The following is a 56,838-nucleotide window of genomic DNA, read 5'->3' as shown; positions in this document are numbered from 1 at the left end:
CGAAGCCGTACGGGCCGCCGAGGCCACCGCCCTCTACGGCAGCCCCGCGATCCGGCCGATCGAGCAACGTCGCACCGCACTTGTCACGATGGGCGACAGCGAGATCTCCGGCGAGGGCGTCGGCAACTACGTCCCCGGCACCCACCAGGACGGCAACTGGTGCGACCGCTCGTACGACCAGGCGGTCTTCCGGACCGGCATCCCGTCGGACACGCAGTACAACCTGGCCTGTTCCGGTGCCACCCCGTGGAACCTCATCGCCGGCGGACCGACCCAGCACAACGAGCTGAACCAGGGTGACCACCTGGGCATCAAGGCGCGCAACACGCACGTGAAGCTGATCTGGGTGGTGGTCGGCGCGAACGGTGACGGCACCATCCAGTTCGGCCCGGTCGCCACCGACTGCGCCATCCGTCGGGTCCTCTTCCAGGGGGCCTGCTACCCCACCTACACCGACCAGTGGACGATCCGCACCGACGGCAGCCGGCAGGCCGTGACCGACGCGCTCACCGACATCCGGCAGACCATGACCGACGCCGGCTACCTGCGCTCGGACTACGAACTGGTGCTCATGTCGTACCCGAGCCCGGGTAGCCCGGACGTCGAGGACAACCCGAACTTCCCCGGCTGGTACTCCGGCGGCTGCCTGCTCTACCTGGCCGACGCGGCGTTCGCCCGGAACAAGGCCGTGCCGATGTTCGAGTCGGCGCTGCGGTCGGCCGCCGCGAACACCGGCACCCGCTACCTGGACGCCAGCCGACTCTTCCACGGCCACGAGGTGTGCACCGACAACACCTCGGTCCGCGGCCTCTTCATCGAGGTCGGGATCTGGAACGAGAACGCCGCCCGGCAGTCGTTCCACCCCAACGCCCGGGGGCACGGCATGTTCGCCCAGTGCATCACCCAGTTCTGGAACTCCGGGCAGGAGCGGGCGAGCTGCGTCGACCCGGCCAGCACCGGCGGTGGCGTGCTCTACCCGGGGCTGCTGGAATTCAGGCAACTGCGCAACCTGGCCACCGGCACCTGCGTCGACGGCAGGGGGTACGACTCCCGCAACGGCACGGTGCAGCAGCCGTACACCTGTCACGGTGGGCGTAACCAGGGCTTCTGGTACGACCCGACCCGGCGGTCGCTGCACTCGGAGCTGTCCCACGACCGCTGCCTGGACGTCGCCAACAGCTCGATGACCTCGGGCACGGCTGTCAACATCTACGACTGCAACGGCACCGGCGCCCAGCAGTTCGTCTTCGCCGGCAACCAGCTCAAGCCGGCGGCGGCGAGCAACCTCTGCGTGGCGTTCGACAACCCGTTGCTGGGCAGCTCCCGCCTGCGGTTGGCGAGTTGCTCAAGCAGCACCCGGCAGCAGTGGTCGTTCGAGGCCCGTACCGCCGCCAACCCGGTCGGCTACGGTCACGACGACTTCATCGGCTCCCGCGTCTACTGACGGAAGGAGGGGCCCCTGATCGACTCAGGGGCCCCTCGTTCACTTGGCCCGGGGGACGAGGATCAGCCGGGCCGTCCCCTTGTCGCCGTCCTTCGCGCCGGCGACACCGACAGTCGCGCCGACCTTGACCTCGCTCGGCTGCACCGTGGCGCGCCGCTCGACGACCCGCAGGTCCTCGCCGAAGGTCCAGGTCATGGTGAAGCCGTCGGTGGACTTGACGGTCATCGAGTCACCGTCGATCGCGGTCACCTCGCCGCGCTGCACGGCGACGTTCTGCGTACCGCCGTCCTTCACCTTCACCACCGCCTCACCGTGCAGGGTGTTCTTACGCAGCAGCACGCGGGCCTGCCGGCGCTTGCGCCACTCCTCGCCGCGCTTCTCCCGGGCCTTCTCGGCGGCCGTGGGGGAGGCGCCCGGCGCCGGGGTGGCCGGCGCGGCCACGGTCTGCACGTCCAGGTCGTCGGCGTCGAAGCCCATCGCGGCAAGCGCCTGGCCCTCCACCCCCATCGCGGCGGCGACCTCGACGGCGGCCTCCCGGGCGGGTTGGCTGGCCACCTCTGCCGCACCGCAGCCGGTGACGCCCAGCGTGACCGCCGCGAGCAGTGCCGTGGTGCCGGTGGCGAATCCCCAACGTGGCATGACGTTCCCTCTCGTCCGTGGAGCCCTCAGCATTCCCACCGAGCACGAGCGGAGCGTCAGGCCGATGTACGAGCCAGGTAAGGATCGCCGGGCAGCCGGACCGTGAAGGCGGCACCACCCTCCGGCGCGTGCCCCGCGACGATCTCCCCGCCCAGCCGACGGACCAGGCCGGCGGCCAGCGCCAACCCCAGCCCACTGCCCACCTTGCGCACTCCCCGGTAACGCTCGTGCAGCGCACCGCGTTCGAACGCCACCGCCAGGTCGTCGTCGGTGAAGCCGGGCCCGCCGTCGCGGACCTCAAGCTCACCGCCGGCGGCCGGATCCGCTCCGGCCGGCCGGACCGCGAGCACCACGGGCGACCCCGGGGGTACGACCCGCAGCGCGTTCTCCAGCAACCCGTCCAGCACCTGTCGGATCCGCCCCGGATCGGTGTACGCGGGCACCGGCCGACCGGGCGTCTCCAACCGGAACGGCACGCCCACCGCCGCGCACCGACCGGCCCAGGTCGGCTCCGCGTCCACGGCCAACCCGGTCAGGTCCACCGGCACCGGTTCGAGCGGGAAGTCGGCGGCCTCCAACCGGGCCAACGCCAGCAGGTCCCCGATCAACCGGTCCAGGTGTTGGGCCTCGGTCAGCATCGTCCGACCGGTGTCGACTGTGTCGTCCGCGCCGAGCACCCCGTCAGCGAGCGCCTCGGCGTACCCCCGGATCGCGGTCAGCGGGGTGCGCAGCTCGTGCGAGACGGACAGCAGGAACTCCCGCTGCCGCCCCTCACTCGTGGCCAGCGCGCCGGCCAGACCGTTCAACGCCTCGGCCAGGTCGGCGACCTCGTCCGGTGACTCGACAGGTATCCGGACGGCGCGGTCACCGGCGCGTAACCGGGCCGCGGCGGTGGCCGCGACGCGGATCGGGCGGGCCAGCCGGCGGGCCAGCAGCAGGCCGGCCACCACACCGGCGGCCAACCCGGCCAGCAGCGGCAACCAGAGGCTCAGCAGCACCTTGGCCCACAGCCCGTTTGCCGCGCCACGGGAGAGCACCACCCCATTGCCGCCGGGGAGCGCCCGGCCCTCGACCAGGGCACGCTCGCCGTTGACGACGCTCCGTACCGACACGTTGCGGCCCTGCTCGATCCGCTGCACCACCCGAGGTGGCAGGCCCGGCCGATCGACCGCCCCGCGCCGGATCAGGTACGCGTCGATGCCCTGGTTGCGTAGTTGCTGGATGAGCCGCTCCTCGTCGGCGGTACGGCCCCGGTCCAGGCGGGTCCGCAGCACCTCGGCGGCGAGCCGGGCCTGCGCGGCGAGTGCGTCCTGATCGCGTCGCTCCGCGCCACGGATCGCCAACGGCACCGCGACGATCGCTGTGACGAGCACCGACACCAGCGCGACCGCGCAGGTGACGAGCACCGCGCGGGCGGTCAGGGTGCGGCCGAACCGGACTCGTCGAGGTGCGGCGGGCGGGCCGGCGCCGACCACCGGCAGGGTCATGGTCGGCGACTCGACGGGTCCGGGGTTTTCAGGCATCGACCGCGTACCCGACGCCCCGGTGGGTCCGGATGACGCTCGCCGGGCCGAGTTTCGCCCGCACCTGGGCGACGTGCACGTCGACGGTGCGGGTGCCGGCGTGCGCCGCGTAACCCCAGACCCCGGCCAGCAGCTCCTCCCGGGTGAAGACCCGGCCGGGCCGGGCCATCAGGTGGGCGAGCAGGTCGAACTCGGTGGAGGTGAGCTGCACAGGTGCGCCCGCGACGGTGACCGTGCGGCGGCCCGGGTCCAACGTCACCGGGCCGACGACGCGGGGCCGGTCCGCGCCCTCCGGACCGCCGGCGGCCCGACGCAGCACCGCACGCACCCGGGCGACAAGCTCCCGAGGGCTGAACGGCTTGGTGACGTAGTCGTCGGCGCCCAACTCCAGGCCGACGATCCGATCCACCTCGTCGTCCCGGGCGGTGAGGAAGATGACCGGGGTCCAGTCACCGGCCTCACGTAGCCGGCGGCAGATCTCGGTGCCGGGAAGGCCCGGCAACGCGATGTCCAGGACACAGGCCACCGGGCGTAACCGGCGAGCCGCGTGCAGACCGGCCTCGCCGTCCCGTTCCAGGTGGACGCCGAACCCGTCCCGGGCGAGGTAGAGCCGGACCAGGTCGGCGATGGCCGGCTCGTCCTCGACCACGAGGACGAGCCCGCGGTGCGGCGGTTCGACGGTCACCGGCCCATGATTGCCGACGGCGAACGCTCGGGGCGATCGGTGTGTGTTCGAGTTCGGTAAAGGTGCGGCGAGGCCTGGTCCGGTCAGCTCACCAGGACGGCGCGAACACCCCGGGCCGCGCGACGGCCGGCGCGTCGCCGATGCTGGCGACGACCCGCGCGCCGGGCGGCCGCAGGCGGGTCCGGAACGCCTGGTTGAGCAGCGCGTCGAGCTGCCAGACCTGCTTCGGGTGGCTGGTACGGATCAGGAACCGCTCACGGATCCCGTCGATCGCGGTGGCCGCCATCTCGACCGAGTGCAGCCGGGGGTCCGGGCTCCAGGTGACGTTGCTCAGCTCGCGCAACTCGGTGTTGAGGTGCAGACGCAGTCGGTGCAGCAGTCGGGTCTGCTGGGTCACCACGAGCCGACGATGGGTGAGCAGGAGCAGGTAGTCGCCGGTGACCGGGCGGTCAGGGCGGCTGCAACGGGTGACCAGGATGGTGGCGTCACCGGAGCCGACACAGCGCCGGAAGACCGGCATGTGCCGGCTCACGGTCTGCACGGCCAGGCCAGCCTCGGCGGCGGCCGGGAGGAACGTTCGGGAGAAGACGTCCATGACCTGCCCAACGACCTCCCCGACAGGGTGACGTGGGTCACGGAGTTTTTTTGGAAGTTCCACGCGGCGGGTCGCACTGCCTGTCCGATTTCCGACGTGGACGGATCATGGTCAGGATCCGGTCGGCAGCGGACTTGCGGCGAACAGCTCCGCCAGCCAGCCGGGAACCGCGTCGGCGTACTCGGCCCGCGACTCCTCGACGGTGTCCAGGGCCCGACGCCAGGAGAGCGACCGGCTCACCGCCCCCAGGTCGACCGCGAGACCGGCGGCCTCGACGAGGGTCCGCCTGTCGTACCGGTCGGTCCACGCCTCCAGGTACGCGTCGCGCAACCGAACCAACTGGGCGTCGTCGGCGGCCAGCTCCGTGGCGTACCGGATGGAACGCAGGGTCACCAGCAACGTGCCGAACGGGTGCGCCACCGAGGCGTCGCCCCAGTCGAAGTAGCGGTAGCCGTCCGGGGCCGCGAAGACGTTGGCGTCGTGCAGGTCGTCGTGTTGCACAGTGGCCGGGATGCCGATGTCGGCGAGCCGCCGGCACCGCTTAGCGTACGACGGCAGCTCCGCCCGCAGCCGCTCGTGCAGATCCGGGCTGAGCCCGCCCTCGGCGCCGATCAGCAGCGACTCGTGATCGTCGAGCAGCTCGGCGAGCAGCCCGGCCAGCACCTCGGGACGGTGGTCCGGCACGCCCAGGGCGACCAGCTCGTCGGCCCGCGGCGCGGCGGCGAGCTGGAGCGCCGCGTACCCGGGCAGGGCCCGCTCCCAGTGGGCCGGATCGGGGTCGCGCGCCAGCACGTCGCGCAACGACTCACCGCCGTCGGGCAGCAGCGACCAGCCCTGCGCCGGGTCCACCGCGATCGGGGTCAGCACCCGTTCCGGCGTCAGCTCGGCGAGCGTCGCGACAAGCACCGCCTCGTGCACGGTGCCCGGGTTGTTGGCCTTGAACCAGACCGGGCCGTCGTCGGTCGGCACCCGCCAGACCAACGACCAGGGCCGCACCCTTGGCTGCACCGCCCCGGTCACCCGACGGCCGGCGCGGCTGAGCTGCGCGTCGACCCAGGAGCGGGCCCGCACCTGCCACTGCTCGCTGGACCAGTCGGGGGCGCGCTCACCGGCGATCGTCGTCACGCTGGGCACCATAGGCGGCCCTCCCGGGCCGGGCGAGGCGTTTTCCGCCGGCACCGTCAGACCAGCTCGACGATCGTCGCGTTGGCCATGCCACCGCCCTCGCACATGGTCTGCAGGCCGTACCGAATCCCGTTGTCCCGCATGTGCTGGAGCATGGTGGTCATGATCCGGGCACCGGAACCGCCGAGCGGGTGACCGATGGCGATCGCCCCACCGCGCGGGTTGAGCCGCTCCGGGTCCGCCTCGGTCTCGGCCAGCCACGCCAGCGGCACCGAAGCGAACGCCTCGTTCACCTCGTACACCCCGATCTCCTCGATGCCCAGCCCGGCGCGGCGCAGCGCCTTCGCGGTGGCCGGGATGGGCGCGGTGAGCATGGTGACCGGATCGGAGGCGGCGACCACGGCGGTGTGGATCCGGGCGAGTGGCCGCAGGCCGTGCCGGCTGGCCCATTCCGAGGTGGTCACCGCGAGGGCCGCGGCGCCGTCGGAGATCTGGGACGCGGACCCGGCGGTCACCACGCCGTCGGCGCGGAACGGGGTGGCCAGCGCGCCGAGCTTGTCCAGGGACGTGTCGCGGCGGATGCCCTCGTCGGCGAGGAACTTGCCACCATCGGCGAGCGGCACCGGCGTCAGCTCCGGGTCGAACGCGCCGGCATCCTGCGCGGCGGCCGCCTTCTCGTGACTGGCCAGCGAATACTCGTCGAGCTGGGTACGGGAGAGCCGCCACCGCTGGGCGATCAGCTCGGCGCCGACGCCCTGGTTGAACGGCAGGTGCGCGTCGTCGGCGAAGCCGTCGACGCCCCGGTAGCGGGCACGCACCTGCTCGGTGAACGGCGTGCCGCCGGCCGCACTGGCGGTGCCCAACGGCACCTGGGTCATCGACTCCACGCCACCGGCGACCACCAGGTCGGCCTGGCCGGAGAGCACGGTCGCGGCGGCGAAGTGCAGTGCCTGCTGGCTGGAACCACACTGCCGGTCCAGGCTCGTGCCGGGCACCGTCTCGGGCCAGCCGGCGGCGAGTACGCCGATGCGGGCGACGTTCCAGGACTGCTCGGCGACCTGGGACACACAGCCCCAGAAGACGTCGTCGACCTGGACCGGGTCGATCCCGGTGCGCTCGGCGAGGGCGCGCAGCACGTGCGCCGAGAGGTCGACCGGGTGGACGTTGGCGAGACTGCCCCGACGCCGTCCGACCGGGGTGCGCACCGCGCCGACGATGACCGCGTCACTCATGTTTACTCCCCGGTAACGTGGGCTGGCCCCGATCCTACGTCGTCCGTGGACCGGTCAACCGACCAGCCGGCGAGATGCCGCACCCCCGACACCCGCTCGCCGCTGGCATGCTGGGCGGGTGGACGAGAATCCCCCGGTGCGGCAGTGGCGGGTGCCGGCGACCCTGCCCGCGGTGAAGCTGGTCGGCGCGGTCCTGCTTGTCGCGCTCGGGCTGCTCTTCGCCGACGGCGACCCGGTCCGGCTGGTGGTGGCCGTCCTGGCCGCCGCCACGTTGGCCGGCTGGGCGGTACGCGATCTGGTCGCGCCGGTCCGGTTGGCGGTGGACCCTGCGGGGCTCACCGTGATCCACGGGTTCGCGGGCCGCCGGTCGCTGCCCTGGTCGACGGTCGAGGCGATCGCCGTGGACCGTCGCGCACGGATGGGGCTGACAAGCGACACCCTGGAGATCGACGCGGGCGACTCGCTGCACCTCTTCGGCCGGTACGACCTGGGAGCAAACCCGGAAGAGGTGGCCGCCGAGCTGCGTGCCGCCCGCCCGAACCCTTGATCTGTCAGCCGAGCAGGGCTGTGCTGCGGAAGAAAGCCAGGCCCAGCAGGATCAGCAGGATGATCGCGCCGCCGGCGACCTGCACCAACGTGCGTCGACTGCGCGGCGCGTACGCGAGCACCAGCGCCATCAGCGCGCCGACCACCAGGCCACCGAAGTGCCCGGGGATCGAGATGCCCGGCACGGCAAGCGTGAACACCAGGTTGATCACCAGGATCGGGATGATCTGGGAGATGTCCCGACCCATCCTGCGCTCGATGATGAGCAGTGCGGCGAAGAGCCCGAAGATCGCGGTGGACGCACCGGCGGTGGCCGAGTTCTGGGCGCTGAACAGGTACGCCGCCACGTTGCCGCCGAGGCCCGCGATCAGGTAGAGCGCGGCGAAGCGCACTCGGCCGAGGTTGGCCTCCAGGGAACGGCCGAGGACCCACAGCGCCCACATGTTGAGCAGCAGGTGGACCACGCCGTAGTGCAGGAACATGGCGGTGACCAGCCGGTACCACTGGCCCTCGGCGATCCCGCCGAGCGTGCCGTCGGGGAGGACCGCCAGCCCGAGCACGGAACCCCAGTTGGTGAGCGGTGTGCCACCGCCCATCAGGCCGCCGAAGCCGGAACCGCCCACCGCCGCGTCCCCGCCCCGGTCCGAGGCGATGGAGAGCAGCATGAGCAGCACGTTCAGCGCGATGAGCGCCTTGGTGACATAGCCGTGCCGGCCGGCGGTACCGCCACCGAAGGCGGTACGCGCCGGCCGGACACTGCGACGCCCCTCGTTGACGCACTCCGGGCACTGGTGCCCGACGGACGCCTCCCGCATGCAGTCCGGACAGATCGGCCGGTCGCAGCGGGTGCACCGGACGTAGGTCTCCCGGCCGGGGTGCCGGTAGCAGACCGGGGTGGTCGGCGGAGACTCGCTCACCGGGCCGACCCTCCGTCCACCGCCGCGCGATCCACCGGCGCCGGCCGGTGCGGTGCTCCGGAGCGCTCAATCATGCGAGCAAAGGTACCTCGCCGGTCGCTCAGGAAGCAGACCGCTCGATCTCGACCCGCTCGATGACGACGTCCTGGAGCGGACGGTCGCTCGGGCCGGTCGGGGTGTTCGCGATCGAGTCGACGACCTTCACCGACTGCTCGTCGGCGACCTGCCCGAAAATGGTGTGCCGGTTGTTCAGGTGCGGCGTCGGGGACACGGTGATGAAGAACTGCGAACCGTTGGTGCCCGGTCCGGCGTTCGCCATCGCCAGCAGGTACGGACGGTCGAAGCGCAGCTCCGGGTGGAACTCGTCGGCGAACTTGTAGCCCGGTCCGCCCCGACCGGTGCCGGTCGGGTCGCCCATCTGGACCATGAATCCGCTGATCACCCGGTGCGAGATGGTGCCGTCGTAGTACGGCCCGCTGCCCGGCTGACCGGTGCGCGGGTCGGTGTACTCACGGTTGCCCTCGGCCAGGTCGACGAAGTTGCGGACGGTCTTCGGCGCGTGGTTGGGGAAGAGCTCCAGCCGGATCGGGCCAGCGTTGGTGTGCAGGGTGGCGTAGACAGCCTCGGCCACGGGTACTCCTCACTTGTTGGTCAGTTCCATGCGGATCCTCCCATGTGCCCGATCTGGCATCGCGGAGGCATCCGAAGGTGGAGGATGACGAAGGAACAACTCCCAGGAGGTAGGACCGTGTTTGGATTCGGGCGGCGTAAGTCCCAGGGGCAGCTGGCCAAGGCCGAGCTGAACCAGAGCATCAGCCACCTGATGCAGGCAGCCAACCACGCCGCGAAGGGCGCTGGAGCGACAGTCGGTCCGCGGGTCCAGGTGGCCCGGGGCTACGTCGGGCCGGCTGCGGCGAGGGTTCGCGACCAGGCGTCGACCGGCTGGGGGACGACACTCACCACGCTGGCACCGCTGGCGGCGGCGGCCCGTGACGGCGCCGCGCAGGCAGGGCCGCTGACCAGGAAGGCCAAGTCGAAGACCATGCGGATCACCGGTAAGAAGAAGCAGCCGCGCCGTCGCGGCTCGATGATGACCGGCCTACTGGCCGCGGGTGTCGTCGCCGGCCTGGCCGGCGCGGTGGCGATGCGCCGCCGGCGGGAGCAGCAGGAGTGGGCCGAGTACGACCCGACCCGCAACCTCGAACCGATGCGCGACGAGGTCGACTCGATCGAGGTGTCCACGCCGTCCGCCCCGAAGGGGACCGACGGGGCGGCCATGACCGGCGCGGCGGGCATGACCGGTGCCGGCAGCTCGGCGGTGGCCGGCGGCTCCAGCGCGAGCACCACCGGCCCGGCCAAGCAGACAGGCATCCGTCCGACGGACAAGGTCCCGTCGGTCGCCGAGGGCGCCACGGACGTCTCCGGTCGGCCGACCGACGACCTCACCAAGGCGCTGGGCAAGGACACCGCCCGCACCAACGGCCGCCGCTGACCCAGCGACAACGCAGCGAGCGCCGGCGCGGCGGGGATCACCCTCGCGCGCCGGCGCTGCCGCATGCCCGGCGCTCGCCGTGCGTTCCGCATCAGCGCGGGCAAGTCCCACTCGGCTTCACTGAAGTCGGGGTGTCCTAGCTGCGGGACGGCCCGACTTCACGGAAGCCGAGTGGATCACAGCGCTGGTCCGGCGGCGGCGCGGTCCGAGGCGCCACCGCCCCGGCGGTCAGAGCCAGCCGTTGCGGCGGAACCAGCGGTAGAGAGCCAGCGAGACGCCGAGCATGAGGGCCAGGGCCACCGGATAGCCGTACGTCATCTTCAGCTCGGGCATGTTGTCGAAGTTCATGCCCTCGACGCCGGCGATGGACGTCCAGACCGCGGCGATGGCCGCCCAGGCGGCGATCTTGCGCATGTCGTTGTTCTGGTCCACGGTGACCTGGGCCAGCCGCGCCTGGAGGATCGAGTTCAGCAGGTCGTCGTAGGAGTTCACCTGCTCCACGGTGCGACTGAGGTGGTCCTGCACGTCCCGGAAGTACTTGCGGATCTCCTTCGGCACATCCCGGTTGACCTGGGAGGTCAGCGTCATCAGCGGCCGCTGCAACGGCACCACCGCCCGCTTGAACTCCACCAGCTCCCGCTTCATCTGGTAGATCCGCTGGATCCGCCCGTGACCATGCCGGTCGAAGACCTCCGCCTCCAGCACGTCGAGGTCGTCCTCGATCTGCTCGGCCACCTCCAGGTAGAGGTCGACCACCCGGTCGGTCACCCCGTACGCCACCGCCCACGGGCCTTGCAGCAGCAGATCCTGCTTGGTCTCCAGGTCGGCGCGGATCGGGGCGAGCCGGCAGGCATCCCCGTGCCGCACGCTGATCACGAAGTTCGGGCCGATGAAGAGCATCACCTGCCCGGTCTCCACGACCTCGGAGTTCTCGGTCAGCTCGGCGTGCTCGCAGTAGCGCGCGGTACGCAGCACCAGGAAGACGACGTCGCCGAACCGCTCCAGCTTCGGGCGCTGCTCGGCCTTCACCGCGTCCTCGACGGCCAGCTCGTGCAGACCGTAGGTCTCCGCGATGGCGGTCATCTCGGCCAACTCGGGCTGGTGCAGACCGATCCACACGAAGCCGTGTTCCTCGCGGCGGGCCGCGGTCAGCGCGTCGGCGTACGTCCAGTCGCCGGGTTGCCGCTTGCCGTCGACGTAGAGGGCGCAGTCGACCACGGCGCTGCGCTCGGTGCCGGTGGGCGCCGGCACGGGCGGCGACCCGTCGGCGTTGAGGATCCGGGTCATCGCCCGGACCGGGGAGGGCCACGCCCGAGGTCGCAGCACCCGACCGGTGGTCGGCGGTGCCGTCCGGTCCCGCTCTGTCCGATCCGTCATCGCGTCACCTCCCACGCTCGGCTGCGGCTTGCAGGCTACGCCGACCGCCGTCCGGGACGCCTGTGACGGCTGTCGCGTGGGGCGGCGCCGGGCGGGCCGGGCCGCATCGGGGGGTGTGCGGGGACGACACGGCCCACCCGGCACCTGTGGGGGCGGGAGGTTGTGCTGCCGCGGCACCCAGGTCGCGGCGGCTCGAAAGCCGCCGGTGACCTCCGCAACCGCGGGTGGGTGACGCTCGCAGCATTGTGGGCCGCTGACCGCCCCGGGCGGGAGACCCGAGGCGACCGGCGTCGTCGTTCTGTCGGGAACCCGACAGTCAGCTCAGCTACGGACCGCCTCGACGGCCTCGGCCAGCCGTCGGACACCCTCGTCGATCTTGTCGGCGGTCACCGCCGAGAAGGCCAACCGGAGAGCGTGCCGCCCACCCTCCAGCACGAAGTCGCTGCCCTTGACCACGGCGACCCCACGCTCGGCCGCCGCCGGGGCGAGCCGATCGACAAGCACGTCCTCCGGGAACTCGACCCAGAGGAAGTAGCCGCCGTCGGGTTCCACGAACCGCGCCTGCGGCAGGTGCCGGCGCAACGACTCGGCGAGCACCCGCGACCGCTCGCCCAACGCCGCCCGAACCGTCTCGATCGAGCGGTCGATGTCACCGGAGACGCAGAACTGGTGCACGATCGCCTGGGACACCATGCCCGGCGAGATGTAGAGGCTCGTCGCGTTCTTGGCGATGTCGGCGATCAGGTCCGCCGGGCCGACCAGGTAACCGACCCGCACGCCCGGGCAGACCGTCTTGGTGAAGCTCGACGCGTGCACCACCACGTTGCGGGTGTCGAGCGACAGCATCGACGGCAACGCCTCGCCACGGAACCGGACGTCCGCGTACGGGTCGTCCTCGAAGATCGTGAACTCGTACTCGGCGGCCAGGTCGAGCAACTCCCGACGCTTCTCCAGCGAGAGGGTCATGCCGGCCGGGTTCTGGTAATTCGGGATGACGTGCGCGAGCCGGGGCCGGACCCCGGACTCCAGCAGCTTGCGCAGCTCCGCGGTGTCGAGCCCATCCGGCTGGACCGAGATGCCGTGCAGCTCACTGCCCATCCGCTGAAGGTTGAGCAGCGTCCGGTCGTACGTCGGGCGTTCCACCACCACCGCGTCGCCGGGGCGGACCAGGTGGTCGAAGAGGAACGCGTCGGCCTGAAGCGACCCGTTTGTGACAAGCACCTGGTCGGCCTGGACGCCGTGCTTGTCGGCGATCCACTTCCGCAGCGGAAGGTAACCGACGGAGGTGCCATACGCCGTGACCCCCGCGGGGTCGGCGTCGAAGGCGCGGACGGCGGCGGCCTTGAGCCCCTCGACATCGACGATGTCCAGCGAGGGAGCCCCACGGGCAAAGGAGATCAACTGCTCGGCGGTCATGGATGTTGAGCGTACGGGCGGCGGCGGGGGACGCGCGGACGGCACGGCGATGTCCGCATCCTGAGCCACCGGGACGGGTGACCCGCCTCCACCGGTCGGCGTCAGATCAGACCGGAAGTGCGAGCGCGTCGTGGTGCGCCACCCGGGAAAGCCCGTCAAACTGCACGCCGAGCGCGTCGAGGAGCTGGCTCCAGTCGAAGTAGGAACGCCAGGCGGTGATCCGACCCTTGCGGGCCCGGACCACGTCGGCCACCTCCCAGCTCACCAGCCGGCCGGTGGGCGCCACAGTGCCGTACGGCGAGTGCAGCGTGCCGGTGTGGGTGCCGCTCAGGCGCAGCTCGACGGCCGCCCCACCACCCGTACGGACCGCGCCGAGCGGCTCCACCCGCAGGTCCGGGAAGGCGCCCGTCCAGGTGCGCAGCAGCGCGGGCAGCTCGATCGGACGGACCGTCACACCCGGCATGGCGTAGAAGGCCTCCGGGGCGTAGAGGTCCGGTAGACGGGCCACATCCCGACGCAGGAGCATGGCGTACTGCTGCTCGACAAGGCGCTCCGCGTCACGCATCGGGCCCTCCCCCGCGGGCCACGGCACCTCCGCGCCCGCATGGGATCCTTACCCGTCGATCCGGCCCGCCACACCTGCACGGGTCAGGTCGTGGCGGCCACCTGACTCTCCGCCCAGACCCGCATGATGTCCCGGACGGAAATCACCCCGGCCACCTCACGGCCATCCAGCACCACCAGGTGCCGGAATCCGCCACGGGCCATAGCGGCGGCCGCCTCGGCCACCGTCCATTCCGGCCCCGCGTAGACCACGTCCCAGGTCAGGTGGGCCCCGGTGCGTTCCACGTCGCAGTCCAGGCCGGCACCGATCGCCTTCAACACGTCGCGTTCGGTCATGATCCCGACCCCCTCGGAATCCGGGTCGATCACGACGGCCGACCCGACACCACGGGCCGACATCATCCGGGCCGCCTGGCGGAGCGTGTGCTCCGGACCGACGACGAGAACCTGGCTGGACATGGCATCCCGTACCTGCATCACACATCACTCCTTTGGGACGGTGGCCTCCGGTACGGACATGGTCGTCCGTTGATGTTTCCGGGACAAGACCGAACATCGCCGTACCAGCGGACGCTCGCTACTGTCGGACCGTGTCCACCGAGCCCCTGCGCTGCGCCGGCGCGCTGATCGTCGACCACGACGGCCGCATCTTCTTCCAGCGCCGCTCACCGCACCGACGCCTCTTCCCCGACTGCTGGGACATCGTCGGCGGCCACCTGGAACCGGGCGAGGAGATCGACGAGGCACTCCGCCGGGAGATCACCGAGGAGACCGGCTGGCTCCTCTCCCACGTCCTCGGCCCGGTCGGCGAGTACAGCTACGTGGGCGACGACGGCCTGGCCCGCATCGAGTACGACTTCCTGGTCCGCGTCGACGGTGACCTGGACCGCCCGACGCTGGAAGCCGGCAAGCACACCGAATTCCGCTGGCTGGCCGAGCACGACGTGGCCCTGCTGGACGAACACCGCGACGTCAACGACGGGCTGATCCGGCGGATCGCGGAGGAGGGCTTCGCGCTCCTGCGGTCGATCGGACTGTGAACACCGTCGAATTGGCGCCGCACCGCGTCGCCGGGCTGCTCGCCCCAGCCGTGGACCGGGTCTTCCGCGCCGGCATGCTGGCCGGCCGCGACGGTGGAGGCGCCGAGCTGAGCCAGCGGTACGGCGGGCCGACCGCGAGCGGCTTCCTGGTGGACCTGCGTACCCGCCTGGCCGCGCCGGGCGGCACTGTCGACGCTCCTGGATTCGCGGCGATCACCCGGTACGGAGATCCGGTCGTCGTCCGCCGGACCGTCGACAAGCAGGTGGCGCACGGGATGCTCCACCGCCGCCCGGACGGCGCGCTCTCCGCCACCGAGCGGGGCGCGGCCTTCCTCGCCGAGCTGTACCAGGTGCACGCGGAGGTCACCGAGGAGCTGTGGGCCGGGCACGACGAACGGGTGTCCCGGCTGGTCGCGATGCTCGGCCGGCTGCTGTCGTACGCCCTGGTGCTGGCCGACGCCGACGGCGACCGGGGCGGCTCGGCCTTCGCCGCGATGGCACCCCCCTACGAGCCGGACGGCACCCCGTCGGGGGTGCTGCTGCTCAACCGGCTCGGCACGCTGCGCTACCACCGAGCCGACGCGCACGCCGACGCCTGGGCCGCCGCCGGGCACACCGCGTCCAGCATCGCCGCCCTGCCAGCCGGCCCCGAACGGCTCGCCATCGAGCTGGAGACCGACCGTCGGGCCGCCGGCCCGTACTCCGTGCTCAGCGCGGACGAGCGGCTGACCATGCTCGCCGACCTGGCCGCCCTGCCCGGCTGACCCGGTTGGCCGGAGCGGCGAGGCCAGCCGGCGCTATCCTCCAGCGGTGACGGGGAGCAGGACGAGGGAGGATGTCGCGATGATCGGAATGGTGCTCGCGGCCGGAGCAGGACGCCGGCTGCGCCCGTACACCGACACCCTGCCCAAGGCGTTGGTGCCGGTGGACGGCGACACCACGATCCTGGACATCGCGCTGGGCAACCTCGCCGAGGTCGGGCTCACCGACATCGTGATCGTGGTCGGCTACGCGGCGGACGCGGTCCGCGAGCGGCAGGCCGACCTGGAGAAGCGGTACGGGGTCACGCTCACCCTGGTGCACAACGACAAGGCCGAGGAGTGGAACAACGCCTACTCGCTCTGGCTGGCCCGGGAGTACTTCGCCCGTGGGGTGCTGCTTGTCAACGGGGACACCGTGCACCCGGTGAGCGTGGAGAAGACGCTCCTCGCCGAGCGCGGGCCGGGCATCCTGCTCGCCGTGGACACGCTGAAGCCGCTGGCCGAGGAGGAGATGAAGACCACCTTCGACGCCGCCGGCCAGCTCACCCGCATCACCAAGATCATGGACCCGGGCGAGGCGTACGGGGAGTACATCGGCGCGACGCTTATCGAGCCACAGGTGGCCGACGCCCTCGCCGACGCGCTCGAGGCGACCTGGCGGCGGGACCCGAACCTCTACTACGAGGATGGCTACCAGGAGTTCTCCGACCGCGGCGGGGAGGTGCGGGCGGCGCCGATCGGTGACGTCCCGTGGGTCGAGGTCGACAACCACGCCGACCTGGCCCGCGCGCGGGAGATCGCGTGCCGCTACTAGCTCGGAGCGTCCTCACCCCGCTGCACATCGACGTGCGACGCGGGGCGGTCGCCGACCTGGGCGCGATCCTGGCGGACGGTCGGATCTCCTCTGGCGGCGACGTCGCGGTGGTGGTCGGCCCGGGTCAGGGTGCCCAGATCGCGGAGTTGATCCGCCCTTCGCTGCGCTCGGCGGACGTGTTCACCGTCACCGGGGGAACCCTGGACGCCGCCGACGACCTGGGCGGCAAACTCCGCGCCCGCTCGTACGACGCGGTCGTGGGCATCGGCGGCGGCAAGACCATCGACGTCGCCAAGTACGCGGCCACCCGCCGCGGGCTGCCGATGGTGTCGGTGGCGACCAGCCTCGCCAACGACGGGATCGCCTCCCCGGTGGCCAGTCTGATCACCGACGGGATCAAGGGCTCCTACGGCGTGCACATCCCGATCGGGGTGATCGTCGACCTGGACTTCGTGGACAGCGGCCCGGACCGGCACAACCGGGCCGGCATCGGCGACGTGATCAGCAACATCAGCGCACTGGCCGACTGGGACCTGTCCCGACAGGTACGCGGCGAACCGGTCGACGGACTGGCCGCCTCGCTCTCCCGTGCGGGCGCCGAGGCGGTCCTCAACCACCCGGGCGACATGAGCGACGACGCGTTCGTCATCGTGCTCGCCGAGGCACTGATCTCCAGCGGCCTGGCGATGGCGGTCGACGGCACCAGCCGTCCGTGCAGCGGCGGCTGCCACGAGATCATGCACGCGGTCGACTCGCTCTTCCCCGGCACCGCCTCGCACGGCGAGCTGGCCGGGTTGGGTGCGCTGTTCTGCACCTGGCTGCGCGGCGACCTCCGCCGCTTCCGGGAGATGTCGGCCTGCCTCGCCCGGCACGGTCTGCCCCGCCTCCCCGCCGAGGTGGCGCTCAGCGACGACCAGTTCGTGGAGGCGGTGCAGTTCGCCCCGCGTACCCGGCCGGACCGCTACACGATCCTCGAACACCTGGCACTGTCGCCTACCGAGACCCGGGAGCGGCTGGCAGACTACGCCGGTGCAATCCGCGACCAGCTTGGCTGACCCCCGTCCCACCGTCGCCGACTTCCACCGGGTGAACCGGGGCGGCGGCCTGTTCAGCGAGTCGATCAGTCAGTGGTTGGGCGCCGTCTTCGCGCTTGTCGCCCAGCGCCTCGGCCTGCGTCCCACGGCGCTGACCATCACCAACCTGGTGCTCGGCCTCGCCACCTCGGTCACCGTTGTGGCGCTCGCCGGCCCGGTCGCCGCCGGCGACGTACCGGCCTGGGTGGTCGGCCTGCTGGCCCTGGTCGGCTGGCAGGTTGCGTACTCCCTGGACTGCGCCGACGGGCAGCTCGCCCGGGTGACCGGCCAGGGCAGCGCGGCCGGGGCCCGGGTCGACGTGCTCTGCGACGTGGCGGCGCAGATCGCGCTGGTGGCCGCGCTTGCCGCCACCGCCGTGGCGCAGGAGCCGTCGACGCCGACCTGGCTGGTGGCGACGTTCGCGGGGACCTGGATGGTCAACCTGGTGACGTCGGTGATGCAGGCCGGCCCGAACGCCGCCAGCATGGTCACCTCGACCTCGCTGCCGGTGCGCCTCGTGAAGCTGGTCCGCGACTACGGCGCGGTGGTCTTCGTGGCCGCCCTGGTGCTCGCCGTGGCCCCCGCGCTGGTCCTCTGGGTGATCGTCGCGTTCACCATCGTCAACGGCGGCTTCCTGCTCGCCAGCATCGCGTTCTCCGCCCGCGCCTCCCTGCGCTGACGGCCATCACCTCACCGCTCGGCCGCAAGATCCGCGCAACTTCCCCGAAGGTGCTGCCTCCCAGGCCCCGGAGACACCAACATCCCTGATGTTGTGCGGATCTTGCGGGGCGGCGCGGCCAGCGGCGGTGGGTCAGGCGTGGTTGGGAGTGCGGGCCAGACCCGCGTAGACGTCGATGAGCTGCTTGGTCACCACGTCGGGGTGGAAGGTGCGCTCGTAGCGGGCGCGGGCGGCCGGGGCCAGTCCGGCCGCACCGGCGCGGGCGACCGGTAGGGCGGCGGCCAGCGCGGCCACCTCCGGTGCGACCACCCAACCGGCCTCGCCCGTCCCGATGCCGGCGGGCATGGGCGACCCACCCCCGACGACGGCGGAGGCGACCTCGGCCGGGCCGGTGCCGGCGGGCTCGTGCGGGGCGTCGGCTCCGACCAGGTACGGGATGCCGCCCAACGCCGTGCCGAGCACCGGCCGGCCGCTCGCCAACGCCTCGATGATCACGGTCGGAAGCACGTCGTGCCACATGGAGGCGGCGATCACCACGGCGCTCGCCTCGACCGCCGCCCGCACCCCGGCCCGGTCGAGCTGACCGAGGTAGACCACGTCGGGGCGCTCGGCGGCGGCGGCCTCGACCAGCGGGCGCAGCTCACCGTCGCCCGCCACGCGCAGCGTGCCCAGGGCACCAGCCGGGTGCTGCCGCCAGGCGTTCAACAGCAGGTCGACGCCCTTCTCCGGGGAGAGGCGGGCCATGTACAGGAACCCGTCACCCAGCGGCGCCGGCCGACCCGGGTCGGGCACCGAGTTCGGCTTCACCACGATCCGTTCGTCCGGAATGCCGTAATCGCGGAGGTGGTCGGCGATGGCCGAGGTGAGCGCGACGTACCGATCCACCGACCGCCAGGTCCCCCGGTGCACGGCCAGGGTGGTCGCCATCAACGCGCTCTGCGCCGCCGAGTCGCGGTAGCAGCGATGCTTGATCGCCGGCACACCCAGCGCCCGACCCTTGCAGTCCTGACAGATCACGCCGTCGCGGAAGTAGATCCCCGACGAGCAGACCTGCCGGTAGTTGTGCACCGTCTGCACCACCGGCACGCCGTGGCGGTGCGCCGTCCGCACCACCCAGGGCGACAGCAGGGGGTACGGGTTGTGCAGGTGCAGAACGTCCGGCCGGTGCTCGGTGAGCAGCCGGCTCAGGTCGTGCTGGGCGCGCGGAGCCCAGATCGGCGAGATCGGCAGCAGCGCCTTCGCCGCCTTCGACATCGACGGGATCTCGTCCGAGCTCCGGATGAAGGGCAGCACCTCGACGCCAGCGGCGGTGAGCTGCGCGATCTCCGAGTCGACGATGGTGTTCTCGCCGGACGGTTGGGCTTCCCGGTACCGGTTGTGCGCCACCACGATTCTCACGGGAAAGAAGGCTACCGTTGAGTCGTGCCCGAACTACCGGAGGTTGAGGCGCTCGCGGGTTATCTGCGTCAGCGCGCGGTGGGCCGGCGCGTCGATCGACTGGAGATCGCCGCGATCAGCGCCCTGAAGACGTACGAACCGGCACCGACCGCTGTCGCCGGCCGGGCGGTGGTCGACGCCAGCCGGCACGGCAAGTTCCTCGACGTGCTCTTCGAGGGCGACCTACACCTGGTGGTCCACCTGGCCCGGGCGGGCTGGCTGCACTACCGGGAGGCGTTCCCGGCCACCACGCCGCTGCGTCCCGGCAAGGGGCCGATCGCGCTACGGGTACGCCTCGACGACGGCTCGGGCTTCGACCTCACCGAGGCCGGCACTCAGAAGAAGCTGGCCGCGTACCTGGTCACCGACCTGGCGGCGGTGCCCGGGGTCGTCAAGCTGGGCCCGGACGCGCTCGCCGCCGATCTGCCCACCTTCGCGGAGCGACTGCGCAGCCGGCGAGGGCAGGTCAAGGGGGTGCTCACCGACCAGTCGGTGCTGTCCGGGGTGGGCAACGCGTACTCCGACGAGATCCTGCACACCGCGAAGCTGTCCCCGTTCGCGATCACCGATCGGCTCACCGACGCCCAGATCGCCACCCTGCACGCGGCCACCCGGCAGGTCCTCGGCGACGCGGTCGAACGGTCCCTCGGCCAGCGGGCCGCGGAGCTGAAGGGCGAGAAGCGCTCCGGGTTGAAGGTGCACGCCCGTACCGGGCTGCCCTGCCCGGTGTGCGGGGACACCGTGCGTGAGGTTTCGTTCGCCGATTCCAGCCTCCAGTACTGCGCGACGTGTCAGACCGGCGGGAAGCCCCTCGCTGACCGACGGTTGTCCCGACTCGTACGGTGAGTAATTCCACTCCGAGACTACGCAGCGGAATCGCCCACGCTGAGCGGAAGCTCCGGTCCGCCGTTCTCGCCAGGCGCGCATCCATCGGTATAGTGGCCCGGTCCCCGGCTTCTGAAATGGTGCGGAGCCGGCCAGATCGCACCGGCACCATCGCTCGCCAATCTCCTTCGGGGCGGCGACCGGTCGGAGCCCGCGTGGGAGACTGGGACGGTGGGCGACCCGGGCCCTCACGCCGAGTGAGCGGCCCGTGTCATGCGGGAGGACATGGGTGAGGTGACGGCAAGCCTCCAGCGCCCGGTAACCAACGAAGGCCGGAGCAGACTCGTGCGGCACGTCGACAGCTTCGAGATCCAGCCGCCGACGCCGCCGTCTCACAACGGCGTCCCCCGGTCGGCGTGGACCAGGTCGCGTCGCCGGGTCTCCCGCTGGCACCGCCCCTACATCGCCATCCTGCTGCTGCTCGACTTCGGCGCGGCGGCGTTCGCGAGTTGGATCGCGATCCAACTGTTCGACCAGGCCGCCTCCGGGTTCTCCGGCACCCAGCAGGACCCGACCTGGTTCCACACCGTCTCCTACCTGCTGCTTCCGCTCGGCTGGGTGGTGATCCTCTGGAGCAACCGGGCCTACGACCGGCGCTACCTGGGGCTCGGCCCGGACGAGTTCAAGCGGGTGATCCGCGCTTCGGTGACGGTGGCCGCGAGTGTCTCGTTCCTCGCCTTCTCCACCGTGACCCAGCTCTCCCGGTTCACGGTGGGCACCGCGCTCGTCGGTGCGACGCTGCTGATCCTCTGGGGTCGTTTCGTGGCCCGCTGGGCGCTGCACTACATCCGGCGGCGGGCCGGCCAGGCCGCCCACCGGATGGTGCTGGTCGGCACCCTGCCCGAGTGCCTTGAGGTCTACGCGGCGGTCACCCGCAGCCCGGCCGCCGGGCTGATGCCCGTCGCCATCCACATCACCGACGGGTATGCGGCGGCCCGAGGCATGCCGACCCCGGTCCCGGTGTACGCCGGACGCGACGTTCTCGCTCTCGTCCGTGAGGTCGGCGGAGACACCATCGCCGTCTGCGGGTCGGCCAGCGCGGAGCCCGGTGAGTTGCGCCGACTGGCCTGGCAACTGGAGGGCTCCGGTGTCGACCTGGTGGTCGCCCCGCAGTTGACCGACATCGCCGGCCCTCGGGTGCACATCCGCCCGATCGAGGGTCTGCCGCTGCTGCACGTCGAGGAGCCGACCCTCTCCGGGCCGGCGCTGCTGGCCAAGAACCTGATGGACCGGGTCGCCGCCGGCCTCGGCCTGCTGCTGCTGGTCCCGCTCTTCGCGGCCATCGCCGTGGCCATCCGGATCTCCGATCCGGGGCCGGTCTTCTTCCGCCAGCCCCGGGTGGGGCACGAGGGGCGCACGTTCCGGGTGTGGAAGTTCCGGACCATGTACGTCGACGCCGAGGATCGGCTTGCCAGCCTGGTCGACCGGAACGAGACCGACGGCATGCTGTTCAAGATGAAGCAGGACCCACGGGTCTTCCCGGTGGGCCGCTTCCTGCGGGCCTCGTCGCTTGACGAGCTGCCACAGTTGATCAACGTGCTCTGGGGGGAGATGTCGCTTGTCGGGCCGCGCCCGCTGCCGGCCGACGACGGCGACTTCCTCGGTGACGTACGCCGACGGCTGCTGGTCCGCCCCGGCATGACCGGCCTGTGGCAGGTCTCGGGCCGCTCCGACCTGTCCTGGGACGAGTCGGTCCGGCTGGACCTCTACTACGTCGACAACTGGTCGCTGGCGTACGACCTGAGCATCCTGTGGCGCACCGTCGGAGTGGTGCTCGCCCGCAAGGGCGCGTACTAGGGCCTTGGCGCACCGGCTCCCAGGGGCAAGGATCACTGCGTGGGCGCCAACCTCTCCGCCGTGGTCGGCGTCGTATCACTCGTCACCGCGTTGACCGCGGCCCTGCTGGCGGTGCTGCGGCTGCGGGCCCGCCGGGGCATCGCCACCGCCACCCAGCGGGCCACCTACGAGGTGCTGCACACCGCCGGCCTGGCCGCCGAGCCGCTGCGGGCGGGGCTGAGCGCCGCGGGCGCGGCGAAGGCCGTACGTCATCTGCGGGCCCTGGTGGGCGCGGTCGGGCTGGCACTCACCGACGTCGACCGGCTGCTGGCCCTCGACGGGCGGGGCACGCACCACGGCGACCAACTGCTCGCGGCGGCCCGGCGGACGGTCGACACCGGGCGGTCGACGGTGCTCGGCGAGCAGGAGCTGCACTGCGACCGGGTCGACTGCCCGATCCGGGGGGCGGTGGTCGCGCCGTTGCAGGGGGCGGACGGCCGGGTGGTCGGCGCGCTGGTGGCGATCGCCGACAGCCCGCCCGCCCCCGGGTTGGTGCAGGCCACCCTGGAGACCGCGCACTGGGCCGGCAACCAGCTCGCCCTGGCCGAGCTGGACTCGTCGCGGGAGCGGCTGGCCCGCGCCGAGATCCGCGCGTTGCGGGCGCAGATCAGCCCGCACTTCATCTACAACGCGCTCACCGCAATCGGTTCGTTCGTCCGCACCGACCCGGAGCGGGCCCGGGAGCTGATCCTGGAGTTCGCCGAGTTCACCAGGTACTCGTTCCGGGCGCACGGCGAGTTCACCACCCTCGCCGAGGAGCTGCGCTCGATCGACCGTTACCTGACGATCGAGCGGGCCCGGTTCGGCGACCGGTTGCAGGTGCGGTTGCAGATTGCACCTGAGGTGCTGCCGGTGACGCTGCCGTTCCTCTGCCTTCAACCGCTTGTGGAGAACGCCGTCCGCCACGGGTTGTCCCGCAAGCCGGGCACGGGCATGGTGAGCATCGAGGCCCGGGACGCGGGCGCGGAATGCCACATCACGGTGGAGGACGACGGAGTGGGAATGGACCCGACCACGCTGACCGCCGGCATCGCCGAGCTGGCCCGGGGCACCGGCGACCCCGGCGACGACCCGGGTCAGCACGTCGGCCTTTCCAACGTCGACGAGCGGCTGCGCTCGGTCTTCGGGGACCGGTTCGGCCTGGTGGTGGAGACGGGGCTGGGCTCGGGTACGAAGGTGAGCATGCGGGTGCCGAAGTTCCACCCCGGTGTACGGGCTGGATCGTGAGCGAGCGAACCGGGGCGGGGGCGGTGAACGGGTCCGGATTTCTCCGGGTCCTGGCGGTGGACGACGAGCCGCCCGCGCTCGACGAGCTGGCGTACCACCTGCGGGCCGATCCCCGGGTGGCCCGGCTGCACACCGCCGGGGACGCGACGGAGGCGTTGCGGCTCCTGCGGGACGGTGACGTGGACGTGGTCTTCCTGGACATCCGGATGCCGGGCCTGGACGGGATGGAGTTGGCGCGGGTGCTGCGCCGGTTCGCCCGGCCACCGGCGATCGTCTTCGTCACCGCGTACGACGACGGCGCGGTGGACGCCTTCGACCTGGGTGCCACCGACTACGTGCGCAAGCCGGTTCGTGCCGACCGGCTGGCCGAGTCGCTGCGTCGGGTGATCGGGGCGCGGGTGGTGCCGTCGCATCCGGCGGCGCTGGCCCGCGCGGAGGAGGACCCGACAATTCCCATCGAGTTGGCCGGCACGACCCGGATGCTGCCCCGCTCGGCGGTGCGCTGGGTGGAGGCGCAGGGCGACTACGCCCGGTTGCACACGGCGGACGGGTCGCACCTGGTGCGGGTCTCGCTGGCCACGCTGGCGGAGCGGTGGGCCGATGCCGGTTTCGTCCGGGTGCACCGGTCGTACCTGGTGCAGCTCAAGTTGATCGCGGAGCTGCGGCTCGTCAACTCCGGCTACGTCGTGGTGATCGACGCCACCGAGCTGCCGGTGAGCCGGCGGCACACCCGGGAGCTGAAGGACAAGCTGGTCCGGGCGGCCAAGCAGGACTGGGGCCGCTGACCCCGGCTCCAGCCCTTCGCACCGTCGTCGGCTCCGCCCCGCCCCGGCGGTGGTCAGGCCTTGACCTGGTCGGCGATGGTCAGGACGATGGCCTTCAGCTGCTCCATGGACAGCGGCGCGTTCGGCTGCGCGGGCACCGCCGACTCGTCGACCCCGACCATGTTCAGCACGCTCGCCTCAAGCATCCGGTTGCCGGGCAACTGGATCGCGATGAGATGCTGCACGCTCCTCTGCTGCTTACCGGTCAGCGTCTCGGTCTTCAACCGCGCCCCGCTCGGGGTCGTGCCCGCCTCGCACACCCTGCGGTAGCGGGTGTCCTCCTGGATGCCCTGTGGCAGCTGGCACGGCCAGTGGAACCCGCCCGGCCCGTAGGCCGCGTCGGGGTACTCGTCCGGGCTGATCGACACGCCCAGGGAACCCTCGCGACCCTGGTAGGAGATGCCGGAGGAGCCACCGACTGAGTCCGGGGAGCCCCGGTGGGTGAACGTCGGCGGCTGCCCGTCCGGCTTGCGAGGCTCGTCGAGGTGTTCCGGCATCCAGATCCACTTCGCGCCGGGCGCCACCTTCCGGAGCGCCCGGTCCAGCTCCTGGCTGAGGCGCTTGGCGCTGGCGTCGGCCGCCTCGTCGGTGTCGAAGACCAGGCGGAACCGGTTGTCCGCGGCGGGCAGGGAGGCAGCGGCCTGCGGCGTGGCATCGGGCCCCCGGTCGCGTACGGCGACGCTGACGCCGCCGGCCATCGCCAGGGCCAGCACGGCGGCCACCGAGCCGCCGATCCGCCGGGCGGTCCTGAGCCGCCGTTCCCGTCGGACGATGCCCTTGAGATCGACAGTGGGCGCTGGGGGTGTACCGATCAATTCGTCGAACAGCTGGTGACTCATCTGGTGCCTTCCCGCTCAGTACTGACTGTTGACGGCGGTGCGCAGGTTCGCCAGCCCGCGTGCGGACTGGCTCTTGACGGTGCCGGCGGAGATGCCGAGGATCCGGGCGGTCTCCTCGACCGAATAGTCGAGGTAGAAGCGCAGGACGAGCACCGCCCGTTGCTTCGGAGCGAGCGAGCGCAGCAACGCGGCGAGCCCGTCGCGATCGGTCACCGTCTCGGGCACGGCGCGGGCCACGTCCGGCACCTTCGCCCACGACTGCTCGCGGTTGCTCCAGGGCCGACGCCGCTCGTCGAGCCAGCAGCGGGTCAGGACCCGCTGCGCGTACGCGTCGCGGTTGTCCGCCCGACGTACCAGGCGCCAATTCCGGTAGAGCCTCGTCACGGTGACCGAGACGACGTCGTCGGCGGCGTGCCAGTCCTGACAGAGCAGGAACGCACTCCGTCGCCAGCGGTCCATCCGGTCGGCGACGAAGTCGTGGAAGTCGTCCTCGTCGGCCCGCCTCACCGCGGTATTTCCCCTCTGCTGACCATCACGGTCGTACGACGGACCACTGGCCCGCGAGGGTTGCATCCTGGCAGCGGGAATAACATCGGCAAGCCGTACGTCGTACGGTACCTGGAACGACGACGAACGGAGCTGCCCGTGTTCGACGCTGCCACCGAATTCGACAGCCAACTCGACCGCTTGGTGCACCTGGGCTACCCCGACCTGGCCGGGCTGCCCGAGAGCGCCTTCCGCGACCTGGTCGCGCCGCTGCGGGCCAGGGCGATCGAGGGCACCGCCGGCCTGCCCGCCCCCACCGACGCCCGGGTGCCGTTCCTGCTGGTCATCACCCGGGACCTGATCGGGGTGGTGGAGCGGCTGGGGCTCACCACCCTGGCCGGCAAGCGCAAGCCCGGCATCCTCGACCGCAACTACGCCGACGACGACCTGCCGCGCTTCGACCCGATCAAGGAACTGGAGGTGCCCACCGGGCCGGCGTACCTGCTCTTCGACGTCGACCGGGGCGAGGAGTTCCGCAATCTGGCCCCCGCTACCGCCATGGAGGGGATCACCGCCCAGGGCCGGCTGCCGCTCACCATCGACGAGGGTCTCGCCTTCGTCACGCTGCACCCGGCCGCGCTGGCCAGCAACAGGTGCTTCTCACTCGTCGGCTCCCGCTGCGGTGACAAGCGGGTGCCGGCGATCTGGATCAGCCAAGGGGCACCGAAGCTGGGCTGGTGCTGGTACGGCAACCCGCACACCTGGCTCGGCTCCGCCTCGGCCCGCCCGGAGCGCGTCGGCCTGGGGTGACCGTCCGCTGAGGAGGGATGACCGGTCGGGCGGATCCGCCCGACCGGCCCTGCCGGCGGATATCGCCGGTGGCCTATTCTCCGAGAGCCGATCCCCGTACGGGGCGCAGGGTCGGTGTGGGCGAAGCCTGCTCAGGTCGCCCCACCACCCTCACAAGGGGACATCGATGCAACTAATCCCAGCCCGCCGCGCCCTGCTGGCCGGTGCCGTCGTGGCGGCACTCGTGCTGCCCGGCACCACCCCGGCCCAGGCCGCCGCAACCGGTGCGGTCAGCGGACGACTCACCACCAGCACCGGCACCGCCGCCGCCGACGTTCAGGTGCAGGTCTACGACCCCGACAGCTACTCGTACGTCGACAACACGAGCACCGACGCCGACGGCAACTACACCATCGCCGATCTGCCCGCGGGCCCGTACCTGGTGGGCTACTTCCCGCTTGAGCAGCCTGGGCAGTATTACCACCAGCAGGCGACGATCTGGACCGCCAACCCGGTGACCGTCACCGCCGGTGGCACCGCCAGGGCCGACGAGCAGCTCTTCGCCGTCGGCACCATCACCGGTCAGATCGTCAACACCGCGGGCGACCCGGTGCCGGACCTCTCCATCGACGCCCGCGAGGTCGAGACGGGCGCCACGACCGGGGGCCGCACCGACGAGCAGGGTCGATTCAGCTTCACCACCCAGCCCGGCCGTTACATCCTGAGCCTCCAGCCGATTCCGGGCTCCTACCAGGAGCAGTACGTGCCCGGAAAGATCGACGAGGAGAGTGCCGGCGTCTTCGAGGTGAAGGCGGACGAGGCGACAGTGGTCAACGAGACCACGCTGCCGGCGGGCACTCTCAGCGGCCGGTTCACCACCGCCGCCGGTGCCCCGCTCGCGAACGCCCAGGTCAGCGTCAACACCGCAAGCGGCGCCAGCGGGGCGTACACGGAGACCGACGCGAACGGTGAGTTCACCGCGCAGCTACTCGCGGCCTCCTACATCGTCGGCCTGTACGCCGGTGATCGCCAGCAGTACTACCGCGGCAAGTTGACCTCGGAGGAAGCCGACCGCGTCGAGGTACGCGGCGGGGAGCAGACGAGGATCACGGACAGCCTGCTCGGTACCGGTTCGGTCACCGTGAAGGCGGTCGACTCGGTGAGCGGAGCGCCCATCGCCAACTTCTGCGCCCAGTCGGTCTGCAGCAACGGCACCGGCACGGTGACCGTCACCGACCTGCCGCAGGGCCGCCACACCATCTACCTGGACGTACCGGACCGGCTGCACTTCAGCCGTGAGGTGACCGGGGTGCGGGTGAAGGCGAGCGCCGACACCAAGCTGACCGTGAAGATGAAGCCCGGCGCGGTCATCAGCACCACCATCGTGGATCGGGAGAGCGGCCGGCCCGTGCCGGACATCTGCCTGGACACGTTCCTACCGAAGCAGGCGAAGCTCTCAGACGGCTACGGCGACTGCAGCGACCGCACCGGCAAGATCACGGTCGGTCCACTCACCGCCGGCAGCTACAAGCTCTTCGCGGTGCCGCAAGGCGACACCTACGGCCGCCAGTGGGTGGGCGCCAACGGCGGCACCGGCGACGAGCGCGAGGCAGCCGTCGTCACCGCGACCGCCGGCCAGGTCGCCACCGGGCCGCAGATCAGGCTGGACCGGGCCGGCACGGTCACGGGCACGGTCACCGACCCGGCCGGCAAGCCGGTGCCGAACGCCGGCGTGTCGGTGCTGACCGCCCACCCCGGGGTTGGGGCGCAGGACGCCACCACCGACGAGCACGGCGTCTACACCCTCAACCGGCTCGGCCCGTACGCCTGGCCCGTGGTGGTCTGGGCCAACCCGTACGCGAGCGCCTGGTCCGGCGACAAGCCCAGCCGGTTCACCGCCACTCCGGTGACGGTGACCGCCGGCGCGGCCGCCACCCACAACGTGCGGCTCGACCAGGGCGTCCAGTTGACCGGCACCTTCCGTACGCCCGACGGCACCCCTTTCACCAGTGGGTTCGTCATCGCCCGCAGCGTCGACACCGGCGACATCGCGGGCAACACCTGGATGACCGACGGGCAGTTCAGCATCCGCCTCAAGGGTCCGCAGAAGGTCTTCTTCACCTACAACGTGTCGCTCGGTGAGAAGCAGTTCGACGGTCGCTACCTGGCCACCCAGCCGGACGGCACCCGCAAGCTGGCACGGTTCACCGTCCCGGCCAGCGGCAGCATGACCGTGGACCTGGTCGTACCGACCAGCTGACGGTTCGACGAAGCGGGGCCGGTGGCACCACGCCACCGGCCCCGCTTCGTTTCTTCTGAACCTGTGCGGTCAGTCCGGGAGCGAGAAGCGCGTCCAGGCTGTGCCGTCGCGAGTCAACTGCACGTGGTCCGCACCGCCAACCGTCAGGTCGTCCCGGCCGTAGAGCCAGGCGTATCCGGGCGCGGCACCGACGCCTCCGTCGCGTCGGTCGTACTCGCGGACGGTCTTGAAGTGTCGTCCGTCATCGAGACTGATCATGGCCGTGGACCTGTTGTTGGAGGGCTCCCTGTTTCCCGTCTCGACGAGCAGCAGGGAGCCGTCCGAGCCGACGACCAGGCACCGGTTCTCCAATGAGTTGGGCAGGTTGGTGCCCATGTCCGCCCAGGTTCGCCCCCCGTCCGTAGTGCGCAGCAACTGCGACGCGCCCGCGACCTCCGTCGGCTGGGGTCCACCCGGTGGCGGCAGCGCGATCAACAGGTACGCCTCCTGTGCGCTGACCCCGGCTATCGCGATCACGTTCGCCCCCTCGGCCGACTGCCAGGTGGTCCAGGTGGCTCCCCGGTCCACACTCCGGGCCACCACCATGACGCCGATGTAACCCGGCCAGTAGGTTGCCCAGATGGTTCCGTCCGCACTCGGATAGATGTTCGCGGGTGGGTAGGGCGACGGCGGCTTGCCTTCGAGCCGGTAGACAGTTCCCGTCGGAGAGACCGCCACCGGCTCACGGAGCGCCCCGCACCCCTGGCTCCACTGACAGAAGACCGGCTGCGCCTTCGCCGGAAAGGCCGGCACCGTCACCATGGCCTGCTCGGCGTCCCGCCAGGTGCGGCCGTAGTCGGTGGAGAGCCGGAGCTGGTCACCATCCCGGACCAGGTAGGAGCGCTGGCCCAGCACCGAGAACTCCGGGTTGCTCAGCGGATTTCCCTGTGCGTCCTTTCCGCATGTGCTGGTGCGGTACCGGGTCATCTCGTCATCGGTCCAGCTCCGCCCGCCGTCGTCGGTGTGCCGGAACCGCACCGTGAAGCAACCGTCGTCGGCGTCCCACACCCCCGCGACGACTGCCGACTCCGGCCCGGTCAGGAAGAGCTGTCCAGCACGGTCCGGCTTGACCGGCGGCTGGTCCGGACCGGTCCATCCACCCCGGCCGGTGTTGCCGAACAGTGGCAGCATCGCCACGCCGGCCAGGGCGACAACCAGAACAAGCGCCACCCCACTGGTACGCCGCCGACGGCGGGCACGCGCTGCCGTCCACAGGTCGTCCAGCGGTGGCTGGCGGACCGCGTCCGCGACGGTGTCGACGTCGAAGCCGCTGAACTCAGGATTGGACATCGATCCTCCCGATGGTCACGCTCTCGCTGATCTCTGAGTCGGTGAGCAACGCCTTCAGCGCCTGCCGGCCCCGGGACAACCGGGACTTCACAGTGCCCGGCGAAACGCCGAGCGTCGCCGCCACCTCGTCGATGGGCAGGTCGACCAGGTAGTGCAGGGCCAGCGCGTGCCGCTGCCCCTGGGGCAGTTCGCGCAACGCGGCGAGCAGCGCCAGGTGCTCGGGCGAGCGGTCGGCAACCGTCGGTGGCGGGCCGATCCGACGCAGCAGCCCGTCCAGCACCCGCCGCCGTCGGTGACGACTACGGGCGACGTTCACCGCGACCCGGCGCAGCCACGCCTCCGGGTTGTCGAGGCGGGTGAGCCGACCGGGTGCCGCCAGCGCCCGCGTGAACGCCTCCTGGACCGCCTCCTGCGCCTCGCACAGGTCGCCGGTCACCGCGTAGAGCTGGACCACCAGTCGTCGGAAACAGCCCGCGTAAAGCTCGACAATCAGTTCACCGTCGGACACCCTCACCACCCCTCTTCACCTGTCCCACTCCTGGGCGGAGGGGAAGGTTCCGGGCGGCGATCAGAAGATGTCGGTGAGCGGCAGGGCGAGGGGGAACGGCTGCTCGGTGCGGTAGACCTCGTCGACCGGGTGAACGGCCTGCTCGCGGTAACCACCAGTGCCGTTCACCAGCACGGTCAGAGTCTGCTTACGGGGCTCCACAAGCCAGTAGAGCGGAATGCCGACGGCCGCGTACTCGTGACGTTTGAGCACCAGGTCTCGACTCGCGTTGCTCGGTGAGATCACCTCGACGACGAGGAGCACGTCGGCCGGGTCGAGCGCGGCACCGCCGCTGTCGAGTGCGCTCTCGCGGGCGACGAAGAGGTCGGGCACGAAGTACGACGAGCGCTTCGCACTGACTCCGATGTCCTGACCGACGAGCACACCGGCGGGGGCCTGCCGGTCGAGGATCCGGCGGAGGCGGTTGGCGACCGCGCCGTGGAAGACGTCCGCATGGGGGGACACGAGCAGGGTCCCGTCGAAGATCTCGTAGACCTGGTCGTCCTCGGGGAAGCCCTGGAGGTCGTCCACCGTCCAGGCGTCGCCCCAGCCGGGCCGGGCGGGGTTGGTCACCGTCACACCTCCTCTCTACCGGACCACCCTGACAGCTCGGTCGGTCGTCCACAACGAGCCTCGGGAGTTCCCACACCCCAGCGGGCCTGGCGGCGGAGTTATCCACAGGCGTGAACGGTTCTCCACAGGTTGTTCACAACGCAACCCACTGATCTCCACGGCGGCTCCCTACAGTCGTGACCCATGAAGGAACGCCGGATACTGGTCGTCGAGGACGAACGGACCATCGCCGATTCCATCGCCGCCCGTCTGCGGGCCGAGGGCTTCACGGTGCAGGTCGCGGCGGACGGGCCCGGCGCCGTCGCGCAGTTCCGCACCGGCCAGCCGGATCTCGTCGTCCTCGACGTGATGTTGCCCGGCTTCGACGGCCTGGAGGTGTGCCGCCGCATCCAGGCCGACCGGCCGGTGCCGGTGCTGATGCTCACCGCCCGGGACGACGAGACCGACCTGCTGGTCGGGCTCGCGGTCGGCGCGGACGACTACCTCACCAAGCCCTTCTCGATGCGCGAGCTGGCCGCCCGGGTGCACGTCCTGCTGCGGCGGGTGGAGCGGGCCGCCACCCCGACGCCGCCCGCGATCCGCCTCGGCGACATCGAGATCAACGAGGCCGAGCGGCGGGTCCGCCGGGCCGGTGCGGACGTGCACCTCACGCCGACGGAGTTCGACCTGCTGGTCCACCTCGCCGGGCGGCCCCGCACGGTGCTCCCCCGGGAGCGGCTGCTCGCCGACGTGTGGGGATGGGTCGACGGGAGTGGCACCCGCACGGTGGACAGCCACATCAAGGCGTTGCGCCGCAAGCTCGGCGCCGACCTGATCCGGACCGTCCACGGCGTCGGGTACGCCCTGGAGGTGCCCGCGTGACCGGTCGGCTGTTGGACTGGCTGGAGCGGGTGCTACCCCGGCCACTGGATCCGGTCCGCTCGATCAAGATGAAGCTCGGCGTGCTACTCGTCGCCGCCTGGGCGGTGGCCATCGGCTACTTCTGGTACGGCATCGGTTGGCTCCCGCCCGGCACGGCGGTCACGAGCGTCTGCATCGCGCTCGTCACCTCACAGGTGCTCGCCCACGGGATGACCTCGCCGCTGCGCGAGATGACGGCAGCCGCCGGCGCGATGGCCCGCGGCGACTACACCAGGCGGGTACGCGCCACCTCCCGCGACGAGGTCGGCGAGCTGGCTCAGGCGTTCAACAAGATGGCCGAGGACCTGCACGCCGCGGACCAGCGCCGACGTGAGTTGATCGCAAACGTCTCGCACGAGCTGCGGACGCCGATCACCGCGTTGCAGGGCGTACTGGAGAACATGGTGGACGGGGTAGCCGACCCCGAACCGGCCGCGCTGCGCTCGGCGCTGTCCCAGACCGAGCGGCTCGGCCACCTCGTCGCCGACCTGCTCGACCTGTCCCGCCTCGACGCCGGGGTGGTGCCGCTGCGCCGGGTACGCATCGACGTGGGGGAGTTCCTCGACGAGGCGGTGGAGCACGCCACCGCCAGCGCGTCCGGAGCGGCGCTTGATGTGCGCTTCCAGCTCCGCGAGCTGCCGGTGCCGCTGACCGTCCACGCCGACCCGTGGCGGCTGCACCAGGTCTTCGCGAACCTGCTCGACAACGCGGCACGGCACAGCCCACCCGGCGGCACGGTGCGGCTGAGCGCCGAGGAACACGCCGACCAGCTCCGTTTCGAGGTCAGCGACGAAGGCCAGGGCATCTCACCTGGCGAGCGGTCCCGGGTCTTCGAACGGTTCACCCGCGGCGATCGATCCGCCGGCGGTGGGACGGGGCTCGGCCTGGCCATCGCCCGCTGGGTCGTCGAACTGCACGGTGGTCGGATCGCTGTCCTCGATCCCGTCAAACCGCACCGGGTTGACCGGCCCGGCTGCCGCATCCAGGTCACCATCCCGAGCGACGGGCCACACCGGAAAGAGGTCGCATGACCACCCCTGGCACCACCCCGCTACCGGCCACCGGACCAACTGGAGCGCAGGTCCTCCCGACCGTCAGGCCGGGACCGGCCGCCGGTCAGCCCCATCCGTGGCCGGGCGCACCGGCCATACCCAGGCCACCGTCGGTGATCGAACGGCGCTGGCCGGGACCGTCCGGCCCGGCCCGGCCGCTGGTCCTGGCGGCGTTGACGGCGGCGGCGATCGTCGGCGCGGCCACGCTCACGATGGTTCGTCCCGGCCTCGGCTGGCTGGTGGCCACGCTTGCCGGTACCGCCGCCCTGGTCACCGCCGGTGTCGTCCGTTCCCGGACATCGCCCCCGCCGGCTGGCGTCACCCCGCCGGCCGCACCCAGCGCCGCACCGGGCGCGCCGGCGACGCCGACCGCCACCACCACGCCGGCGACCGCCGCCACGCCGGCACCGCCAGGTGCGCCGCGCAGCGCGACCACGCCGCCAGCGAGCACCATGCCGCCGGCGACCGCCACCACGCCCGCTCCGCCAACCGCGGGGGCGACCGACCGTCCCGGTGCCACGGGGGCACCGGGGCGGGCGGTACAGGTCACCTGGGCCGTCGCGACGATCGCGTTGGTCGCGGTCGGCACGGTCCGCGCCGCCGGGTGGCTCTTCGCGCTGTGCCTGGTCGCGGCCGCGGTGACCGGGACACTCGCGGTGACCGGCGGGCGAAGCCCGCTCGGGATGCTGGTCGCCGCGACGCTGCCGCCGGCCGCGACGGTACGGGCCCTCTCCTGGGCGGTACGCGGACTGCGCGACACCCGCCCGGCCGGAGCGGGGATCGGTGTCGGGCGCATCCTGAAGAGTTTGGCGATCTCCGCTGGCCTGTTGACGCTGTTCGGCCTGCTCTTCTCCTCCGCCGACGCGGTCTTCGCGGACCTGCTCACGGGTCTCCTGCCGGACATCTCGCCTGATGGTGTCGTTGGTTGGCTGTTGCGTCTGGCGCTGATCGGCGGTGGTCTGCTCGGTGCCGCGTACCTGGTCAGTCGCCCACCCGACCTGGAGGGCCTGCGGCCGGGGCCGGCCCGACCGGCGCACCGGTTGGAGTGGACCCTGCCGCTGGTGTTGCTCGACACCCTGTTCGCCGCGTTCGTGCTGGTCCAGCTCACGGTGTTCTTCGGCGGCGCGGGGCACGTGCTGCGTACGGCCGGGCTCACCTACGCCGAGTACGCCCGCGGCGGGTTCTGGCAGTTGCTCGCCGTCACCGCGCTCACCCTGCTGGTGATCGCGGTCGCCGCCCGCCGGGCGCCGAAGACCACCCGGGCGGACCGGCTGCTGGTTCGTGCGCTGCTCGGCACGCTCGCCGCGCTCAGCCTGGTGGTCGTCGCCTCCGCGCTGTACCGGATGCAGGTCTACGCCGACGCGTACGGCGCCACCCGCCTCCGGCTCTTCGTGACGACAGTCGAACTCTGGCTCGGGCTGCTCTTCGTCCTGGTCGGGGTGGCGGTGGTGCGGCTGCGGGCCGCCTGGCTGCCCCGGCTGGTGGTCGGCACGGCGGTGCTGGCGCTGCTCGGGTTGGCGCTTGTCAACCCGGACCGGTTGATCGCCGAACGGAACGTCGACAGGTACCTGGAGACCGGCCGGTTGGACGTCAGTTACCTGTCCGGGCTGTCGGCGGACGCCGTGCCGGCCCTGACCCGGTTGCCCGAGCCGATGCGCGTCTGCGCGCTGGGGCAGATCGCCGCCGAGCTGCCCCGGGACGGCCTCTGGGGGACGAACCTCGGCCGGGAGCGGGCCCGCCGGGACCTTGCCGCGATCCCGACGACCACCGGGGTGACGGACTGCCCCGGTACGCGACGCTGGTGAGCGCCAGCGCTTGACAATCCGGCGCGGCGGGCAAGACTGCCGGGGTGTCCAAGCAACTCCCTGACGTGGGGTCGGGCGGTGCGGTACCGCCGCCCCGGCGGGCCCGGATCGTGCTGGCCGAGATCAGCCGGCAGGACACCCGTGCCGAGCGGACCCGCGCCGAGCTGGCCCAGCAGACGCAGGTCGGCGAGGCGCTGGTCCGCGGGCTGGTCCGGGCCCAACTCGCGCTGGCGTTGCGGTTGTCGCTCGTGGTGGCCATCGGGTTGGGCGGGCTGCCCCTGCTGTTCGCGATCGCGCCCTCGCTCGGCCGGACCACGGTCGCCGACGTCAACCTGCCGTGGCTGCTGCTCGGGGTGGCCTCGTTCCCGTTCCTGATCGGGGTGGGTTGGGCGTACGTGCGGTTGGCCGAGCGCAACGAGCAGGACTTCACCGATCTGGTGCAGCGGCCGGAGCGCTGAGTGGGCAACGACTTCGTGGTCCCGGCCATCGTCGCGGTCACCCTGGTCACCGTCGGGATCGGCTTCTACGGGCTGCGGTTGGCCCGGACCACGTCCGACTTCCTGGTGGCGTCCCGGGCGATCAGTCCGACGTGGAACGCCGCCGCGATCGGGGGTGAGTACCTGTCGGCGGCGAGCTTCCTCGGCATCGCCGGTCTGGTTCTCAAGTACGGCGTGGACGTGCTCTGGTACCCGGTGGGGTTCGCCGCCGGGTACCTGGCTCTGCTGCTCTTCGTGGCGGCGCCGCTGCGCCGCTCGGGCGCGTTCACCCTGCCCGACTTCTGCGAGCTGCGGCTGGGGTCCCGTCGGCTGCGCATCCTGGCCACCGCATTCGTGATCTTCATCGGTTGGCTGTACCTGGTGCCGCAACTCCAGGGCGCCGGTCTGACGCTGGCCACTGTCGCCGGCTCCCCGTACCCGGTGGGTGCCCTGCTGGTGGCCGCCGTGGTCACCGCCAACGTGGCGCTGGGCGGGATGCGGGCCATCACCTTCGTGCAGGCGTTCCAGTACTGGCTCAAGCTGACCGCGCTCGCCGTACCGGTGATCTTCCTGGCCTTGCAGTGGCAGGCCGACGGCCGTCCGGCGGTGACGCCGCCGGACGGGCCGGCGTTCCGGGCCGCGACCACCGTCGTGGTCGAGCACCGGGCGACCCTCACCCTGCCCGACGGTGACATCCGCGAGGTACGCCCCGGCGACGAGCTGACCTTCGCGGCCGGCGACCCGGTGCCGGACGTGTCCGGGGTGGCCACCGACGCCAGCGACTGGCTGCTGCCCAGCGCCGCCGGCAACGACGACCGGGGGCTGTTCGCCACGTACTCGCTGATCCTGGCCACGTTCCTGGGCACCATGGGCCTGCCGCACGTGCTGGTCCGCTTCTACACCAACCCGGACGGCGCGGCGGCCCGCCGGACCACCCTGGTCGTGCTTGCCCTGGTCGGCGTCTTCTACCTGCTGCCCACCCTGTACGGGGTGCTCGGGCGGATCTACACGCCGCAGTTGCTCGTCAGCGGGCAGACCGACGCGGTGGTGGTGCTGCTGCCCGGTGCGGCCCTCGGCGACGGGGCAGCCGGGCGACTGCTGGCCGCGCTGGTGTCGGCGGGCGCGTTCGCGGCCTTCCTCTCCACCTCGTCCGGGCTGCTGACGAGCGTCGCCGGGGTGATCTCGACGGATGTGCTCGGCCGGGGCTCGGTACGCGGCTTCCGGCTGGCGACGGTGATCGCCGGAGCGGTGCCGACGCTGCTGGCGCTGCACGTCTCCGGACTGGACGTGTCGCAGGTGGTCGGGCTGGCGTTCGCGGTCGCCGCGTCGAGTTTCTGCCCGCTGCTGGTGCTCGGCATCTGGTGGCGTGGGCTGACCGACGTGGGTGCCGCCGCCGGTGTGGTGGTGGGCGGCGGGGCTGCGATCGGGGCGGTGCTCGTCACAGTGCTCGGCCCGCCGCTGACCGGCTGGCCGGCCACGCTCACCACCCAGCCGGCCGCCTGGACGGTGCCGCTGGCCTTCACCGTGATGGTCGTGGTGTCGATGGCGACCCGGCGTCGGGCCCCGGCCGACGTCGCGGCCATCATGCTGCGCCTGCACACCCCCGAAACCGTGCGCCTCTAGGCTGTTCGGCGGGTACGACCTGAGGATGATCGTGAATCCGCCCGCCGCCGGAAGGCGCAACTGGCGGGCGGCGGATAACGTCAGCTCATGACTGTTGCGCACCCCGCGCTCGCACTGCGTGGCCTGGCAAAACGCTTCGACGGCACGATCGCGGTGGCCGGTGTCGACCTGGACGTCCCCGCCGGCTCCTTCTACGGCCTGCTCGGCCCGAACGGCGCCGGCAAGACCACCACCCTGTCGATGGCGGTCGGGCTGTTGCGGCCGGACGCGGGATCGGCGTGGGTGCTCGGGCACGACGTCTGGCAGGACCCGGTGGTCGCCAAGCGGCTGCTCGGCGTGATGCCCGACGGGGTTCGCCTGTTCGACAGGCTGACCGGGGCGGAGCTGCTGGCGTACAACGGGCTGTTGCGGGGGATGGACCCGGCGGTGGTCGACCAGCGGGCCGCGGAGTTGCTTGACGTGTTGGCGCTCGGTGACGCCGGTCGGACGCTCGTGGTGGACTACTCCGCGGGCATGAAGAAGAAGATCGGCCTGGCCTGCGCGCTGCTGCACGGCCCTCGGGTGCTGGTGTTGGACGAGCCGTTCGAGGCGGTCGACCCGGTCTCCGCCGCGCTGATCCGGGACATCCTCACCAGGTACGCGGCCGGCGGCGGCACCGTGGTCTTCTCCAGTCACGTGATGGAGGTCGTCGAGCGGCTCTGCTCGCACGTGGCGATCCTCGCCGGCGGCATCATCAAGCGGGTCGGCACGCTTTCCGAGGTACGCGGGGAGCGCTCGCTGGAGCAGGTCTTCGTCGAGGTGGTCGGCGGTCGCACCGCGACCGGTGAGGAGCTGTCGTGGCTCTCCCAGTGAGCGCCGCCGTCGAGCCGTCCGCGCCGGTGCGGCAGGTCTCGGCCCGGCACTTCGTGCGGCTCAAGCTGCGGGTGATGGGCAACAACTTCCGGGGTCAGGGCTGGCGGATCGCCCTGTTCGTCGGCGGCGCTCTGGTCGGGCTCTGGTTCGCCGTCAGCGGTTTCTTCCTCTTCGCCGCGCCCGGCCTGGCCGGCGACGGCCGGTACGCGGTGCTTGTCGCGGCGGCCGGCGGTGGGCTGCTGGTGCTCGGTTGGCTGCTGCTGCCGCTTGTCTTCTTCGGGGTGGACGAGACGTTGGATCCCGCCCGGTTCGCGCTGTTGCCGCTGTCCCGGCGCACGCTTGTCACCGGCCTGCTCGCCGCGGCTCTGGTCAGTGTGCCGGTGCTGGCGGTTCTCGTCGCGTCGCTCGGGTTGGTGCTCACCGCCTGGGCGTTGGGCGGTTGGTCCGCCGGCCTGGTGGCTGTCCTCGGGGTGGCCGGTGGGCTGCTGCTGTGTGTGGCGGCGAGCCGGGCGGTGACGAGTGCCTTCGCTTCCATGCTGCGGTCGCGTCGGGTGCGTGACCTGGCGGCCGTGCTGCTGGCGGTGACCGCCGCGCTGCTCGGGCCGTTGCAGGTGTTCGGTCTCGCGGCGCTGCGCGAGGCGGACTGGAACCGGCTGGCCGGGGTGGCGACGGTCATCGGCTGGACGCCGTTCGGGGCGCCGTGGACCGCCGGCATCGACGTGGCGCAGGGCCGGGTCTGGGCCGCCCCGGTCAAGGTGCTGATCACGGTGGTGTCGATCGGTCTCCTGCTGCTCTGGTGGTCCCGGTCGCTGGAGTCGGCGATGGTGGGTGCGGCAAACGCCGGCAAGGCACCGGCGCAACGAGCCGCCACCGGCGGCGCGGTCGATCAACTGTTTCCGCGACTGGCCGGCTGGGCGCGGCGGGACCGGTTCGGCGCGCTTGTCGCCAGGGAGGCCCGCTACTGGTGGCGGGACGCCCGCCGCCGCGCCAACCTGATCACGATCGCGGTGGTCGGCATTTTCGTACCCGTGTTCATCAACGTGACGGGCGGGGACTTCGCGTTCGAGGACGGCGCGGGGTTGACGGCGGGTGTCGCCGGCACCTCACCGGTGGTGGTCACCATCTCGATGCTCCTCGTGGGCGTGCTCGCCTCGGTCACCCTTGCCAACCAGTTCGGCTTCGACGGCAGCGCGTACGCGGTGAACGTGGTGGCCGGCGTGCCCGGTCGGGTGGAGCTGCGCGCGCGCATCGTGGCCTTCTCGCTGTACGTGCTGCCGATGCAGGCGTTCGTCGCGGTGGTGCTGTCGGTGCTGCTCGGGCGACCGGAATGGCTCGGGCTCACCTTCGGCAGCCTGGTCGCCAGCTACGGTGCCGGGTTGGCGGTGAACAGCTTCATCTCGGTGCTCGGGGCGTACTCGTTGCCGGAGACGACCAACCCGTTCGCGATGAACAGCGGCGCCGGTGTCGCGAAGGGTCTGCTCACCGTGCTGGCCATGGTCGCCTCGGCGGTCGCGGCGGTGCCGATGGTGGTGGCCGCGGCGCTGCTCGGCGACGCCTGGCTCTGGTTGGCCCTGCCGGTCGGTGTCGGCTACGGGGTGGGCGCGGCGCTGCTGGGGGCGTACCTGGCCGGCGACGTGCTGGACCGGCGGCAGCCGGAGTTGCTGGCGACGGTCACCCCGCGCCGCTGATCGCGGCACCGTTGGCCGGCGCTGTGGAATCGACGGGGACGTCCGGCCAAACGCCGACCAGCCGCGCCGAGCGCCCGTTATGGTGCGATCAATCGGCACAGGGGGCAGTCGGCATGAGTGCGCACACCCGCTACCGCAGCACTGTTGTCGACGGGCTCTCCATCTTCTACCGGGAGACGGGCGCAGCGGATGCGCCGGTGCTGCTGCTCCTGCACGGCTTCCCGTCCTCGTCGCGGATGTTCGAACCGCTGCTTGACCGGCTCGCCGACCGGTTCCGGCTGATCGCGCCGGACTACCCGGGGTTCGGGCACAGCGACACACCGGACCGAGGGACCTTCCCCTACACGTTCGACCGGATCGCCACGACGATGTCGGGTTTCGCCGCCGCCGTCGGCGCCGATGACTATCTGCTCTACGTACAGGACTACGGCGGCCCGGTGGGGTTCCGGATGGCCCTCGCCGACCCGGACCGGCTGCGCGGGCTGGTGGTGCAGAACGCTGTCGCGCACGACACGGGGTTGGGCCCGCTCTGGGCGACCCGCCGGGCCTTCTGGCAGGACCGAGCCGGGCACGAGGAGGCGATCCGGGAGAACATCCTCTCGCCGGCGGCCACCCGTACCCGACACGTCGGCAACGATCCCGCCACCGAGCGGTACGACCCCGACCTGTGGGTCGACGAGCTGGCTTTCCTCAGCCGACCTGGGCAGATCGAGGTCCAACTGGACCTGATGTACGACTACCGGACCAACGTGGCCTCGTACCCCCTCTGGCAGGAGTGGCTGCGCCGCACCCGGCCGCCGATGCTTGTCGCCTGGGGCCGGCACGACACGTCGTTCGAGGTCAGCGAGCCGGAGGCGTACCGGGCCGACGTCCCGGAAGCGGAGGTGCACCTGCTCGACGGCGGGCACTTCGTGCTCGACACGTGCGCGGACGAGGTGGCCGCCCTGATCCGAACCTTCGCCGGTCGGATCCTGGAGGCGGGGCGACCGGGTCACAATGTTTCACGTGAATCATGAGCCGGGTGCCGAGATCCATCACACCGATCCGTTCGCGGTGCCGAGCGGGCAACGGTCGCCGGTACGCCGGCTGCGCGGCCGGCTCGCCGCGCCGGTGACGCTCTGGACGGCGCCCGGCCCGGACGGGTTGACGGTGTCGTCCACGCTTGTCGCCGAGGGGGAGCCGGACCGGCTGCTCGGGCTGATCGACCCGGAGTCCGACCTGTGGGCGGCGGCGGAGGAGGCCGGCCGGTTCGCGGTCACGCCGCTCGGCCCACCGCACCGGCAGCTCGCGGACCGGTTCGCCGGCCTCTTCCCCGCCCCGGGAGGGCTCTTCGCGAGCGGCGAGTGGATCGACACGCCGTACGGGCCGGTACCGGGCGACGCCGGCGGCTGGGCCGGCTGCCGACTGGACAACGCCCGGGAGTACGGCTGGGGCCTGCTGGTGGAGGCCACCATCGAGACGGTCGAGCTGACCGGTGAGGCGTCTCCGCTGCTGCACTACCGCGGGCGGTACCACGAGCTGCCGGCCTGATCGGGCGGCTGGACCGGACCGACCGGTCACCGGGGTGATCTGAGTCACTTAGCGCAGGCAATCAACCGCTCGGCGCACTCGTCTACCGGTGTCGATCTCAGCCTTCCCTGTCGGGGAGCGCGCTCTTTACGGTGCGCGAAACTCTCCTCTGACGCCTGTGAAGGTGGTGATCCACAGATGTCCACGGACACACCCGCTCCGGCCGCTTCCCAGTCGGACAAGTACCTGGCCGTACAACGGTCGGACGAGTTCGCCGGGCTGCGGCGTGCGCTGCGCGGCTTCGTCTTCCCGATGACCGTCGCGTTCTTCCTGTGGTATGCGCTCTACGTCATTCTCTCCGCGTACGCCCGGGACTTCATGGGCACGAAGCTGTTCGGCAGCAACATCAACGTCGCACTGGTCTTCGGCCTGCTCCAGTTCGTCTCCACGTTCCTGATCGCCTGGCTCTACTCCCGGTACGCGGACCGGAAGATCGACCCCATCGCCGACCGGATCCGCGAAGAGATCGGGGAGGTGACCCGTGAAGACGGTCCACGCGGTTGAGACGGTCCTCGCGGCCGAGGCGGGCAACCACACCGCCCGCAATCTGACGATCACGCTGTTCCTGATCTTCGTGGCGGTGACCCTGGGCATCACGATCTGGGCCAGCCGGCAGACCAAGACGGCAACGGACTTCTACGCCGGCGGCCGGTCCTTCTCCGGTTTCCAGAACGGTATGGCGATCGGCGGCGACTACATGTCTGCCGCGTCGTTCCTCGGCATCGCCGGCATCATCGCGCTCTACGGCTACGACGGCTTCCTCTACTCGATCGGCTTCCTGGTCGCCTGGCTGGTGGCCCTGCTGCTGGTCGCGGAGCTGCTGCGTAACTCGGGCCGGTACACGATGGCCGACGTGCTGGCGTTCCGGATGCGTCAGCGCCCGGTGCGTACGGCGGCGGCGGTCTCCACCATCACGGTGTCGATCTTCTACCTGCTCGCCCAGATGGTGGGTGCCGGCGCGCTTGTCGCGCTGCTGCTCGGCATCCGGCCGGGGACGACCTTCCTCGGCATGGACGCGTCCACCGCGAAGATTGCCACAATCGTCATGGTCGGCGCGCTGATGATCATCTACGTCACCGTGGGTGGGATGAAGGGCACCACCTACGTGCAGATCGTCAAGGCGTTCCTGCTGATGAGCGGCGCGCTGCTGATGACCATCCTGGTGCTGGCGAAGTTCAACTTCAACCTGTCGGCGCTCCTGGGCCAGGCGGCCGAGGCGTCCGGCAAGGGCAGCGCGTTCCTCGAACCCGGGTTGCGCTACGGCGTGGAAGTCGCCGGCAACTCGACGCAGACCTTCTACAACAAGGTCGATCTGCTCTCCCTCGGCATCGCCCTGGTGCTCGGCACCGCCGGTCTGCCGCACATCCTGATCCGCTTCTACACGGTGCCGACCGCGAAGGCGGCCCGCAAGAGCGTGCTCTGGGCGATCGGCATCATCGGCACCTTCTACCTGCTCACCCTGGCCCTCGGCTTCGGCGCGGCGGCGCTGGTCGGCAGCAAGGCGATCACCGCACAGGACAAGGCCGGCAACACGGCCGCACCACAGTTGGCCGAGGCGTTGGGTATCGACTTCTTCGGCGGTGACCTCGGTGGGGCAGCCCTGCTCGCGATCATCGCGGCGGTCGCCTTCGCCACCATCCTGGCGGTGGTGGCCGGGTTGACCCTGGCCTCCTCGTCCAGCCTCGCGCACGACTTCTACGCGAACGTCATGAGGAAGGGCGAGGCGTCGGAGCGCCAGGAGGTACGGGTCGCCCGGATCTCCGCCCTGGTGATCGGCGCGATCTCCATCCTGTTGTCGATCTACGCGCAGAACCTCAACGTGGCGTTCCTGGTGGCGTTGGCCTTCGCGGTCGCCGCCTCGGGCAACCTGCCGGCGATCCTCTACAGCCTCTTCTGGCGGCGGTTCAACACCTCCGGCGCGGTGTGGGCGATCTACGGCGGTCTGATCTCGGCCGTGCTGCTCGTGTTCTTCTCGCCAGTGGTCTCCGGCGCGGCGACCTCGATGTTCCCGGATCAGGACTGGCAGTGGTTCCCGCTGTCCAACCCGGGCATTCTCTCCATCCCGTTCGGCTTCCTGTGCGGGTGGATCGGCACGATCATCTCCAAGGAGCACGACGAGGACAAGTACGCGGAGTTGGAGGTGCGCGCCCTCACCGGCCATGGCGCCCACTGATTGCCGCAGCTCGCAGGGACGGGCCTCCGGTCGACGCCACGCGTGGACCGGGGGCCCGTCCCGACAATTCGGGGTCGGTAGGCTGACCAGCATGAAGGTTGCTGAGCGCTTCGGTTCCGGTCATCGCGTTCTCGTCACCGGCGGCGCTGGTTTCGTCCCATCGCACCTGGTGGATGTCCTGATCGCCCGTGGCTGCACGGTGGTGGCGCTCGACAACTTCGTGACCGGCTCCAAGGAGAACGTCGCCCACCTGCTGGACCGGCCGACCTTCACGCTCGTCGAAGCGGACATCTCCGAGGGTCTGCCGACCGACCACCCGGCGCTCGCCGAGCGGTTCGACGCGATCCTGCACATGGCCTCGCCGGCCAGCCCCACCGACTTCGCCCAACTGCCGGTGGAGATCCTCCGGGTCGGCTCGGTGGGCACCCTGCACCTGCTGGAGCGCGCGGTCGCCGACGGCGCCCGGTTCCTGATGGCCTCCACCTCCGAGGCGTACGGGGACCCGAAGGAGCACCCGCAGCGCGAGACCTACTGGGGCAACGTCAACCCGATCGGGGTCCGCAGCGTCTACGACGAGGCGAAGCGCTTCTCCGAGGCCGCGACGATGGCGTACCACCGCTACCGCGGGCTCGACGCGGCCATCGTGCGGATCTTCAACACGTACGGCCCGCGGATGCGCCCGGACGACGGCCGCGCCATCCCCACCTTCATCTCGCAGGCGCTGCGCGGCGAGCCGATCACCGTGCACGGCACCGGTAACCAGACCCGGTCCATCTGCTTCGTCGAGGACCTGGTGCGGGGCATCCTGCTGCTGCTCGACTCGACCGAAACCGGCCCGGTCAACTGCGGCACCGAGCACGAGCTGTCCATGCGGCAACTCGCCGAGTTGATCGTGTCGCTCTCCGACAGCACCTCGACGGTGACCTATGTCACTCGCAGCTCGGACGACCCGGAGATGCGCCGGCCCGATCTCACGCTCGCCCGGGAACTGCTCGGCTACGAGCCGACGGTGGCGCCCGAAGACGGCCTGCGACGCACGATCGCGTACTTCCGGGCGCGGCTGGGATAACCAGTTCGTCGGCGTCTGCGGTCTCTGAGTGTCGGCTGAAGGCGGCGGTGGCTCCCGCTACGTACCCTGAGTGACATGTCTGCGACCTCGTCTGCCGGCGTCCCGCACCCGCACCTGCACCGCAGCGCCGGGCGCGCGTCGGTCCCCGGCCCCGATCGGGCCGCCTCCGGGCGTGCCCGTCCCGCCGAGGCGCGCTTCTATCCGCCGTACGACGAGGAGCAGCCCAAGCCCGGCGGCCCGGTGGGGCCACGGGGGCCCGGCGGACCGGGTGGCCCCGGCGGGTCGGGGCGGCGTGGGCCGCGCCCCCGGTGGGGGCGGATCGCCCTCGTCTCGGGGGTGGCGGTGCTGGTGCTGGCGCTGCTCGGCGGCGTCGGCGCCTGGTTGTACGCCCGCAACCTCGACGGTGACCTGGCCCGCACCGACCCGTTCGCGGAGATCACCGGTGGCCGGCCGGCCAAGACGGTTGACGGCGCGCTGAACATCCTGCTGGTCGGCAGCGACTCGCGGGACCCGGACGCGCCTGTCGACAGCAAGAGCCAGTGGCGCGCCGACACGATCATCGTGATGCACATCCCGGCCGACCACCAGGAGGCGTACCTGGTCTCCATCCCGCGTGACCTCTACGTACCGATTCCGGAGAGCGCCGGTGCGGACTGCGGCTCCGGACAGCGCGCGAAGATCAACGCCGCGTTCGCGTTCGGCGGGCTGCCGCTTGCGGTTCGCACTGTGGAGTGCTTCACCGACGTCCGGATCGACCACGTGATGGCGATCGACTTCGGCGGCTTCAAGGAGGTCACCGATGCCCTCGGCGGGGTGGACCTGAAGGTGGAGCGCACCATCACCTCGATCCACAAGCCGTACCGGACGTTCACCAAGGGCACCAACCACATGGACGGCGCGGAGGCGCTTGACTGGATCCGGCAGCGCAAGCAGTTCCCGGATGGGGACTTCGCCCGGATGCGGCACCAGCAGGAGTTCCTCCGGGCGCTGATGGACAAGGCGGCGAGCACCGGCACGCTGGCGAACCCGGGGAAGCTCAACAACTTCCTCAAGTCGGTGACCGCGGCCGTAACCGTCGACCAGGATTTCTCGGTTACCGATATGGCGTTGCAGTTCCGCAACCTGCGCGGGCAGAACCTCACCTTTGTGACCAGCCCGAACTCGGGCAGCGACACCATCAACGGCGAGTCGGTGGTGGTGTCGGACCGGGAGAAGGCACTCGCCATGTACCGGGCCATGACGGCGGACACCATGGCGGACTGGGTCAAGGCCAACCCACCGAAGGGCAAGGACGGCGGCTGACCACACCGGTCGGCCCGGTGGTACGCCGGGCCGACGGTCACCCCGCCGTTCGGGTCATCGAGGCGCGACGATCGACCCGATTCGTGTGAATCGGCGTCGGGATTGACCCGGGATGAACTCGCCAAGTCGATTTGATGTACGTACAGTGGTGCCGCCCCCTCCTGATCACGAGCTGGAGCACGCATGCCGGTTCAGGCCAGTCGCCGCCCTCCTTCCCCCGGGTCCGCCGCCCCCAGCGGCCGTATCGCCGCAGCCATACCGGCCCAGGCGTACCCCTCGCGTGGCGGGTCGGGCGGTCGCCCGCCCGGCGGCGGCGACGACCCCCGGGTGGGTGATGGAGGGTCGGCGAAGAAGCGGACCAAGCGCAAGGACCCGCTGTGGGCCCGGCTGACACTGGTGTTCGGGGCGGTGCTGATGCTCAGCAGCGGAGTGGGCATCGTCGGCGGCAAGGTGCTGATCGGCCAGGCGACCGGGGACATCGCGCAACGAAACCTGCTCGGTGACGCGAGCAAGTCCGACGCCGAGGGTGGGGCCAGCCTGGACGGCCCGATCGACATGCTGCTGCTCGGCGTGGACGCCCGGGAGCGCTGGGCCGCCGACGACGTGCGCTCGGACAGCATCATCATCCTGCACATCCCGGCCACCCACGACCAGGCGTACCTGATCTCCATTCCCCGGGACACCGAGGTGCAGATCCCGGCCCGTCCGAAGAACGGTTGGTCCGGCGGCAGCGCGAAGATCAACGCAGCGTTCGAGGTGGGAGCCCGCAACGGCGGCGGCTGGGAGGGCGGCGCGCAGTTGATGGCCGAGACGATCAAAGGACTCACCGGGGTCAGCTTCGACGGTGCGGCGATCATCAACTTCGGCGGCTTCAAGAACGTCATCGACACCCTCGGCACCGTGCGGATCTGCGTGAGTCACGAGGTCAAGTCGAAGCACATGTCGATGGTCGACGGCAAGCCGATGTGGAACGCCGACGCCAAGAAGACCGGCAAGCCGCGCACCGCTGTGGTGCACAAGAAGGGCTGCCAGCAGATGGAGGGCTGGGCGGCGCTTGACTACTCCCGGCAGCGCTACGGGCTGCCCGGTGGCGACTACGACCGCCAGCAGAACCAGCAGCAGCTCATCAAGGCGATGGCCAAGAAGGCCACCGATGGCGGGATGCTCACCAACCCGGGCAAGCTCCAGCAGCTCATCAAGGCGGCCGGCAAGGCGTTCGTGCTGGACACCGGCGGCGCGTCGATCGAGAACTTCATCTTCACCATGCGCGGGGTGACCGCGAACGAGCTGACCATGCTCAAGACGAACAACGGCACCTTCAACGGCACCAGCAACGGCACCGAGGCGCTGAACGACGAGACGAAGGAAATGTTCCGGGCGGTCAAGCAGGACAAGCTGGCCGAGTTCGTCTTCACCCACCCCGAGGTGATTTCCACCCGCAAGTGAGGGCCGGTGGCCGGAAGTCCCGGAAAGCCGGCGACGGCCCCGTCACCGCCCGTAGCCTGACGTGAACAGGTTTCACGTATCGCTGCGGGGAGGCGGTCACGTCCAGGTGGGGACGGAACGTGGCGGGCCGGGCCGGAGCGGCCCCGCCCACCCGAGCACGCCGCGCCCGAGGGTCGCGGATCATGCTCGGCATCGGCCTGGCCCTCGTCCTGCTGGCCGGGCTGGCCATGGTCGGGCTCAAGACGCTGAGCAACCGCTACGACCGCACGGTGACCAAGGAACAGTTGCTCGACCCCGACGCCCGCACCGACCGCACCGACCTGGACGGGCCGCTCAACTATCTCCTGGTCGGCTCCGACCGCCGCCCCGGCGGCACCGGACCGGACCAACGCTCCGACACCATCCTCATCGTGCACGTGCCGGCCGGCCAGCGGGAGGCGTACCTGGTCTCCATCCCGCGTGACCTGCTCGTCGCCATCCCGCCCGCGAACGGCTTCGGCGGCGGTCAAGACAAGATCAACGCCGCGTACGAGCACGGCGGTGGCGGACCGGCCGGCGCCCAACTGCTCTCCGCCACCCTCAACCGGCTCACCGGAATCCGGTTCGACGGTGCCGCGCTCATCGACTTCTCCGGCTTCCGGAAGGTCATCGACCTGCTCGGCGGGGTGCAGATGTGCGTGGACACCGAGGTCCGCTCCATCCACACCAACCGGGTCTTCCCCGTCGGATGCCAACAGATGGACGGGGCGCAGGCCCTGGACTACGTCCGGCAGCGCTACGACCTGCCCGGCGGCGACTACGACCGGCAACACCACCAGCAGCAACTGCTCCGGGCGATGCTGGACAGCGCCGGCAAGGCGGATCTGCGGAGCAACCCGGTCAAGTTGGATCAGGTGCTTCGGGCGGTGGGCGGCTCGTTGACAGTCGACACCAACGGCGTACCCCTTGAGGACCTGCTCCTCGCGCTGCGCGCGCTGCCGCCCGACGGGATGCGCGGCGTCCAGCTGCCCTCGTCCCCCCAGACCATCGACGAGGTGTCGTACGTGGTGCTCGACAACGGGGGCAACGGGTTGTTCGAGGCGGTTCGCGGCCGACAGATGCCGTCCTGGGCGCAGGCCAACCCGCGCTGGGTGAGCCGGTTGTGATGGTGGCGACGGCCAGGTCGGTGCCGAAGCGGTCGACGAGGATCTAGTGTTGCTTCCTGTGTTCGGACCCCAGGTTCCCACCGTGCCCGTGACCGAGATCGCCGACGAGACCTACCTGCTTGACGTGCGGGAGGCCGACGAATGGGCGGCCGGCCATGCGCCCACCGCCCACCACCTGCCGATGATGGAGCTGCCGGCTCGGCTCGCGGAGGTGCCCACCGACCGGGACGTGGCGGTCATCTGCCGCTCCGGGGGGCGTTCCGCCCAGGTCGTCGCCTACCTGGTCAACAACGGCTGGGAGCAGGTGCGCAACGCCGACGGCGGGATGCGCCAGTGGGCTGCGGTCGGCCGCCCGGTGGTCGACGCGAACGGGCAGCCCGGCCAGGTCATCTGAGGGCGGCCGGGATGGGTGGTCCACTTGTCTTCGCCCACCGCGGCGCCTCGTACGACCTTCCCGAGCACACCCTCGCCGCGTACCTGCGGGCTCTCGACGAGGGCGCCGACGGCCTGGAGTGCGACGTCCGGCTGACCCGGGACGGGCACCTGGTCTGCGTGCACGACCGACGACTCGACCGCACCAGCAACGGTCGCGGTCTGGTCAGCGCGCGTACCCTCGCCGAGCTGGACGCGCTGGACTTCGGCTCGTGGCATCCGGGCAGCGCGCCGGACGGGGACGTACCGCCTGACGATTCGCACACCCGGCTGCTGACCCTGACCCGGCTGCTGGACGCGGTGCTCGCCGCCGGCCGGCCGGTCCGGTTGCTCGTGGAGACGAAGCACCCGTCGCGCTACGGCTCGAACGTGGAACGGCAACTGGTCAGTGTGCTGCGTCGGTACGGGCTGGCCGAGCCGGCACCGGACGACCCGGTGCAGGTCACCGTCATGTCGTTCTCCCCGTTGGCGGTCCGCCGGGTGCGCGAACTCGCTCCGACGCTGCCCACCGTGCTGTTGCTGGAGGTGTTGCCGCGCTGGCCGCGGTTGGGTCGGCTGCCGTTCGGCACCCGTATCGCGGGGCCGGGCATCGGCCTGGTCCGGGCCCGTCCGCAGTTGCTGCCCGCACTTCGCACGGCCGGCAACCAGGTGTACGTCTGGACGGTCAACGAGCCGACCGACCTTGAGCTGGTGCTGGCCGCCGGGGTGGACGGGATCATCACCGACCGGCCGGGGTACGCCCTCGCCCGGCTGGACCGCTGACCGGGCAGGGGTGCCAAATCCCTGTCGGCGGGGCAGACTCGGCACATGCCGGAGCGTATCGATTTCCCCGCTCTCCTCACCGGTCACACAGTCGTCATCGAAATGATCAACTCTGGGGAGGCCGGCCTTCCGGTCCTCACCCAACTGCTCCGGGTTGCCCAGCCGGCCCTCGGCGCGACCGGAATGGCGTTCGTCGAGTTCGGTCCGACCGGTGGTCGAGTGATCGCCGCGACGGGCGCGGCGGCGTGGGCCCTCGGCCGTCCGCTGGCGGTCGACGACCCGGACACGGTCTGCCTGCTCAACGGGCCACGGGTGCGCAACGTGCTGGTGGGCCGCCTGAACGGCAAGTTGGCCGGTGAGCTGGCCGGCAGTGACCTGCGCTGGATGGTGGTCTCGCGGGCCGAGATCGGTGGGCACACCGTCGGCAGCCTGCACGCCCTCTATCCCGGCGACGACGAGCCGGACGCCGAACGGCAGGGGGTGGTCGCCTACCTCGCGTCCTGCGTCGCGCACATGTACGGCGACCAGAGCGGCCTGCCGGTGCACGGTGACGGCCCGGTGGTGGCGGCCCTCGCCGACGGGCTGGCCGTCGTCGACCGGGACGGGCACGTCCGGCTCTGGAACCCGGCCGCCGCCCAGGTCACCGGCCGGCCGGTCGAGCAGGCGCTGAGCCGTCCGCTGCCGTTTCCGCTGCCGCCCTCCGGCCAGGTCAGGGACCACCGGATGCCGGACGGCCGCTGGCTGCGGATCACCTCCGGCGAGTTGCCCGGTCCGGGCACGTTGCGGGTGGTCACCTTCCGCGACATCACCGACCAGCAGCGCCGCGACCACGACCGGGAGCTGTTCGTCGCGGTGACCAGCCACGAACTCCGCACCCCGGTCACCGTGATCAAGGGGTACGCGGACACCCTCACCGACCACTGGGACTCGCTGACCGAGGTCGACCGACGGCAGGCCGCCCGGGTGATCGGGCAACGCGCGAACGAGCTGGCCCGGCTGGTCGACCGTCTCCTCAGCTCGGCCGCCGAGGCCGGGCCGGGTGACGACCCGCCCACCCCGTTCGACCTCGGCGAAGCGCTGCGCTCCGCGGTCCTGGACCTGCCGACGGAGTTGCGTCGCCGGTTGGTGCTCCGCCTCCCGGCCGACCTGCCCAAGGCGCTCGGCCACCGGCCGAGCCTGGCCACCGTGCTGACCGAGCTGACGACGAACGCCGGCAAGTATTCCCCGGTCGAGTCGCCGATCGAGATCACCGCCTCGGTGGACGGTCAGCTGGTGGCGTTCCGGGTCAGCGACCGGGGCATCGGCATCCGACCGGAGCACGTCGAGCGGGCGTTCGACCGGTTCTGGCAGGGCGAGTCCGGCGACCGGCGCGGCTACCCGGGGGCGGGGCTCGGCCTCTATCTCGTCCGCCGGATCGTTGAACAACAGAATGGATGGGTATCCCTACGTCCAAGGACCGACGGCGGTACGGTCGCAGAGGTGCGGCTACCGCGCGGTTGACCGAGGTGGCGTGACGTGGAGGCGACGGTGGCAGCGGCAGCGGCAGCGGCAGCGAGGGATCAGGCGTGGTGCGTGGTGGTCCCGCACCACCCGGCCGGTGCACGGCTGGCCCGGCACCGGCTCGCCGGTGACCTGGCGGACGTCGTACCCCCGATGCTCCTCGCGGACCTGATCGCGGTGCTCGCGGAGCTGGTGGGCAACGCGGTGCGGCACGCCAGGCCGCTGCCCGGCGGAGTGGTCCGGGTGGCCTGGCGGATGCGACCCTCGGCCCAGGGCCCACTGATCCAGCTCGGAGTCACCGACGGCGGCGCGAGCACCGCGCCACGGATCCGGACGGCCAGCGCGGACGCGGCGGACGGGCGAGGGCTGCACATCGTGGCCGGTCTGGCGACCCGCTGGGGTGTCGAGCGGGACGGCATGGGCCAGCGCGTCTGGGCCGAGTTCGACCCGGCGCCGGCGCCCCGACCCGACCTGGTGCCGGCGGGCTGAGTCCGGCTCTGGCGGGTCCGGCCCACGGCGAGCCGGCCGGGCCTCTAGGCTGTGACGCCGTGAGTAAGCGTCGAAAGAGCCAGCGCACCACCACCGATACCGCCCCCCGCCGCGACAAGGTACGCGACGTCTTCGTGCCGCGTCCGTTCGACGGGCTGGTCGACGAGGTCGAGTGGATCGCGCTGCGCGAGTTGGTCCCGGCCGCGTCCGCGCCGCTGCGGCTGGCACCCGCCCTGGTCGAGGAGTTCGGGGACCGGCCGGCGACGCTCGCCACGGTGCTGCCGATGGCCGCTCCGGCGATCACCAAGCCGGACGGTCGGGTGCTCATCGGTCTGCAACGCCACCAGCAGTCCGGTGACGTCTCCCGGGATCTGGCCGAGGCGCTGCTCAGCGCGCTGCGGACCGAGCCGGGTGGTCAGGTGACCGTGCCGCCGCTGCCCGGCCCCGGGCCCCGACTGCAGGACATCCTCGTGGACGGCCCACTGGAGATCACCATGCACGAGGGGTTCGAGTTCTGGCTCGACCCCGGGGCCGCCGACGATCCGACCGTCCAGGCGTCGCTGGAGCGGGCGAACGCGGCCATCTACCCGACCGTGCGGCTGAGCGCGGCGAAGGCCGCCTACTGGTGCCAGGTCCCGGAGAAGGCACACGTGCGGTGGGTGCTGCCCGACGACGAGGACGACGCCCTGGACGCGCTTGCCCGCCTCGGTGCGGCCGGCTCGCTGACGCTCGGCGAGCAGACCAAGTTCGCCGGCATGTTCCGCGCGCACGGTCGGCTGGTGCCGGTCTGGGACCTGCCGGAGACGACTCCGGCGGCCGACTGGGAGGAGCCGGTGGCGCAGTTCGCCAAGCGGTACGCCGAGGCGCTGGCCGCCACCGACCCGCTCGACGCCGCCAGCCGGCGCTCCCGTCAGGGCCTGCTCGGCCGGCAGCTCACCCTCCGCTGAGCTGCGTCTGGGCGTCTTCTGCGGGAGGAGGCGCCCATTCTCACAACGGGTCGCGGGTGATCGGGCAGGACATGCAGCGCGGCCCGCCACGGCCGGAGCCCAACTCGGAGCCGGCGATCGGAATCACCTCGATGCCGGCGCGCTCCAGTTGGGCGTTGGTCTCGGTGTTGCGCTCGTAGCCGACGCAGAGCCGGGGCGCCAGGGCGAGGGTGTTGTTGCCGTCGTCCCACTGCTCGCGTTCCGCGGTCACCGGGTCCAACCCGGTGTCGATGACCCGCAGCAGGTCCAGGTCCATCGCGTCGGCGGCGGCCCGCAGGAACGGCGCGGGCCCGTCCACCCGCGGGTCCGCACCGTCCGCGCCGGCAATCACCGTGTACGCGGACAGCGTGCTCGCGATGTTGGGGTACATGAGTACCGCGTCCACGTCGACCATCGTGCAGACCGTGTCGAGGTGCATGGTGGCCCGCTTCTGGGCGATCGGCACCACCAGGATGGTGTGGGCCAGGCCGGCGGCGAAGACCTGTCGGCCGAGTCGTTCCGCGCCGGCCGGGGTGGTCCGTTCGCCCACCCCGACCGCGAGCACCCCGGGAGCGAGCAGCAGCACGTCCCCGCCCTCCAGGTGTTCGAGGTTCGGGCGGTAGACGAACTCGGTGCCGGCGAAGCGTGGGTGGTGGCGGTAGATGGCGTCGGTCAGGGTGGTCTCCCGACGTCGGGCCGGCATGGCCAGGCTGGTTACGCCGACCCGGTCGCCGATCCACAGCGACGAGTCGCGGGTGAACAGCAGGTTGGGCAGCGGGTCGATGACGAACTCGTGCCGGTCCATGAGCGTGTAGACCAGTCCGCCCGGCCGCTCCGAGCTGATCCGCAGTTCCTCGTGGGCCAGCCCGGCGGTGAGCACGTCGGCCAGGGCGGCCGGGTCGAGGTAGGAGAGGTGGTCGGCGACGCGGGCCCGCAGGGTGTCGCCGAGCCGCCGGGAGCGCAGCACCTGCTCGGTGAGCTCGGCCCGGGCGTCCGCGACGGCGAGCGTCTCGGTCAGCAGGGTGGCCAGGTAGAGCACCTCGACTCCACGATCGCGCAGGGCGGCGGCGAACGCGTCGTGCTCCTCCTGGGCTCGTCCGACCCAGGGGATCGCGTCGAAGAGGAGCGAGTCGTTGTTGCGTGGCGTGAGCCGGGCCAGTTCCGGGCCGGGCCGGTGCAGCAGTACGGTGCCGAGCCGGCCGACTTCACTGTCGACGTAGTGGGTCACTCCCGCAGCGTAGGGCAGGGTTTGGCGGCATCCGAGAAAAGAACTGTGGATGAATATGGCATTCATCCGTAGTCACTCCGGCGTTCCGGCTTGCCGAACACCGGTAGTAGCAACGTAGGGTAGTGAGGACATAACTTCGAGGGACCTTTTGCCGGAGGTCGCGATGACTGTCTTTCCCGCACGACGAGCCGTACCGTCCGCTCGGGCACTGCCGCCCGTGGCGGTGCCACACCCCCGGGTCGAGTCGCCGGGGGTTCTCGAACCGGTCCGTCCGACACCGCTCGAATGGGCCCGCCGCCGTCGTGCCGAGCGGGGTGCGCGCCGCCTGGAGGCGGCCGGGGCGCGGGCACTTGGTCAACTCGACCACCTCGGGCCCGCCTGGCACGTCATCGAGTGGCCGCGCACCGACGTCACAGACGTCCTCGACCGCGGTCAGGACGAGCGCGCCGGGTTCCTCGCCATCGGGCCGAGTGGCCTCTTCGCCGTGACCATCGCCGACCACGGCCGGGCCAGGGTGCTCGTCGCCGGGGACGTCGTGCAGATCAACGGCAAGCGTCCGCCGTACGTGGCCGAGTCCCGCCGGGACGCCAAGCGGGCCAGTAAGGCCCTCTCCGACGCGGTGGGGCTGCCGGTCCCGGTGACGCCGGTGCTGACCTTCGTCGGCTCCGGCGTGATCAGTGTCTACGGCCTTCCGAAGGACTGTCTGATGGCCACCCACCGGGAGCTGGATCGGCTCCTCGTGGCCGGTGGCAGCCGGATCAGCCCGGCCACCGCCGAAAAACTTTCCCGGGTCGCACAGCACCCCGGCACATGGCTGAACGGCACTTACCGTCCACCAGCCGACTACCGGTGGTACGACGAGGGCCGAACGGCCGCTGACAAGCCGGCCCACCGCCGGTAACGTCACCGGCGACGCCACGCGGCTCCGGCCCCCCTTCGACCTCACCGGTTTCCGCGCCGTCACCGATCGCCTCGGTTCACGCAGCGCGACTCGGTGACCCGGTGCGCTCGGTGATTCCGTCGGCGACCCGCTAGCGTGGACAGTCGATCGGTGCACATAGGAGGCGCGGTGGCCCACGTCGAACTTTCGCTCTCAGAAGCGTTCGTGCCGGCGGCGCGGGCCTTGACAGAGCCGGAGTCCGGCAACGTCGGCCAGTGGTCCTCGACGGTCTCCCGGGCCGCCGAGCCGTGCCTGCTGATCGACGCCGACACCCTGGTGGTGGCGATCTCCACCGCCGGCTGCGAGCTGCTCTGCCTGGGCGAGCCCGATGGCCTGATCGGGCGCCCGCTGCTCGACGGCGGGCTGCGCCTTCTCGATTTCACGGCCAACCGGGGCGAGCTGACCGAGGCCGAGATCGACAAGATCCCGCCCCTGCTGGCGCTCTCCTCCGGTCGACTCGCCCGCGGGTTACTCCGGGTGCAGGCCGCCTCGGCGAACAGCTCCGACGCGACAGTCGACGCGATCTCCACCCCGGTGCTCGCCGACGGCGCCGTGGCCGGCTCGCTCACCTTCTTCTCGGAGGTCTGACCAGCGGCGAAGCCGCACACGGCGTTGCTGGCTCAGCCTCGCGCGAGTAGGCCGTAAGGTGCCCTCATGCTCGATGTCGCCGTGCTGCCAGGGGAATACGCTGTGTGTCGGCTGGCCGTCGGCACCGCCCTGCCGTACGCGTTGTCGAGCGGGCTGAGCGGCACCGACGTGGTGACGGTGAGCTGGACCTCCGATGGGATCTCGGTGATCTGCCCGGCCGATCGGGTTCCGGCGCAAGCCGTGGTGGAGACCGTCTGGCGTTGTCTGCGGGTCACCGCCCCGGTGGAGTCGACGAGCGCCGGCAGCCTGGCCGTGCTCGTCGACCCGCTCGCCGAGGCACGGGTCAGCGTGCTCACCTTCTCCACCTTCGACACCGACTACCTGCTGGTGCCGGCCGTCCGGCTGACCGAGGGCACGGCCGCGCTACAGCGCGCCGGGCACCGCGTCACCGGCTGACCTTCACCCGATCGGCCGCTGACCCTACGATGGGCTCGGCCACCCCGGCCGCGACGAATTCTCCGATGTCCCGAGGATCGGCCCGTGCCGTTCACCCCGCCCCGCCCCTCGTCTCCCCCACCACGGGCGACGGTCCACACCCCACCGGCGTCACGTGACCGGGCGTCCGATCACGCCCCCGCACTGCCCTCGGTCCGGATCCGACCGGTCGCGCTCGCGGTGCTCGCCGTCGCGGTGCTCGCCGGCTGTGGCGCCCCACCCGAGTTGTCGGAGCCGACTGCCGCGCCCACCCACACCGCGGCCCCGACGGCATCCGGCCCGAGCACCGCACCCACCGGCCCGCCGACCAGCGCACCGCCACTCGGCACGGTCACGCCCACTCCGGACGCCGGCCTGGTCGCGACGGCCTGCCGGAACGGCCCAACCGGTCAACGGGTGGTGCAACTGCTGCGGGGTCGGGCAGGCGTGCTTCCGGCGAACGTCCGGGTCCAGGTCCGCACCGGGCCGCTCTGCGCCGCCGAATGGCAGTACACCGTCCTGGAGGTGACCGGGCACGAGGAACTCCAGGTGGTCACCCGCGGCCAGGCCAACGCACCGGTCCTGGTCACCGCCGGCACCGACGTCTGCACCATCGAGGTACGCGCCACCGGCCCGGCCGGCATCCGCGCCCTCGCCTGCGACGCCGGTCCGGCCGTCCGGCCGGTTGCGTAGGCTGATCGGCATGCCGGGAACACCGCCGACACGCTTCGTCTACCTCGGGCCGGAGGGCACCTTCGCCGAGCAGGCCCTGCGCTCCATCCCCGCCGCCGAGCGCGGCACCTGTACGCCTGCCCGCAGCGTCGGGGAGGCCCTCGACAACGTCCGGACCGGCGACGCCGACGCCGCGCTGGTGCCGCTGGAAAACTCGATAGGCGGCGCGGTGGGCGTCACCCTGGACGAGATGGCCGAGGGCGAGCCGTTGGTGATCACCCGAGAGGTGATCCTGCCTGTGGAGTTCGTGCTCGGCGCTCGGCCCGGCACGCCGCTGACCTCGATCCGCACCGTGGCGGCCCACCCGCAGGCCTCCACCCAGTGCCGGGGCTGGCTACGCGGCCATCTGCCGGACGCCGTGGTTGTCGATGTGCTCTCCAACGGCGCGGCCGCGGCGGGCGCCGGTGCCGGCGCGTACGACGCGGCCATCTGCGCTCCGATCGGGGCGGCCCGACACCGGCTCGCCACCCTCGCCGAAAAGATCGCCGATCACCCGGACGCGGTGACCCGGTTCGCGCTGGTGTCCCGGCCCGGGCCGCCCCCGCCGTCGACCGGCGACGACCTCACCTCGCTCGCGGTCTACATCGCGCACGACCGGGTCGGCGCGCTGCTGTCCGTGCTGATGGAACTGGCCGTCCGGGGCGTCAACCTGACCCGGATCGAGTCCCGCCCCA

58 protein-coding genes and 1 pseudogene (2 of these 59 only partly in view) are annotated in these 56,838 nt (G+C 71.5%); 39 read left to right on the top strand and 20 right to left on the bottom strand.

What is annotated here, in order from left to right:
• On the top strand, positions 1-1,444 hold the 3' portion of the coding sequence (locus AB0F61_RS14585; RefSeq protein ID WP_357808840.1) for a ricin-type beta-trefoil lectin domain protein. Its footprint begins 158 nt before the window's first position; the window shows 1,444 of its 1,602 coding nt (coding positions 159-1,602); the start codon falls outside the window, past its left edge; the stop codon is at positions 1,442-1,444.
• Between the two features lie 39 nt (positions 1,445-1,483).
• Here the strand turns inward: AB0F61_RS14585 and AB0F61_RS14580 are convergent, their stop codons facing one another.
• The 6 genes from AB0F61_RS14580 to AB0F61_RS14555 all read right to left on the bottom strand — a co-directional run bounded on the left by AB0F61_RS14580 (position 1,484) and on the right by AB0F61_RS14555 (position 7,243).
• Entirely contained in the window at positions 1,484-2,083 is a 600-nt protein-coding gene (locus AB0F61_RS14580; RefSeq protein ID WP_357808836.1) for a hypothetical protein, read from the bottom strand.
• A gap of 56 nt (positions 2,084-2,139) precedes the next feature.
• The gene (locus AB0F61_RS14575; RefSeq protein ID WP_357808833.1) at positions 2,140-3,606 is read right to left on the bottom strand and encodes a HAMP domain-containing sensor histidine kinase; all 1,467 of its coding nucleotides are present in this window, start codon (positions 3,604-3,606) and stop codon (positions 2,140-2,142) included.
• Positions 3,599-4,291, bottom strand: a complete 693-nt coding sequence (locus AB0F61_RS14570) for a response regulator transcription factor (RefSeq protein WP_357808830.1) — start codon at positions 4,289-4,291, stop codon at positions 3,599-3,601. The genes AB0F61_RS14575 and AB0F61_RS14570 overlap by 8 nt, the downstream gene beginning before the upstream one ends.
• A gap of 88 nt (positions 4,292-4,379) precedes the next feature.
• Entirely contained in the window at positions 4,380-4,886 is a 507-nt protein-coding gene (locus AB0F61_RS14565; RefSeq protein ID WP_355030976.1) for a hypothetical protein, read from the bottom strand.
• 111 nt (positions 4,887-4,997) lie between these two features.
• Positions 4,998-6,011: an aminoglycoside phosphotransferase family protein gene (locus AB0F61_RS14560; RefSeq protein WP_357808827.1), complete on the bottom strand. Its 1,014-nt coding sequence runs from the start codon at positions 6,009-6,011 to the stop codon at positions 4,998-5,000.
• 56 nt (positions 6,012-6,067) lie between these two features.
• Positions 6,068-7,243, bottom strand: a complete 1,176-nt coding sequence (locus tag AB0F61_RS14555) for an acetyl-CoA C-acyltransferase (protein WP_357808824.1) — start codon at positions 7,241-7,243, stop codon at positions 6,068-6,070.
• Positions 7,244-7,361: 118 nt separating this feature from the next.
• Here AB0F61_RS14555 and AB0F61_RS14550 point away from each other — a divergent pair, with 118 nt between their 5' ends.
• Entirely contained in the window at positions 7,362-7,790 is a 429-nt protein-coding gene (locus tag AB0F61_RS14550) for a PH domain-containing protein (protein ID WP_357808822.1), read from the top strand.
• Between the two features lie 4 nt (positions 7,791-7,794).
• Here AB0F61_RS14550 and AB0F61_RS14545 read toward each other — a convergent pair whose 3' ends face one another.
• Entirely contained in the window at positions 7,795-8,706 is a 912-nt protein-coding gene (locus AB0F61_RS14545) for a rhomboid family intramembrane serine protease (protein WP_357808819.1), read from the bottom strand.
• Between the two features lie 100 nt (positions 8,707-8,806).
• Positions 8,807-9,337, bottom strand: a complete 531-nt coding sequence (locus tag AB0F61_RS14540) for a peptidylprolyl isomerase (RefSeq protein ID WP_130405633.1) — start codon at positions 9,335-9,337, stop codon at positions 8,807-8,809.
• 84 nt (positions 9,338-9,421) lie between these two features.
• On the opposite strand from AB0F61_RS14540, the gene AB0F61_RS14535 reads away from it, so the two are divergent.
• On the top strand, positions 9,422-10,198 hold the full coding sequence (locus AB0F61_RS14535; protein ID WP_357808815.1) for a hypothetical protein: 777 nt from the start codon (positions 9,422-9,424) through the stop codon (positions 10,196-10,198).
• Positions 10,199-10,426: 228 nt separating this feature from the next.
• On the opposite strand, the gene corA is transcribed toward AB0F61_RS14535, so the two are convergent.
• The 4 genes from corA to AB0F61_RS14515 form a co-directional block, all read right to left on the bottom strand.
• Positions 10,427-11,575 (bottom strand): magnesium/cobalt transporter CorA, encoded by a 1,149-nt coding sequence (gene corA, locus AB0F61_RS14530; RefSeq protein WP_357808812.1) that lies wholly within the window; start codon positions 11,573-11,575, stop codon positions 10,427-10,429.
• A 321-nt stretch (positions 11,576-11,896) separates the two neighbouring features.
• A complete protein-coding gene (locus AB0F61_RS14525; RefSeq protein WP_357808810.1) occupies positions 11,897-12,991 on the bottom strand; it encodes a PLP-dependent aminotransferase family protein in 1,095 nt (364 codons plus the stop codon).
• A 106-nt stretch (positions 12,992-13,097) separates the two neighbouring features.
• Entirely contained in the window at positions 13,098-13,556 is a 459-nt protein-coding gene (locus AB0F61_RS14520; protein WP_357808807.1) for an ester cyclase, read from the bottom strand.
• 83 nt (positions 13,557-13,639) lie between these two features.
• Complete coding sequence (locus AB0F61_RS14515; RefSeq protein ID WP_357808804.1) at positions 13,640-14,032, bottom strand: CBS domain-containing protein; 393 nt, start codon at positions 14,030-14,032, stop codon at positions 13,640-13,642.
• Positions 14,033-14,145: 113 nt separating this feature from the next.
• Here AB0F61_RS14515 and AB0F61_RS14510 point away from each other — a divergent pair, with 113 nt between their 5' ends.
• From AB0F61_RS14510 to AB0F61_RS14490, 5 genes are all read left to right on the top strand, one after another.
• Complete coding sequence (locus AB0F61_RS14510) at positions 14,146-14,595, top strand: NUDIX domain-containing protein (RefSeq protein ID WP_357808801.1); 450 nt, start codon at positions 14,146-14,148, stop codon at positions 14,593-14,595.
• The gene (locus AB0F61_RS14505) at positions 14,592-15,359 is read left to right on the top strand and encodes a hypothetical protein (RefSeq protein WP_357808798.1); all 768 of its coding nucleotides are present in this window, start codon (positions 14,592-14,594) and stop codon (positions 15,357-15,359) included. Before AB0F61_RS14510 ends, AB0F61_RS14505 begins: the two co-directional genes overlap by 4 nt.
• Before the next feature lie 79 nt (positions 15,360-15,438).
• Positions 15,439-16,170, top strand: a complete 732-nt coding sequence (locus AB0F61_RS14500) for a phosphocholine cytidylyltransferase family protein (protein ID WP_357808795.1) — start codon at positions 15,439-15,441, stop codon at positions 16,168-16,170.
• Positions 16,158-17,225, top strand: coding sequence for an iron-containing alcohol dehydrogenase family protein (locus AB0F61_RS14495; protein WP_357808793.1), 1,068 nt, complete (start codon positions 16,158-16,160; stop codon positions 17,223-17,225). Before AB0F61_RS14500 ends, AB0F61_RS14495 begins: the two co-directional genes overlap by 13 nt.
• Entirely contained in the window at positions 17,200-17,922 is a 723-nt protein-coding gene (locus tag AB0F61_RS14490) for a CDP-alcohol phosphatidyltransferase family protein (protein WP_357808790.1), read from the top strand. The genes AB0F61_RS14495 and AB0F61_RS14490 overlap by 26 nt, the downstream gene beginning before the upstream one ends.
• Before the next feature lie 132 nt (positions 17,923-18,054).
• Here AB0F61_RS14490 and AB0F61_RS14485 read toward each other — a convergent pair whose 3' ends face one another.
• Entirely contained in the window at positions 18,055-19,320 is a 1,266-nt protein-coding gene (locus AB0F61_RS14485; protein ID WP_357808787.1) for a glycosyltransferase, read from the bottom strand.
• 24 nt (positions 19,321-19,344) lie between these two features.
• Between AB0F61_RS14485 and AB0F61_RS14480 the strand changes: the two genes are divergently transcribed.
• The 4 genes from AB0F61_RS14480 (at position 19,345) to AB0F61_RS14465 (ending at position 24,092) form a co-directional block, all read left to right on the top strand.
• On the top strand, positions 19,345-20,205 hold the full coding sequence (locus tag AB0F61_RS14480; RefSeq protein ID WP_357808785.1) for a DNA-formamidopyrimidine glycosylase family protein: 861 nt from the start codon (positions 19,345-19,347) through the stop codon (positions 20,203-20,205).
• Positions 20,206-20,469: 264 nt separating this feature from the next.
• Positions 20,470-22,041: a sugar transferase gene (locus AB0F61_RS14475; RefSeq protein ID WP_357808995.1), complete on the top strand. Its 1,572-nt coding sequence runs from the start codon at positions 20,470-20,472 to the stop codon at positions 22,039-22,041.
• A 39-nt stretch (positions 22,042-22,080) separates the two neighbouring features.
• A complete protein-coding gene (locus tag AB0F61_RS14470) occupies positions 22,081-23,307 on the top strand; it encodes a histidine kinase (RefSeq protein ID WP_357808782.1) in 1,227 nt (408 codons plus the stop codon).
• Between the two features lie 23 nt (positions 23,308-23,330).
• Positions 23,331-24,092, top strand: coding sequence for a LytTR family DNA-binding domain-containing protein (locus tag AB0F61_RS14465; protein WP_357808993.1), 762 nt, complete (start codon positions 23,331-23,333; stop codon positions 24,090-24,092).
• Positions 24,093-24,145: 53 nt separating this feature from the next.
• Here AB0F61_RS14465 and AB0F61_RS14460 read toward each other — a convergent pair whose 3' ends face one another.
• Together AB0F61_RS14460 and AB0F61_RS14455 are read right to left on the bottom strand one after the other, a co-directional pair.
• The gene (locus tag AB0F61_RS14460; protein WP_357808779.1) at positions 24,146-24,970 is read right to left on the bottom strand and encodes a hypothetical protein; all 825 of its coding nucleotides are present in this window, start codon (positions 24,968-24,970) and stop codon (positions 24,146-24,148) included.
• Positions 24,971-24,985: 15 nt separating this feature from the next.
• Complete coding sequence (locus AB0F61_RS14455) at positions 24,986-25,477, bottom strand: sigma-70 family RNA polymerase sigma factor (protein WP_357808776.1); 492 nt, start codon at positions 25,475-25,477, stop codon at positions 24,986-24,988.
• Between the two features lie 138 nt (positions 25,478-25,615).
• On the opposite strand from AB0F61_RS14455, the gene AB0F61_RS14450 reads away from it, so the two are divergent.
• Together AB0F61_RS14450 and AB0F61_RS14445 are read left to right on the top strand one after the other, a co-directional pair.
• Positions 25,616-26,266 (top strand): DUF5701 family protein, encoded by a 651-nt coding sequence (locus tag AB0F61_RS14450; protein ID WP_357808773.1) that lies wholly within the window; start codon positions 25,616-25,618, stop codon positions 26,264-26,266.
• A gap of 166 nt (positions 26,267-26,432) precedes the next feature.
• On the top strand, positions 26,433-28,505 hold the full coding sequence (locus tag AB0F61_RS14445) for a carboxypeptidase-like regulatory domain-containing protein (RefSeq protein ID WP_357808770.1): 2,073 nt from the start codon (positions 26,433-26,435) through the stop codon (positions 28,503-28,505).
• 69 nt (positions 28,506-28,574) lie between these two features.
• On the opposite strand, the gene AB0F61_RS14440 is transcribed toward AB0F61_RS14445, so the two are convergent.
• Genes AB0F61_RS14440 through AB0F61_RS14430 form a run of 3 tightly spaced genes read right to left on the bottom strand, consistent with a single transcriptional unit; the run spans position 28,575 to position 30,954 of the window.
• The gene (locus AB0F61_RS14440; RefSeq protein WP_357808768.1) at positions 28,575-29,834 is read right to left on the bottom strand and encodes a hypothetical protein; all 1,260 of its coding nucleotides are present in this window, start codon (positions 29,832-29,834) and stop codon (positions 28,575-28,577) included.
• Complete coding sequence (locus AB0F61_RS14435) at positions 29,821-30,342, bottom strand: sigma-70 family RNA polymerase sigma factor (RefSeq protein ID WP_357808765.1); 522 nt, start codon at positions 30,340-30,342, stop codon at positions 29,821-29,823. Before AB0F61_RS14435 ends, AB0F61_RS14440 begins: the two co-directional genes overlap by 14 nt.
• A 60-nt stretch (positions 30,343-30,402) precedes the next feature.
• Entirely contained in the window at positions 30,403-30,954 is a 552-nt protein-coding gene (locus tag AB0F61_RS14430) for a Uma2 family endonuclease (protein ID WP_357808762.1), read from the bottom strand.
• Positions 30,955-31,137: 183 nt separating this feature from the next.
• On the opposite strand from AB0F61_RS14430, the gene AB0F61_RS14425 reads away from it, so the two are divergent.
• Both AB0F61_RS14425 and AB0F61_RS14420 read left to right on the top strand, forming a co-directional pair.
• Positions 31,138-31,815 carry a response regulator transcription factor gene (locus AB0F61_RS14425; RefSeq protein ID WP_357808759.1) on the top strand — a complete coding sequence of 226 codons (678 nt, stop codon included), beginning with the start codon at positions 31,138-31,140 and terminating at the stop codon, positions 31,813-31,815.
• Positions 31,816-31,883: 68 nt separating this feature from the next.
• Entirely contained in the window at positions 31,884-32,885 is a 1,002-nt protein-coding gene (locus AB0F61_RS14420) for a HAMP domain-containing sensor histidine kinase (RefSeq protein ID WP_357808990.1), read from the top strand.
• A gap of 85 nt (positions 32,886-32,970) precedes the next feature.
• Here the strand turns inward: AB0F61_RS14420 and AB0F61_RS14415 are convergent, their stop codons facing one another.
• Positions 32,971-33,381 (bottom strand): hypothetical protein, encoded by a 411-nt coding sequence (locus AB0F61_RS14415; protein WP_357808756.1) that lies wholly within the window; start codon positions 33,379-33,381, stop codon positions 32,971-32,973.
• On the opposite strand from AB0F61_RS14415, the gene AB0F61_RS14410 reads away from it, so the two are divergent.
• The 18 genes and pseudogenes from AB0F61_RS14410 to AB0F61_RS14325 all read left to right on the top strand — a co-directional run bounded on the left by AB0F61_RS14410 (position 33,359) and on the right by AB0F61_RS14325 (position 52,184).
• Positions 33,359-34,711, top strand: a complete 1,353-nt coding sequence (locus AB0F61_RS14410; RefSeq protein ID WP_357808753.1) for a DUF4173 domain-containing protein — start codon at positions 33,359-33,361, stop codon at positions 34,709-34,711. The genes AB0F61_RS14415 and AB0F61_RS14410 overlap by 23 nt on opposite strands.
• Positions 34,712-34,755: 44 nt before the next feature.
• The gene (locus AB0F61_RS14405) at positions 34,756-35,169 is read left to right on the top strand and encodes a hypothetical protein (RefSeq protein ID WP_357808750.1); all 414 of its coding nucleotides are present in this window, start codon (positions 34,756-34,758) and stop codon (positions 35,167-35,169) included.
• Positions 35,170-36,810: a cation acetate symporter gene (locus AB0F61_RS14400; RefSeq protein WP_357808747.1), complete on the top strand. Its 1,641-nt coding sequence runs from the start codon at positions 35,170-35,172 to the stop codon at positions 36,808-36,810.
• A gap of 87 nt (positions 36,811-36,897) precedes the next feature.
• Positions 36,898-37,662: an ABC transporter ATP-binding protein gene (locus AB0F61_RS14395; protein ID WP_357808744.1), complete on the top strand. Its 765-nt coding sequence runs from the start codon at positions 36,898-36,900 to the stop codon at positions 37,660-37,662.
• On the top strand, positions 37,659-39,350 hold the full coding sequence (locus AB0F61_RS14390) for an ABC transporter permease (protein WP_357808988.1): 1,692 nt from the start codon (positions 37,659-37,661) through the stop codon (positions 39,348-39,350). Before AB0F61_RS14395 ends, AB0F61_RS14390 begins: the two co-directional genes overlap by 4 nt.
• 113 nt (positions 39,351-39,463) lie before the next feature.
• A complete protein-coding gene (locus AB0F61_RS14385; RefSeq protein WP_357808741.1) occupies positions 39,464-40,366 on the top strand; it encodes an alpha/beta hydrolase in 903 nt (300 codons plus the stop codon).
• Positions 40,347-40,880 (top strand): annotated as a pseudogene (locus tag AB0F61_RS14380) (flavin reductase family protein); the annotation flags it as partial. The gene AB0F61_RS14385 and the pseudogene AB0F61_RS14380, both read left to right, overlap by 20 nt.
• Positions 40,881-41,057: 177 nt before the next feature.
• Positions 41,058-41,423, top strand: a complete 366-nt coding sequence (locus AB0F61_RS14375; protein WP_355030946.1) for a DUF485 domain-containing protein — start codon at positions 41,058-41,060, stop codon at positions 41,421-41,423.
• Positions 41,401-43,092: a cation acetate symporter gene (locus tag AB0F61_RS14370; RefSeq protein WP_357808738.1), complete on the top strand. Its 1,692-nt coding sequence runs from the start codon at positions 41,401-41,403 to the stop codon at positions 43,090-43,092. The genes AB0F61_RS14375 and AB0F61_RS14370 overlap by 23 nt, the downstream gene beginning before the upstream one ends.
• A 91-nt stretch (positions 43,093-43,183) precedes the next feature.
• Positions 43,184-44,161: an NAD-dependent epimerase/dehydratase family protein gene (locus tag AB0F61_RS14365; protein ID WP_357808735.1), complete on the top strand. Its 978-nt coding sequence runs from the start codon at positions 43,184-43,186 to the stop codon at positions 44,159-44,161.
• Positions 44,162-44,236: 75 nt separating this feature from the next.
• Positions 44,237-45,463: an LCP family protein gene (locus AB0F61_RS14360; RefSeq protein ID WP_357808732.1), complete on the top strand. Its 1,227-nt coding sequence runs from the start codon at positions 44,237-44,239 to the stop codon at positions 45,461-45,463.
• A gap of 327 nt (positions 45,464-45,790) precedes the next feature.
• The gene (locus tag AB0F61_RS14355) at positions 45,791-46,909 is read left to right on the top strand and encodes an LCP family protein (protein WP_357808729.1); all 1,119 of its coding nucleotides are present in this window, start codon (positions 45,791-45,793) and stop codon (positions 46,907-46,909) included.
• Positions 46,910-47,091: 182 nt separating this feature from the next.
• Complete coding sequence (locus AB0F61_RS14350) at positions 47,092-48,054, top strand: LCP family protein (RefSeq protein ID WP_357808726.1); 963 nt, start codon at positions 47,092-47,094, stop codon at positions 48,052-48,054.
• Between the two features lie 58 nt (positions 48,055-48,112).
• Entirely contained in the window at positions 48,113-48,448 is a 336-nt protein-coding gene (locus AB0F61_RS14345; protein ID WP_357556572.1) for a rhodanese-like domain-containing protein, read from the top strand.
• Positions 48,449-48,459: 11 nt separating this feature from the next.
• Positions 48,460-49,248, top strand: a complete 789-nt coding sequence (locus AB0F61_RS14340) for a glycerophosphodiester phosphodiesterase family protein (protein WP_357808723.1) — start codon at positions 48,460-48,462, stop codon at positions 49,246-49,248.
• Positions 49,249-49,293: 45 nt separating this feature from the next.
• Positions 49,294-50,748 carry a PAS domain-containing sensor histidine kinase gene (locus AB0F61_RS14335; RefSeq protein ID WP_357808720.1) on the top strand — a complete coding sequence of 485 codons (1,455 nt, stop codon included), beginning with the start codon at positions 49,294-49,296 and terminating at the stop codon, positions 50,746-50,748.
• 72 nt (positions 50,749-50,820) lie between these two features.
• A complete protein-coding gene (locus AB0F61_RS14330) occupies positions 50,821-51,237 on the top strand; it encodes an ATP-binding protein (protein ID WP_357808985.1) in 417 nt (138 codons plus the stop codon).
• Between the two features lie 59 nt (positions 51,238-51,296).
• Positions 51,297-52,184 (top strand): DUF5926 family protein, encoded by an 888-nt coding sequence (locus tag AB0F61_RS14325; protein WP_357808717.1) that lies wholly within the window; start codon positions 51,297-51,299, stop codon positions 52,182-52,184.
• A gap of 40 nt (positions 52,185-52,224) precedes the next feature.
• Here AB0F61_RS14325 and AB0F61_RS14320 read toward each other — a convergent pair whose 3' ends face one another.
• Positions 52,225-53,430, bottom strand: coding sequence for an arginine deiminase (locus AB0F61_RS14320; RefSeq protein WP_357808714.1), 1,206 nt, complete (start codon positions 53,428-53,430; stop codon positions 52,225-52,227).
• 163 nt (positions 53,431-53,593) lie between these two features.
• On the opposite strand from AB0F61_RS14320, the gene AB0F61_RS14315 reads away from it, so the two are divergent.
• The 5 genes from AB0F61_RS14315 to pheA form a co-directional block, all read left to right on the top strand.
• Positions 53,594-54,331, top strand: a complete 738-nt coding sequence (locus tag AB0F61_RS14315) for a hypothetical protein (RefSeq protein ID WP_355030935.1) — start codon at positions 53,594-53,596, stop codon at positions 54,329-54,331.
• Between the two features lie 168 nt (positions 54,332-54,499).
• Positions 54,500-54,958: a hypothetical protein gene (locus AB0F61_RS14310; RefSeq protein WP_357808711.1), complete on the top strand. Its 459-nt coding sequence runs from the start codon at positions 54,500-54,502 to the stop codon at positions 54,956-54,958.
• Positions 54,959-55,024: 66 nt separating this feature from the next.
• Entirely contained in the window at positions 55,025-55,414 is a 390-nt protein-coding gene (locus tag AB0F61_RS14305) for an ACT domain-containing protein (RefSeq protein WP_357808708.1), read from the top strand.
• Positions 55,415-55,612: 198 nt separating this feature from the next.
• Complete coding sequence (locus AB0F61_RS14300) at positions 55,613-56,125, top strand: hypothetical protein (protein WP_357808982.1); 513 nt, start codon at positions 55,613-55,615, stop codon at positions 56,123-56,125.
• Positions 56,126-56,135: 10 nt separating this feature from the next.
• On the top strand, positions 56,136-56,838 hold the 5' portion of the coding sequence (gene pheA / locus AB0F61_RS14295; protein ID WP_357808705.1) for a prephenate dehydratase. It continues 254 nt past the right edge of the window; only the first 703 of its 957 coding nucleotides appear in the window; the start codon lies at positions 56,136-56,138; the stop codon falls past the right edge of the window.

The sequence above is a fragment of the Micromonospora sp. NPDC023888 genome, assembly GCF_040639415.1.
Taxonomy (GTDB): Bacteria; Actinomycetota; Actinomycetes; order Mycobacteriales; family Micromonosporaceae; genus Micromonospora.
The sequence above is the reverse complement of the archived record's forward strand: the minus strand, read 5'-3'. Positions and strand labels throughout refer to the sequence as shown.

What these genes read in the sequence shown, in the direction of transcription:
- AB0F61_RS14580 (WP_357808836.1), bottom strand. Translation starts at nt 2,083, where the DNA reads ATGCCACGTTGGGGATTCGCCACCGGCACCACGGCACTGCTCGCGGCG.
- AB0F61_RS14575 (WP_357808833.1), bottom strand. Translation starts at nt 3,606, where the DNA reads ATGCCTGAAAACCCCGGACCCGTCGAGTCGCCGACCATGACCCTGCCG.
- AB0F61_RS14565 (WP_355030976.1), bottom strand. Translation starts at nt 4,886, where the DNA reads ATGGACGTCTTCTCCCGAACGTTCCTCCCGGCCGCCGCCGAGGCTGGC.
- AB0F61_RS14555 (WP_357808824.1), bottom strand. Translation starts at nt 7,243, where the DNA reads ATGAGTGACGCGGTCATCGTCGGCGCGGTGCGCACCCCGGTCGGACGG.
- AB0F61_RS14535 (WP_357808815.1), top strand. Translation starts at nt 9,422, where the DNA reads ATGACGAAGGAACAACTCCCAGGAGGTAGGACCGTGTTTGGATTCGGG.
- corA (WP_357808812.1), bottom strand. Translation starts at nt 11,575, where the DNA reads ATGACGGATCGGACAGAGCGGGACCGGACGGCACCGCCGACCACCGGT.
- AB0F61_RS14525 (WP_357808810.1), bottom strand. Translation starts at nt 12,991, where the DNA reads ATGACCGCCGAGCAGTTGATCTCCTTTGCCCGTGGGGCTCCCTCGCTG.
- AB0F61_RS14520 (WP_357808807.1), bottom strand. Translation starts at nt 13,556, where the DNA reads ATGCGTGACGCGGAGCGCCTTGTCGAGCAGCAGTACGCCATGCTCCTG.
- AB0F61_RS14515 (WP_357808804.1), bottom strand. Translation starts at nt 14,032, where the DNA reads ATGCAGGTACGGGATGCCATGTCCAGCCAGGTTCTCGTCGTCGGTCCG.
- AB0F61_RS14500 (WP_357808795.1), top strand. Translation starts at nt 15,439, where the DNA reads ATGATCGGAATGGTGCTCGCGGCCGGAGCAGGACGCCGGCTGCGCCCG.
- AB0F61_RS14475 (WP_357808995.1), top strand. Translation starts at nt 20,470, where the DNA reads ATGGGTGAGGTGACGGCAAGCCTCCAGCGCCCGGTAACCAACGAAGGC.
- AB0F61_RS14460 (WP_357808779.1), bottom strand. Translation starts at nt 24,970, where the DNA reads ATGAGTCACCAGCTGTTCGACGAATTGATCGGTACACCCCCAGCGCCC.
- AB0F61_RS14445 (WP_357808770.1), top strand. Translation starts at nt 26,433, where the DNA reads ATGCAACTAATCCCAGCCCGCCGCGCCCTGCTGGCCGGTGCCGTCGTG.
- AB0F61_RS14440 (WP_357808768.1), bottom strand. Translation starts at nt 29,834, where the DNA reads ATGTCCAATCCTGAGTTCAGCGGCTTCGACGTCGACACCGTCGCGGAC.
- AB0F61_RS14425 (WP_357808759.1), top strand. Translation starts at nt 31,138, where the DNA reads ATGAAGGAACGCCGGATACTGGTCGTCGAGGACGAACGGACCATCGCC.
- AB0F61_RS14420 (WP_357808990.1), top strand. Translation starts at nt 31,884, where the DNA reads ATGAAGCTCGGCGTGCTACTCGTCGCCGCCTGGGCGGTGGCCATCGGC.
- AB0F61_RS14410 (WP_357808753.1), top strand. Translation starts at nt 33,359, where the DNA reads ATGCCGCCGGCGACCGCCACCACGCCCGCTCCGCCAACCGCGGGGGCG.
- AB0F61_RS14395 (WP_357808744.1), top strand. Translation starts at nt 36,898, where the DNA reads ATGACTGTTGCGCACCCCGCGCTCGCACTGCGTGGCCTGGCAAAACGC.
- AB0F61_RS14385 (WP_357808741.1), top strand. Translation starts at nt 39,464, where the DNA reads ATGAGTGCGCACACCCGCTACCGCAGCACTGTTGTCGACGGGCTCTCC.
- AB0F61_RS14375 (WP_355030946.1), top strand. Translation starts at nt 41,058, where the DNA reads ATGTCCACGGACACACCCGCTCCGGCCGCTTCCCAGTCGGACAAGTAC.
- AB0F61_RS14365 (WP_357808735.1), top strand. Translation starts at nt 43,184, where the DNA reads ATGAAGGTTGCTGAGCGCTTCGGTTCCGGTCATCGCGTTCTCGTCACC.
- AB0F61_RS14360 (WP_357808732.1), top strand. Translation starts at nt 44,237, where the DNA reads ATGTCTGCGACCTCGTCTGCCGGCGTCCCGCACCCGCACCTGCACCGC.
- AB0F61_RS14350 (WP_357808726.1), top strand. Translation starts at nt 47,092, where the DNA reads ATGCTCGGCATCGGCCTGGCCCTCGTCCTGCTGGCCGGGCTGGCCATG.
- AB0F61_RS14340 (WP_357808723.1), top strand. Translation starts at nt 48,460, where the DNA reads ATGGGTGGTCCACTTGTCTTCGCCCACCGCGGCGCCTCGTACGACCTT.
- AB0F61_RS14335 (WP_357808720.1), top strand. Translation starts at nt 49,294, where the DNA reads ATGCCGGAGCGTATCGATTTCCCCGCTCTCCTCACCGGTCACACAGTC.
- AB0F61_RS14315 (WP_355030935.1), top strand. Translation starts at nt 53,594, where the DNA reads ATGACTGTCTTTCCCGCACGACGAGCCGTACCGTCCGCTCGGGCACTG.
- AB0F61_RS14305 (WP_357808708.1), top strand. Translation starts at nt 55,025, where the DNA reads ATGCTCGATGTCGCCGTGCTGCCAGGGGAATACGCTGTGTGTCGGCTG.